This is a genomic window from Opitutus sp. sgz309028, assembly GCF_059821195.1.
The window spans coordinates 1-57,503 of record NZ_JCAMRR010000001.1 but is presented as its reverse complement, the minus strand read 5'-3'; the positions used below and the strand labels follow the sequence as shown (position 1 = coordinate 57,503).

The 57,503-nt window shown below is 65.7% G+C and carries 50 protein-coding genes (1 of these 50 running past the window's edge); 19 read left to right on the top strand and 31 right to left on the bottom strand.

All coding sequences use genetic code 11. From position 1 onward, the window contains the following. Both AC6RV7_RS00250 and AC6RV7_RS00245 read right to left on the bottom strand, forming a co-directional pair. On the bottom strand, nt 1-140 hold the 5' end (the start) of the coding sequence (locus AC6RV7_RS00250) for an ArsR/SmtB family transcription factor (RefSeq protein ID WP_500091874.1). 802 nt of this gene lie to the left of the window's left edge; the window shows 140 of its 942 coding nt (coding positions 1-140); it begins with the start codon at nt 138-140; its stop codon lies off the left edge, out of view. A gap of 67 nt (nt 141-207) precedes the next feature. Continuing rightward, nucleotides 208-594 carry a DUF4870 domain-containing protein gene (locus tag AC6RV7_RS00245; protein WP_500091873.1) on the bottom strand — a complete coding sequence of 129 codons (387 nt, stop codon included), beginning with the start codon at nt 592-594 and terminating at the stop codon, nt 208-210. Between the two features lie 185 nt (nt 595-779). Between AC6RV7_RS00245 and AC6RV7_RS00240 the strand changes: the two genes are divergently transcribed. After that, on the top strand, nt 780-1,178 hold the full coding sequence (locus AC6RV7_RS00240; protein WP_500091872.1) for a DUF4870 domain-containing protein: 399 nt from the start codon (nt 780-782) through the stop codon (nt 1,176-1,178). Between the two features lie 101 nt (nt 1,179-1,279). Here AC6RV7_RS00240 and greA read toward each other — a convergent pair whose 3' ends face one another. After that, complete coding sequence (greA, locus tag AC6RV7_RS00235; RefSeq protein WP_500091871.1) at nt 1,280-3,133, bottom strand: transcription elongation factor GreA; 1,854 nt, start codon at nt 3,131-3,133, stop codon at nt 1,280-1,282. A 79-nt stretch (nt 3,134-3,212) separates the two neighbouring features. Here greA and AC6RV7_RS00230 point away from each other — a divergent pair, with 79 nt between their 5' ends. Further along, nucleotides 3,213-4,520 (top strand): RsmB/NOP family class I SAM-dependent RNA methyltransferase, encoded by a 1,308-nt coding sequence (locus AC6RV7_RS00230; protein ID WP_500091870.1) that lies wholly within the window; start codon nt 3,213-3,215, stop codon nt 4,518-4,520. Between the two features lie 174 nt (nt 4,521-4,694). Here the strand turns inward: AC6RV7_RS00230 and AC6RV7_RS00225 are convergent, their stop codons facing one another. The 8 genes from AC6RV7_RS00225 to AC6RV7_RS00190 form a co-directional block, all read right to left on the bottom strand. Then, nucleotides 4,695-5,975 (bottom strand): retropepsin-like aspartic protease, encoded by a 1,281-nt coding sequence (locus AC6RV7_RS00225; RefSeq protein WP_500091869.1) that lies wholly within the window; start codon nt 5,973-5,975, stop codon nt 4,695-4,697. Nucleotides 5,976-5,990: 15 nt separating this feature from the next. Further along, entirely contained in the window at nt 5,991-7,313 is a 1,323-nt protein-coding gene (locus tag AC6RV7_RS00220) for an MFS transporter (RefSeq protein ID WP_500091868.1), read from the bottom strand. A 155-nt stretch (nt 7,314-7,468) separates the two neighbouring features. Next, nucleotides 7,469-10,105, bottom strand: a complete 2,637-nt coding sequence (locus AC6RV7_RS00215) for a CHASE domain-containing protein (RefSeq protein ID WP_500091867.1) — start codon at nt 10,103-10,105, stop codon at nt 7,469-7,471. Between the two features lie 140 nt (nt 10,106-10,245). Beyond that, complete coding sequence (glyA, locus tag AC6RV7_RS00210; protein ID WP_500091866.1) at nt 10,246-11,511, bottom strand: serine hydroxymethyltransferase; 1,266 nt, start codon at nt 11,509-11,511, stop codon at nt 10,246-10,248. 97 nt (nt 11,512-11,608) lie between these two features. Continuing rightward, entirely contained in the window at nt 11,609-12,094 is a 486-nt protein-coding gene (locus tag AC6RV7_RS00205) for an arsenate reductase/protein-tyrosine-phosphatase family protein (RefSeq protein WP_500091865.1), read from the bottom strand. A gap of 70 nt (nt 12,095-12,164) precedes the next feature. Further along, complete coding sequence (locus AC6RV7_RS00200) at nt 12,165-12,836, bottom strand: hypothetical protein (RefSeq protein ID WP_500091864.1); 672 nt, start codon at nt 12,834-12,836, stop codon at nt 12,165-12,167. Continuing rightward, nucleotides 12,833-14,128, bottom strand: coding sequence for a phosphoribosylamine--glycine ligase (gene purD / locus AC6RV7_RS00195; RefSeq protein ID WP_500091863.1), 1,296 nt, complete (start codon nt 14,126-14,128; stop codon nt 12,833-12,835). The genes AC6RV7_RS00200 and purD overlap by 4 nt, the downstream gene beginning before the upstream one ends. Nucleotides 14,129-14,152: 24 nt before the next feature. Further along, entirely contained in the window at nt 14,153-16,060 is a 1,908-nt protein-coding gene (locus AC6RV7_RS00190) for an LOG family protein (protein ID WP_500091862.1), read from the bottom strand. A gap of 145 nt (nt 16,061-16,205) precedes the next feature. Here AC6RV7_RS00190 and bamJ point away from each other — a divergent pair, with 145 nt between their 5' ends. Further along, nucleotides 16,206-16,988: a BamJ family beta-barrel-assembly machinery protein gene (gene bamJ / locus AC6RV7_RS00185; protein ID WP_500091861.1), complete on the top strand. Its 783-nt coding sequence runs from the start codon at nt 16,206-16,208 to the stop codon at nt 16,986-16,988. A gap of 58 nt (nt 16,989-17,046) precedes the next feature. Here the strand turns inward: bamJ and AC6RV7_RS00180 are convergent, their stop codons facing one another. Beyond that, entirely contained in the window at nt 17,047-18,123 is a 1,077-nt protein-coding gene (locus AC6RV7_RS00180) for a threonine aldolase family protein (protein ID WP_500091860.1), read from the bottom strand. Nucleotides 18,124-18,215: 92 nt separating this feature from the next. Here AC6RV7_RS00180 and AC6RV7_RS00175 point away from each other — a divergent pair, with 92 nt between their 5' ends. Next, complete coding sequence (locus AC6RV7_RS00175; protein ID WP_500091859.1) at nt 18,216-18,761, top strand: shikimate kinase; 546 nt, start codon at nt 18,216-18,218, stop codon at nt 18,759-18,761. Nucleotides 18,762-18,797: 36 nt separating this feature from the next. Beyond that, nucleotides 18,798-19,961: a tRNA epoxyqueuosine(34) reductase QueG gene (gene queG, locus AC6RV7_RS00170; protein WP_500091858.1), complete on the top strand. Its 1,164-nt coding sequence runs from the start codon at nt 18,798-18,800 to the stop codon at nt 19,959-19,961. 96 nt (nt 19,962-20,057) lie between these two features. On the opposite strand, the gene AC6RV7_RS00165 is transcribed toward queG, so the two are convergent. Both AC6RV7_RS00165 and AC6RV7_RS00160 read right to left on the bottom strand, forming a co-directional pair. Continuing rightward, nucleotides 20,058-20,486 carry an acyl-CoA thioesterase gene (locus AC6RV7_RS00165; RefSeq protein WP_500091857.1) on the bottom strand — a complete coding sequence of 143 codons (429 nt, stop codon included), beginning with the start codon at nt 20,484-20,486 and terminating at the stop codon, nt 20,058-20,060. Further along, on the bottom strand, nt 20,483-21,637 hold the full coding sequence (locus tag AC6RV7_RS00160; protein WP_500091856.1) for a glycosyltransferase family 4 protein: 1,155 nt from the start codon (nt 21,635-21,637) through the stop codon (nt 20,483-20,485). The genes AC6RV7_RS00165 and AC6RV7_RS00160 overlap by 4 nt, the downstream gene beginning before the upstream one ends. Nucleotides 21,638-21,835: 198 nt before the next feature. Here AC6RV7_RS00160 and AC6RV7_RS00155 point away from each other — a divergent pair, with 198 nt between their 5' ends. The 6 genes from AC6RV7_RS00155 (at nt 21,836) to AC6RV7_RS00130 (ending at nt 28,948) form a co-directional block, all read left to right on the top strand. Then, entirely contained in the window at nt 21,836-22,822 is a 987-nt protein-coding gene (locus AC6RV7_RS00155) for a phosphopantetheine-binding protein (protein ID WP_500091855.1), read from the top strand. 174 nt (nt 22,823-22,996) lie between these two features. Beyond that, nucleotides 22,997-24,256: a beta-ketoacyl-[acyl-carrier-protein] synthase family protein gene (locus tag AC6RV7_RS00150; RefSeq protein WP_500091854.1), complete on the top strand. Its 1,260-nt coding sequence runs from the start codon at nt 22,997-22,999 to the stop codon at nt 24,254-24,256. Further along, nucleotides 24,253-25,095 carry an SDR family NAD(P)-dependent oxidoreductase gene (locus tag AC6RV7_RS00145; RefSeq protein ID WP_500091853.1) on the top strand — a complete coding sequence of 281 codons (843 nt, stop codon included), beginning with the start codon at nt 24,253-24,255 and terminating at the stop codon, nt 25,093-25,095. Before AC6RV7_RS00150 ends, AC6RV7_RS00145 begins: the two co-directional genes overlap by 4 nt. Nucleotide 25,096: 1 nt before the next feature. Then, nucleotides 25,097-26,350: a glycosyltransferase family protein gene (locus tag AC6RV7_RS00140; protein WP_500091852.1), complete on the top strand. Its 1,254-nt coding sequence runs from the start codon at nt 25,097-25,099 to the stop codon at nt 26,348-26,350. A 325-nt stretch (nt 26,351-26,675) separates the two neighbouring features. Further along, entirely contained in the window at nt 26,676-27,926 is a 1,251-nt protein-coding gene (locus tag AC6RV7_RS00135) for a glycosyltransferase (RefSeq protein WP_500091851.1), read from the top strand. After that, a complete protein-coding gene (locus AC6RV7_RS00130) occupies nt 27,923-28,948 on the top strand; it encodes a glycosyltransferase (protein WP_500091850.1) in 1,026 nt (341 codons plus the stop codon). Before AC6RV7_RS00135 ends, AC6RV7_RS00130 begins: the two co-directional genes overlap by 4 nt. 558 nt (nt 28,949-29,506) lie before the next feature. Here AC6RV7_RS00130 and AC6RV7_RS00125 read toward each other — a convergent pair. From AC6RV7_RS00125 to AC6RV7_RS00045, 17 genes are all read right to left on the bottom strand, one after another. Next, the gene (locus AC6RV7_RS00125) at nt 29,507-30,703 is read right to left on the bottom strand and encodes an aminotransferase class I/II-fold pyridoxal phosphate-dependent enzyme (protein ID WP_500091849.1); all 1,197 of its coding nucleotides are present in this window, start codon (nt 30,701-30,703) and stop codon (nt 29,507-29,509) included. 55 nt (nt 30,704-30,758) lie between these two features. Further along, nucleotides 30,759-32,066 (bottom strand): glycosyltransferase family protein, encoded by a 1,308-nt coding sequence (locus AC6RV7_RS00120; RefSeq protein WP_500091848.1) that lies wholly within the window; start codon nt 32,064-32,066, stop codon nt 30,759-30,761. Beyond that, nucleotides 32,039-33,214 carry a glycosyltransferase gene (locus tag AC6RV7_RS00115; RefSeq protein ID WP_500091847.1) on the bottom strand — a complete coding sequence of 392 codons (1,176 nt, stop codon included), beginning with the start codon at nt 33,212-33,214 and terminating at the stop codon, nt 32,039-32,041. The genes AC6RV7_RS00120 and AC6RV7_RS00115 overlap by 28 nt, the downstream gene beginning before the upstream one ends. A 6-nt stretch (nt 33,215-33,220) precedes the next feature. Beyond that, entirely contained in the window at nt 33,221-35,386 is a 2,166-nt protein-coding gene (locus tag AC6RV7_RS00110) for a hypothetical protein (protein ID WP_500091846.1), read from the bottom strand. A gap of 19 nt (nt 35,387-35,405) precedes the next feature. Next, nucleotides 35,406-36,302 (bottom strand): glycosyltransferase family 2 protein, encoded by an 897-nt coding sequence (locus tag AC6RV7_RS00105; RefSeq protein WP_500091845.1) that lies wholly within the window; start codon nt 36,300-36,302, stop codon nt 35,406-35,408. A 57-nt stretch (nt 36,303-36,359) separates the two neighbouring features. Further along, on the bottom strand, nt 36,360-38,216 hold the full coding sequence (locus tag AC6RV7_RS00100; protein WP_500091844.1) for a hypothetical protein: 1,857 nt from the start codon (nt 38,214-38,216) through the stop codon (nt 36,360-36,362). Then, entirely contained in the window at nt 38,213-39,901 is a 1,689-nt protein-coding gene (locus AC6RV7_RS00095; protein WP_500091843.1) for a hypothetical protein, read from the bottom strand. The genes AC6RV7_RS00100 and AC6RV7_RS00095 overlap by 4 nt, the downstream gene beginning before the upstream one ends. Further along, entirely contained in the window at nt 39,898-41,079 is a 1,182-nt protein-coding gene (locus tag AC6RV7_RS00090) for a glycosyltransferase family 2 protein (RefSeq protein ID WP_500091842.1), read from the bottom strand. The genes AC6RV7_RS00095 and AC6RV7_RS00090 overlap by 4 nt, the downstream gene beginning before the upstream one ends. Nucleotides 41,080-41,163: 84 nt before the next feature. Continuing rightward, nucleotides 41,164-42,102 carry a glucose-1-phosphate thymidylyltransferase RfbA gene (gene rfbA / locus AC6RV7_RS00085; protein ID WP_500091841.1) on the bottom strand — a complete coding sequence of 313 codons (939 nt, stop codon included), beginning with the start codon at nt 42,100-42,102 and terminating at the stop codon, nt 41,164-41,166. 11 nt (nt 42,103-42,113) lie between these two features. Next, a complete protein-coding gene (locus AC6RV7_RS00080) occupies nt 42,114-42,542 on the bottom strand; it encodes a four helix bundle protein (protein WP_500091840.1) in 429 nt (142 codons plus the stop codon). Further along, nucleotides 42,511-43,578, bottom strand: a complete 1,068-nt coding sequence (gene rfbB, locus AC6RV7_RS00075; RefSeq protein ID WP_500091839.1) for a dTDP-glucose 4,6-dehydratase — start codon at nt 43,576-43,578, stop codon at nt 42,511-42,513. Before rfbB ends, AC6RV7_RS00080 begins: the two co-directional genes overlap by 32 nt. Before the next feature lie 46 nt (nt 43,579-43,624). Beyond that, nucleotides 43,625-43,990, bottom strand: coding sequence for a four helix bundle protein (locus AC6RV7_RS00070; protein WP_500091838.1), 366 nt, complete (start codon nt 43,988-43,990; stop codon nt 43,625-43,627). A 242-nt stretch (nt 43,991-44,232) separates the two neighbouring features. Continuing rightward, nucleotides 44,233-45,108: a sugar nucleotide-binding protein gene (locus tag AC6RV7_RS00065; protein WP_500091837.1), complete on the bottom strand. Its 876-nt coding sequence runs from the start codon at nt 45,106-45,108 to the stop codon at nt 44,233-44,235. 95 nt (nt 45,109-45,203) lie between these two features. Next, nucleotides 45,204-45,950 carry a glycosyltransferase family 2 protein gene (locus AC6RV7_RS00060; RefSeq protein WP_500091836.1) on the bottom strand — a complete coding sequence of 249 codons (747 nt, stop codon included), beginning with the start codon at nt 45,948-45,950 and terminating at the stop codon, nt 45,204-45,206. Nucleotides 45,951-46,239: 289 nt separating this feature from the next. Further along, a complete protein-coding gene (locus tag AC6RV7_RS00055; protein WP_500091835.1) occupies nt 46,240-47,304 on the bottom strand; it encodes an NAD-dependent epimerase/dehydratase family protein in 1,065 nt (354 codons plus the stop codon). Nucleotides 47,305-47,395: 91 nt separating this feature from the next. Next, a complete protein-coding gene (locus AC6RV7_RS00050; RefSeq protein WP_500091834.1) occupies nt 47,396-48,025 on the bottom strand; it encodes a hypothetical protein in 630 nt (209 codons plus the stop codon). 1,011 nt (nt 48,026-49,036) lie between these two features. After that, nucleotides 49,037-49,702 (bottom strand): hypothetical protein, encoded by a 666-nt coding sequence (locus AC6RV7_RS00045; protein ID WP_500091833.1) that lies wholly within the window; start codon nt 49,700-49,702, stop codon nt 49,037-49,039. Between the two features lie 157 nt (nt 49,703-49,859). Between AC6RV7_RS00045 and AC6RV7_RS00040 the strand changes: the two genes are divergently transcribed. The 8 genes from AC6RV7_RS00040 (at nt 49,860) to AC6RV7_RS00005 (ending at nt 57,186) form a co-directional block, all read left to right on the top strand. Next, nucleotides 49,860-50,372, top strand: a complete 513-nt coding sequence (locus AC6RV7_RS00040; protein ID WP_500091832.1) for an RNA polymerase sigma factor — start codon at nt 49,860-49,862, stop codon at nt 50,370-50,372. Next, nucleotides 50,362-50,631, top strand: coding sequence for a hypothetical protein (locus AC6RV7_RS00035; protein ID WP_500091831.1), 270 nt, complete (start codon nt 50,362-50,364; stop codon nt 50,629-50,631). The genes AC6RV7_RS00040 and AC6RV7_RS00035 overlap by 11 nt, the downstream gene beginning before the upstream one ends. Continuing rightward, nucleotides 50,628-51,275, top strand: coding sequence for a hypothetical protein (locus AC6RV7_RS00030; RefSeq protein WP_500091830.1), 648 nt, complete (start codon nt 50,628-50,630; stop codon nt 51,273-51,275). Before AC6RV7_RS00035 ends, AC6RV7_RS00030 begins: the two co-directional genes overlap by 4 nt. Before the next feature lie 621 nt (nt 51,276-51,896). Beyond that, on the top strand, nt 51,897-53,291 hold the full coding sequence (locus AC6RV7_RS00025; RefSeq protein ID WP_500091829.1) for a sigma-54-dependent transcriptional regulator: 1,395 nt from the start codon (nt 51,897-51,899) through the stop codon (nt 53,289-53,291). A gap of 50 nt (nt 53,292-53,341) precedes the next feature. Then, nucleotides 53,342-55,126: an ArnT family glycosyltransferase gene (locus AC6RV7_RS00020; RefSeq protein WP_500091828.1), complete on the top strand. Its 1,785-nt coding sequence runs from the start codon at nt 53,342-53,344 to the stop codon at nt 55,124-55,126. Between the two features lie 48 nt (nt 55,127-55,174). Next, nucleotides 55,175-56,350: a hypothetical protein gene (locus tag AC6RV7_RS00015; RefSeq protein WP_500091827.1), complete on the top strand. Its 1,176-nt coding sequence runs from the start codon at nt 55,175-55,177 to the stop codon at nt 56,348-56,350. Nucleotides 56,351-56,764: 414 nt separating this feature from the next. Continuing rightward, a complete protein-coding gene (locus AC6RV7_RS00010) occupies nt 56,765-56,995 on the top strand; it encodes a DUF433 domain-containing protein (RefSeq protein ID WP_500091826.1) in 231 nt (76 codons plus the stop codon). Then, nucleotides 56,992-57,186, top strand: coding sequence for a DUF5615 family PIN-like protein (locus AC6RV7_RS00005; protein ID WP_500091825.1), 195 nt, complete (start codon nt 56,992-56,994; stop codon nt 57,184-57,186). The genes AC6RV7_RS00010 and AC6RV7_RS00005 overlap by 4 nt, the downstream gene beginning before the upstream one ends. Nucleotides 57,187-57,503: the final 317 nt, after the last annotated feature.

Genomic DNA, 57,503 nt, shown 5'->3' with positions numbered 1-57,503 from the left:
TGGGAGGAGACGCGGGACTGGCCCATGCCGAGGATTTCCTGGAGCTCGGCGACCGACAGTTCCTCGCGCGAAAGCAGGGCGAGCAGGCGGAGGCGGGTGGGATCGGAGAGGGTCTTGAGGATGTCCCAGGAGGCGTTCACGCGCAGCGATGCTGGAGCGCGGCCGGACCCTGGCAAGGGCGCAGGCGGGACGGCCGCGGGCGGGGCGTCAGCTGATGAAACGAATCGTGAGCGGATACGACCACGGTTTCGCATCGTTGGCCTTCAGCGCGCCGATGATCACGCAGATCAGGTTGCCGAGACCGATGATCACCATCAGCGGAATGCCGATGACGACGAGAATCAGAAGCGCGGATACGATGAGATAGAGGAGGCACGAGAGCTGGAAATTCAGCACCGCCTTGGCGTGCTCCACGACCGTGGGCATCTCGTGTTTCTTGACCTGCCAGACGATGATCGGGCCGAGGATGTTGCCGAATGGAATGAGGAAACCGCCCAGGGCGGAGAGGTGCGCGAGCATCGACCAGGTGCGAATCTGCGCCTCGGCCGGCGTGAGCGTCACGGGTGGAGGAACGACGGGCGGAGGTGTATCCATGGCCGGACAGTATGAGGCGTCGGCCCGGGCAGGGCAATGGCGACGGAGCCTCGGGCAATGCCTGACGCCGCAACCGGACGCGACGCGGCGAAGGGGCAGCCGCGCGAATTGACGGCGGGGGAGGTTTTGGCAGGATCGGCTCGCTAGAGATCTGTGTTCAAACCTCAACTCCCAACCCAGTTATCATGGATACCCCTCCCGCCCCGATTCCCGATCCCGTCCCCGCCGCTGCCACCACCACGGAGGTGGTGGTTTCGGAAGACAAGACGGTCGCCATTGTGAGTTACCTCACGCTGATCGGTTTCATCGTCGCCGTCGTTCTGCATGGCAACAAGAAGACCAAGCTCGGTGCCTATCACCTGCGCCAGTCGCTCGGTCTGATGATCACGTTCATCGGTCTGTGGATCGTGAACATGATCCTCGCGTTCATCCCGGTGATCGGATGGATCCTCATTCCGATCGTCTGGCTCGGCATGTTCGTGCTGTGGCTGATCGGTCTGATCAACGCCGCCGGCGGCAAGATGAAGCCCGTTCCGGTGCTCGGCGACTATTACCAGAAGTGGTTTGCGTCGACGTTCGAATAACAGCTCCGGCCGTTGTCTGATTCTCGCCGGCCCTGCGGCTGGCGGGCGCAAAAAAAGCGCCGCCCGAAAGGCGGCGCTGATTTTTTGCGGCAATGCCGCGGTTAGCTCGCGGCGGCGTCGACGTAGCGCGCGATACCGACGATCTCGTAGTCTTCCTCGGAGGTGCCGGTCTTCACCTTGACGGATTCGCCGACCTTCTTGCCGAGCAGGGCGGCGCCGAAGGGGGTTTTGTAGGAAATGACGTGGTTGTCGGGATCGCTGTCCCAAGCGCCGAGGACGGTGTAGCGGGTGACATTGCCGTTGGCGTGACTCTTCACGTCGACGATCGAGCCGACGCTCACCTGATCGGTGGTCGCCTCGCTGAAGGTCGTCACCCGGGCGCGGCCGAGGTCGCGCTCGAGTTGTGTCTTCTGGGCCATGAGGACCTGCTGGTCCTGCTTGGCCATCTTGTATTCGGAGTTTTCCTTCAGGTCGCCGTGCTCGCGGGCGACGGCGATGGCGCGGGAGTTTTCCGGAATCTTTTTTGACACGATGGTCTCGTATTCCTCGCGCTTGCGCTCGAAGGATGATTTCGAGACCAGCAGCTGCTCCTCCTTCGATTCGGCTTCGGAAGCGACGAGCGACTGGATCTTCGGGAAAATTTTGATGAAGCGGGCGAGGAGGGATTTTTTCGTCAGCTCCTCGAAGCCCTGATTCAGCATCAGCGTGTTCGCGAGATCGCGGGCAGTCTCGGGATCGGCGGTGGAGAGCAGGTCGGCGATCAGGTCCGGATCCTCGCTCAACACGTCCGCGAGCGGGATGCGGCGGGCGCTGGCGGCCTGCAGTGCTTCGTAATCGATCGCGAAGAAGATCGCGCCGAGGAGCCGCGGGGTGATGAGGTCGTTGAGCAGCTTGGCGAATTTCTTCGAGTGGCGGTTCTTGACGATCCAGAGGAGAACCGGCGCGCGGAGGTTTTGCTCGGTCTGCCAGCGCTTGAGCGTGGCGGCGAGCTCCTCGGCGTGGCCCTGCTCGACGAGGAAGTTGATGCACTCGGTGGTGAACTTGCCCTGCGAGGTCTTGAGCAGCGAGAACAGGATGTCGCGGCTCTCGATCGGATGGGTGGCGTTGATCAGCTCGAGAAACTGCGGCTGGAAATGAACGGGAATCTTTTCCGCCATCGCCGACAGATCGCGGGAATTGGCGACGAGGGCGGACTGCTGCGGTTCGAAGGTGGCGGGATCGACGCCGAGGCGTTGCGCCAGCTCATCGCGGATGTAGGCGCCGTAAAGGCGTTCGGCGGCATCGAGCTGGTTGCTGGTTTTGACGCCTTCGGCGATCCCCGAAAGGATCGTGGAGAGATCGGTGGTGACCTCTTTCTTGCCGATCGCGGCGACCAGTTCCTCCGCGAGGGCGATGCGGCGGCGGGCGGAACGGGTGCCGTTGAACTGCTCCAGGATCTCGTCCTCCGCCGAGACCGGAGTTTCGCGCAGGACATAGCACTCGGTCTTCTTTTCGGGCACCTGGATGCGCGGATCCTTCGCGACGGTCTTCTTCGCGGCCGCCCACCATTTCTTGAACTTATCTTCGCCCACCACTTGGGAGAGGGTGATCTCGAGATCGATCGCGGTCGTGGCGTGGTTGGGATAGGATTCGAGGGCTTCGACGACGAGTTGCGGCGGGTTCTCGGCGATCAGCTGGCTGATCTTGTCCGGTTCCGTTTCCTTGCGCACGAGAAGGTGTTTCGGCGGAAGCACGTCCATCGTGTTGACGCAGAACGCCGGGTCCATCGGATGCCCTTTCTTGTCCGCAAAATCGATGATCAGCCGCTGCGCCGACTCGTCGTAATTCTTGATCTGACCGAATCCCCAGCTGCGGTGAATCACATAAGCGCCCGGCTCCATGGCTTCGAGTTTGGCTTTGGCCGCTTTGAGCGGCGGGTTCTTGGCAATGAGCGCGGAAACGGCTTCGGAATTCATAATTGCGAAAGTGATGGCCTGAACGGGAGAGTTGAGCGGAGAATGTTCCCCCTTGTCAAACAGAGTGTCCAATCCGGCCATGAGCGTAGCAACTGATCCGAGACGTCCCGATGCGTGGAGTTCCGCGGCGCGTTTGATCGCGCGCTGGCTCGACCGACGCGAGCGCGTGGACGAGCTGCTCGAGACGCTCGGCGGGTCGCTTTCCGGGGCGGAGCGTGCGCGCTGCCAGCACCTGGTGTTCGGTGTGGTGCGTCACTTCGGGCGGCTCGAAGCGGCGCTGGGCCGCCTGGTCGCGCATCCGCCGCGTTTCGCGACGCGTGCGGTCTTGTTTCTCGCGGGTTTCGAGTTGATCGAAGCTCAGGGGCGGCCGGCGGAGGAGGGGCTCGTTGCCAAGATCGTGCATCACGCCGTCGAGCAGACGAAGCGGCTCGCAAGTCCCGCGGAGGCGCGGCTGGTCAATGCCGTCGTGCGCAAGCTCGCCGCGAGCCTCGACGTGCCACCGCCGCCGAAACTCGCGCCCGCCGAGACGCTGGCGGAGTATTTCTCGCATCCGTTGTGGCTGGTGCGGAGCTGGCGGGCCCAGTTCGGTGCCGAAGGCACGCGCCAACTGCTCGAATGGAATCAGCAACCCGCGCCCGTCTACGCGCGTTGGCGCGGTCCGGAAGGCGAAGCGCCGCCGGACTGGTTCAAGCCCACCACATGGCCCGGATTTTACGAGATCCCGGCGGGCCGATGGAGCGAGGTGGAGCCGCTGCTGAAATCGGGGCGGATCTATCTGCAGGATCCCGCGACGCGTCTCGCGGTCGAGCTGCTCGCGCCGCAGGAAACCGAGATCGTGCTCGATGGCTGCGCGGCGCCGGGCGGCAAGAGTCTTTTGATCGCCGATACGATGCGCCGGGGAAAAGTGATCGCGATGGATCTGCCGGGACCACGTATCGACCGGCTGAAGGAAAATCTCGCGCGCGTGCCCCCGACCGTCGGCGTCGCCCTCGTGCAGGGAGATCTCCGCGAAAATCCCGCGGAGCTCCTCAAGGAACACGAATTGCCGGCGAGTTTCCGGGCGGTGCTGCTCGATGTGCCGTGTTCGAACACCGGCGTCATGCGCCATCGCGTCGACGTGAAATGGCGGCTGCAGCCGGACGATTTCAAGAAGCACCCGCGCCAGCAACTCGCGCTGCTCAATGCGGCGGCGCGGCTCGTGACGCCCGGCGGACGGCTCGTGTATTCGACCTGCAGCCTCGACCAGGAGGAGAACGAGCACGTCGTGCGCGAGTTCGTCACCTCCCGTCACCGTCAGTGGACGCTCGAGGCCCAAACGATTTCCCGTCCATGGGAGACGGGTCACGACGGTGCCGGCGTGTTCCTGCTGCGTCGGAACGCGGGTTGAAGGAAGTTAGAGCAGGAAGTTTAGGTTGAGAAGGGGGACGGGGGTCGCGGCGCCGCGAGTCCAGGCGCCGCACCTTGGAGTCATCCGCGTAGGACCGACGCTCGTCCGGCATTCACTTCCACCTAGACTTCCCGCTTCAACTTCCGAGGCACCGGCGGCGCATCGGGCACGGCGTTACGGAACGAGATCGATCACCGGGATGGTTTTGATCGTCTCGTTCGTGCCGTTCAGAAACGTGAACGTGATTTCGGAGGCCGTGGCGACGAGTGCCTGATACCGGGCGATGTCCCACTGATCGACCGGGTCGCCGTCGATGCGCGTGACGAGGTCGCCGCGCTGCACCTCGGCCCGCTCGGCGGGCGAGCCGGGCACGACACTCGCGACCCGCCAGTAAACGGGATTCTTGCTGAAGCTCACGCCACTGTGGCGGCACGGCGCCGACGGGATCGGCGCGGTCGAATCGCGGTGAAACGTGACGCGGTTGTGCTCCTGATCGAAGGTGACGGTGAAATTTTTCAGCAGCCCGCCGCCGATCGACGTGAGTTCGTCCGTGAGGTCGACCACTGGTTTCTCCACTTGGTATTCTCCGATCGTGATCGATCGGGCGAGCCGCCCGATCTGCTGCTCGCGATCGCCGGCGAGCGTCGCGATCGTCGGGCCGGGCCGGGGCTCGACCGCATACTCCGGCTGGAGCCCGACGGGATTCAGGCTGAGCACCGCATCGCTGCCCGAATCGATCAGTGCAACGAAGGTCTGGTCACCGAGCCGCAGCGGGATGATCGGTGTCTTGCGGTCGTTGTTGAACGGGATCGGCGAGCCCGGCGTGAACGGCTCGGCGGAACGCCGCTGCAGGACGAGCCGCGAACGGGGATAGTCGAGCGTGAGCAACGTTTCGCGAAACAGGGGGAAGCCCAGAATGCCGTCGATCTGCACGCCGAGATGCGCGGAAATCGCGGCGCAATCGTAGACGAGGGCCTGCACGTTCTCGAACAGCGCGCCGCCGAGTTGTATCCGTCGCAAGGTGACAGCGGTCAGCAGTGCGGTCTCGCCGCCGGCGGATTTGACGCGCACGATCGGCGTCGTCGGCGGTGGGGCGTTTTTCGCTGCGTAGCGGGCGGCGAGGTCCGGCGACACGAGTGTCACCGACGCACCGGTGTCGACGAGGAAATGATACGGGCCGCGCTTGTCCCATTTCGCCTCGACCACGAGGTAGTTCGACAGCGGCTTCGCCGGCACGACGACCAGGGGGCTGTCGAGCTTCGTGCGACCGGGCCGCGGCAGCTCGCGCGAGAAGAAGTGGCAGCCGGAAAACAGCACGAGCAGGACCAGCCACGCCGCGGTTTGCGCCAGCGCGCCCAAGATCGGCCGCCGGGCCGGCCGCTCAGCCTGGCGGCGAAAAGCGACGCGCCAGAAGCGGCGAGCGGCGCCAGGGTGCGACCGTGGGAGCGAGGTCATGGGGAGGCGGAAAAATCATTTCGCAGGATCCGGCAGCTTCCGGCTCAGCCACAGGGCGAAAATCGCGAACGCTGCGCCGCCGACGAAGACACTGCGGGATCCAAACACCCAGAACACCGTGCCCGCAAGCACCGGCGTGATCGCGCGCGACAGCGAGCCCAGGGAGCGGAAAATACCGAGGGCGCGACCCTGTTGCGCATGATCGCTATAGAGCGAAATCAGACCGGTCGAAGACGGGTTCACCAGCCCCGAGCCGAGCGCGAGAGCCGCCAGTCCGACGTAAAGCAGCAGGGGACGGAACGCGAAACCGATGCAGAGCAGGCCAAGAAACGATGCCGCAAGGCCCAGGTTCAGCACGCGAATCTCGCTGTGCCGTTTCAAGAGCACGCGCACGATGTAGCCCTGGGTGACGATCGCGCACAGACCCAGAAACCCGAGCAGAAATCCGTTTTCCCGCGCCGTGTAGCCGAAGCGCTCCGCGGCCAGGAACGTGAGCGACGTCTCCATCGCGACAAACGCCACCGAGTAGATGAAGGCCACGAGATTCGTCTGTCGCACCGCCGGATCCTCGAGTCCGAGAATGGCCGTGATCGGGTTGCGCAGCCGCGGTTCGCGCGACACCGCGCGCGTCGCCGGCGCGAGCGTCTCCTTGAAGCGGGCGCCGATCCACGCGAGGTTGATCAGGCACAACCCGAATGCGAGCGCCGCGGGGACCGAGAAGGGATTGAAACCGAAACGCTCCAGCGCCGGAAAGCGGTCCGCGAGGTTGATGTGCACGGTCAGTGCTCCCAGGGTCGGACCGGTGACGAGGCCGAGTCCGAAAGCGGCGCCGACGAGCCCCATGGCTTTCGACCGGTCTTCGCGCGTGGTGATGTCGGCCACCGCCGCCGTCGCGACGGACAGATTGCCGCTGAACGCGCCACTGACGATCCGCGAGAGCACGAACAACCAGAACGAACCGCTGAGCATCCACACGAGATAACCGAGCGCGGTGCCCGCGACGGTGAACAGCAGCACGCCACGGCGTCCGTGCCGGTCGCTGACCGCACCCCAGAACGGCGCGAAGATGAACTGCAGGATCGAAAAGAAGGAACTGATCACGCCGCCGAACAGCACCGCGGCGAAATTACGGTCCTTGCCGAGCAGCTGCGCAATCGCGTCGGTCTGCCCGACCAGCCACCCGAGCGTGCCGGAATGGCCGTCGGTGTTGAGATAATGGGTGAGCAGATCCGGGCCGAGCGGGAAGATGATCGAGAACCCGATCAGGTCGATGTACAGCGTCAGGAAAATGACCCCGAAGGAGAGCGGCCGGGCGGGTTGGGTGGCGGAAGAAGACACAGAAGGTGCTACGAAAACGGTTCCCGCCATGACGCCAAGGCGCAAAGCGCGGTTTCCCGTTTCCTCATCCGCTCACCGGCGGAACCCGATGAGGATCTCGGGTTTGGCGGGCGTTGTCGCGCGCTGGCGTTTGGCGCGAGCCAAGCGCGCAGGGTTCAGCCGAGTAACTCGCGCAATTTTTGTTCGAGCCGCGCGCGGGTGAAGGGCTTTTGCATGAAGGTCAACGGACCGTGACTCGCGAGCAGGGCCACGCGGTCATTTTCGCTGTAGCCGCTCACGAGCATGACCCGCACCAGCGGATTGATTTGCCGCAGGCCGGCGAGTGTCTCCTCGCCGCCAAGCCCAGGCATCGTGAGATCCAGGAAGACGAGGTCGAAGGCCGACGGATCCGCGCGATAACGTTCGAGGCCTGTCGCGCCGTCGGGCGCGGTCACGACCGAAAAACCGAATGTGCGGATCAGCTCCGCCGCGATCTCGCGCACCGGTTCCTCGTCGTCGATCACGAGCACCATGCCTTTGCGCTGCCACGGCGTCGCCGTTGCGGTGCGCGCCGTGATCGCGTCGCCGACGCCAAGCGGCAGCACGAGCGTGAAGGTCGAACCGACGCCGAGTTCGCTCTCCACCCGCAACGCGCCGGCGTGACCGCGGACGATGCCGAGCACCGCCGCGAGTCCGAGTCCGCGCCCGGTGAACTTGGTCGTGAAGAACGGATCGAAGATTTTCGCCAATGTATCGTGGCTCATCCCGCAACCGCTGTCGCGCACCTCGAGAACGGCGTAATCTCCGGCCGGAAGGTTGTCGCCGACGCGAGCAGCCGCCAGGAACTCGCGCCCGAGCGATGCACGGGCGGTCCGCACGTGAATCGACCCGCTGGCGGCGCCCAACGCTTCGCCGGCGTTCATGATCAGGTTCATGACGATCTGGCGGATCTGAGTGGCGTCGGCGGTGATCGGGATCGGCTCCTCCGACAACGCCAGCTCGAGCCCGGCCCGCGGCGAAAGTGCGCCGCGGAGCAGCGGCAGCGTGTCTCTCACCAGCGCGCTCAAATCCAGGCTTTCGAGGAGAAAACGGCCGCGGCCGGAGTAGGCCAGCATCTGCTGGCAAAGGTCGGCGGCCCGCATGGCGCCCGCCTCGATCTTGCGCAGGTGATCGACAACCTCCGGATCCGAATTGTCCCGGTGGCGCGCGAGGCTCGCGTGGCCGAGGATGCCGGTGAGCAGGTTGTTGAAATCGTGCGCAATCCCGCCCGCGAGGAGTCCGAGGCTCTCGAGTTTCTGGGTCTCGAGCAGCTTGCGCTCGAGCCCGAATTTTTCGATCTCGGCCTGCTTGCGCGCGGTGATGTCGATCGCCAGGCCTTCGAAAAACAGCAGTTCGCCGCTTTCGCTGTAGACGCCGCGCGCGCGGGTGAAGACCCATTTCTCGCGTCCGTTGGCGGTGATGAGCCGGTATTCGCTTTCGAAACCCTTGCGCTCGATCACCGCGCGCTGCGTGCCATGGCGGAGAATCTCGAGATCGTTGGGGTGGACGAGATCCTGGAAATGCACCTGACCTTCGGCGAAATCCGACGCAGGCCAGCCGGTGAGCGCGAGGGCGCCTTCGCTGGCGAAAAACACCTCCAGCCGGTCGTCGTAGCGCGCCCGAAACGCCATCCCCGGCAGCGCGGCGAACAGGTTGTCCAGCTGGCGCCGGCTCTCCTCCAGCTCCGCCGTGCGCTCCGCGACGAGCCGGGCGATCGCCGCGGTCCGGCGCGCCAGCGCGAGCACGAGTCCGGCGACCAAAGCGGTGATCAGCAGGCCGGCGCCGAGCCACCATTCGGCGAAGCGATTCTCCTGTTCGCGCAACCACTCCGCGGACGGACGACAAAGGGCGAGCCAGCGGCGCCCGCCGAACTCGATCGGCATGACGCGATGCAGCCCGCGGCGAAATGCTTGTTCGGATACGTCCGAGCCGGCGGGCGCGGAGCCTTGGGCGGGCGCGAAATGCAGGATGCGCTGCGCCGGGTCCGTGGCCGAATCGTCGACGTAAAGAATGTCGGCCGCATTGGTCGGTCCGTGTTGCTGCGCCTGCGCCAGCATGGCGTCGACCCAGAACACGCCTTGCACAAAACCGCGGAAGCGTCGCCCTACGTCCTGGCCCGGTTCGATGAAATACACCGGACAGCTCATCACGAGCCCGCGGCGTCCCTGCACCGTTTCGAAGGGAGAGGTGACGACGAGCTCGCCCGACTGGCGGGCGCGATCCAGAAACGGGCGGCTCGGCGCATCTTGAATATCGTAGCCCAGGGCTGCTTCGTTGCCGGCGAACGGCTCCACATAGAGGATCGGAAAATATTCCGGACGCTCCGGCGCTCGCACCATGGTCCGATCATTGGGTCCACGGGGTTGAGTGAACTCGAAGGGCCGCCCCAGTTTTTCGCTGAAACTCTTCTCGAAAACGGCGCGGTCCTGGCCGGCAACGCGGGGCACCCATTCCAACGCGGCGATGCCGGGCACCCGGGCGAGAATGTCGGTCGCGACCACGCGAAACTCGGCCGGTTGCACGTAGCTGCTGCCCTGGAAAAGGCTCCGCAGCGCGTAGATGCCCGAAACGTAATAGTTGAGCGTCTCGCGGGTCAGCGCGGTGCGCGTTTCGACCCGCCGGCTGAACTCCGTCTCGATCCGCGCGGCGCGCAGCCGGACATTGTAGCGATAAACGGCGAGCGAAAGGCCGGCGCCGATCAGCCCGATGCCGAGCACCAGCCACGTGGAAACGTGGACATGGCGGAGCGTGGCGGTGCGCCGGGTGGGTTGCATGAATCCGGCGGCAGCATGATCGGACCGCCGGACGAATCGCAAGCAGGCTGAATGCCGGGTTCGCTGAGACCGTCCGGATGCGCGCGCCAATGAAAACGCCCGCCGTCAGCGGGCGGGCGTTGGGTCAAGCACGTCGCGGTTTACAGCCGGTAGGGCAGGGGGAAGCGGCCCATCAGCGCGACCACGCGCTTCTTCGTATCGGCGACGGTGGCGAGTTCGCGATCCGTGCCGATCGCGGCGAGGACGGCGTCGATGCAGCTGGCGATCTCCTCCATGTCCCCTTCGCGGAAGCCGCGCGTCGTCACCGCCGGCGTGCCGAGGCGGATGCCGGAAGCCTGGAACGGCGAGCGGGTCTCGAACGGCACCGTGTTCTTGTTGCAGGTGATGTTGGCGAGATCGAGCGTCTCCTGCGCCTTCTTGGCGGTGAGATCGGGAAACTTCGTCCGCAGGTCGATCAGGAACAGGTGATTGTCCGTGCCGCCGGAAACGAGCTTGTAGCCGCGCGACGTGAACGCCGCCGCGAGCGCCTGCGAGTTTTTCACGATCTGCTCCGAGTAGGTCTTGAACTCGGGCTTGAGGCACTCGCCGAAACACACGGCCTTCGCCGCGATGACATGCATGAGCGGGCCGCCCTGCGTGCCGGGGAACACCGCGGAATCGATCGCCTTCGCGTGCGCCGCCTTGCAGAGGATCAGGCCGCCGCGCGGGCCGCGCAGGGTCTTGTGCGTGGTGGTCGTCACGAAGTCGGCATACGGCACGGGCGACGGATGCACGCCCGCGGCGACGAGTCCGGCGATGTGCGCGATGTCGGCGAAGAGCAACGCGCCGACGCTGCGGGCGATCTCCGCCATGCGCGCGAAATCGATGATCCGCGAATAGGCGCTCGCGCCGACGGTGATCATCTTGGGCTTCTCGCGCTGGGCGACGGCGGCGAGTTCGTCGTAATCGATCAGGCCGTTGTCCTCGCGGACGCCGTATTGGCAGAAATTGTAGAGCTTGCCGGAAAAGTTGGCCGGATTGCCGTGGGTCAGATGTCCGCCGTGGCTCAGGTTCATGCCGAGGACCTTGTCGCCCGGCTGGAGGACGGAGGCATAGACGGCGGCGTTGGCCTGCGCACCCGAGTGCGGCTGCACGTTAGCGTGCTCCGCGCCGAACAACTGCTTCGCGCGCTCGATCGCGAGGAGCTCGATCTTGTCGACGAACTCGCAGCCGCCATACCAGCGCTTCGCCGGATAACCTTCGGCGTATTTGTTCGTGAGGACGCTCCCTTGCGCCTCCATCACCGCGGGATAGGTGAAGTTTTCCGAGGCGATGAGCTCGATATGATTCTGCTGGCGGTGCAGCTCCTCGGAGATCGCGGAGAAGACCTGCGGGTCGAGGGCTTGGAGCGGAGACGCGTTGAGCATGGTGAAAGGCGAAGTTGGCTTTTCGAGAATTCGATTGAGAACGGCTGGCCGAAAGTGACCAGCAAGAAGCGAAAAACGGAAACTCGAAAGCGGAAAACTACGCGAGCTTCGGGAGCACGCGTGTCTTAAGCGCCTCGACCAGCCCGGGAATCGCCTCGACCATTTCGTCGCGGCACAGCTCGTAGATCCGCAGCGGCCCCCCGAAGGGATCGACGATCTCCCGATCCGCCGGCGGCGGGAGAAACTCGCGGAAAAGATACAGGTGCGACGGCGCCGGATTCGCCTGCAACTCGATCATCGAGCGGTGCGACTCGGTCATGCACAGGACGGCGGCCGAACGGTTCAGAAGCTCCTGGGTGAGCGGCTGGCTGACGTGGCGCGAGATGTCGATGCCGACCTTGCGCAACGCGATCACGGAATTTTCCGACACGCGTTCGCCCCGTCGCGCGGCCACGCCCGCGGATTCCACGCGGAGCGAGCGCAGCGGTTCCGGTTGTGCCGCCAGCGCATGTTGCAGCAAACCGGCAGCCATCGGGCTGCGGCAAATGTTGGCAGTGCAAACGACCAGCAGGGTGTCAGGCATCGGAAGCGCGAATGGACACCAAATCGCGCTATTTGCAAAGACCGGAGTGCGCGGCCCCGCCCGCGACCGGTCACACGCGCTTCAAGGCTCGCAACGCGCGATGCAGTTGCAGGGCGCGTTGCAAGGCGGCGTCAATCAGCGGCGGCGGCGCGGTGGTCGCCTCGTCTCCCGGCGCGAGGTCCTGCGACGTGGGCACCTCACCCGCTCGTTCGCGCATCAGCGACGCCTCGTCGATGCGCTCCTTCGGCGGATCCTCGACGGTGAGCGACCGCACCGGCGTGCCGCTTTCGAGCGCGTCATACGCGCGATGCTCCGCCGCCTCGGTGGTGTCCACGGCCAGGTCGGGCACGAATCCGCCCGCCGCGGTGCCGATCGTGATCACGCCGGCCTGGGTTTTCAGATGCGCGAGGACGGCCCGGATCGCTGGCGCGCTCGTCGCGTTGACAAGCACGATCATGGGACGGCGGGGCGCGGCGCGAAAGCGAATCCACGCTTCGAGCGCGACCCCGGCCGCGCTTTCCGCCTTCGCGTAACGCAAATCGAGCACCAGCGGACCGGGCGCGACATCCGCCGCCGGCAGGTCGTCCGGCAGCGACTTCGCGCGGAAATAGCGCAGGCCGTCGCCGAGATCGCGGGCGAGCGGCGCGGCCGCAGCCGGCAGGCCGAGGGCGAACAGCAACGCGACGAGGACACCCATCAGCGGGCGCAGCGGAAAACGCGTCCCCGGCGCGACGAAGTTCATGCGCGTCGCAACTGCCGCGCGCCGATGTCGCGGCGGAAATACTTGCTCGAACACTGGATCGCCTCGCACACGGCGTAGGCGTCGACCGCGGCGTGATGCAGCGTCGGGCCGAGCGCGGTGACGCCCAGGACGCGGCCGCCGTTGGTGACGAGCAGACCGGCGGCATTGCGCGCCGTGCCTGCATGGAAGATGGAAACGGAGCCCGGGAAAACCCGCGGAAACGTGATCACGTCGCCCTTCGGATAGGAATTGGGGTAACCGCGGGCGGCGATGACGACGCAAAGCGCGTGGGCCGAGTGGACTTTGAGCGTGACCCCGCCCAGCTGGCCGCGGGCGGCGGCCCAGAGCAGTTTTAGAACGTCGGTTTCAAGGCGTGGCAGCACGACCTGCGTTTCGGGATCGCCGAAGCGCGTGTTGTATTCGAGCACGCTTGGGCCGTCGGCCGTGAGCATGATGCCGATGAAGAGCGTCCCACGAAACTGGATACCTTCGGCGGCGATCGCGTCGACGGACGGGCGGACGATTTGCTGGTCGATCCGGGCGAGGAGCGCCGGCGTCACCACCTCCGCGGGCGAGTAGGTGCCCATGCCCCCGGTGTTCGGGCCGGTGTCGCCGTCGCCGGCGCGCTTGTGGTCCTGCGAGGTCGGCAGGATCACGTAATCGCGTCCGGACACGACCACGAGGATCGAAGTCTCCTCGCCGGTGAGGCAGTCCTCGATCAGGATCTTCGTTTTCTGGCTCTCCGGATTCGACTGCGGCGAGAGCGCGAGGAGCGATCGCACGGCGGCCTCGGCTTCCGTGTGCGTCTGCGCGACGACCACGCCCTTGCCGGCCGCGAGGCCGTCGGCCTTGACGACGATCGGCGCGGGTCGCGCGCGCACGTAGGCAATCGCGGCGTCGGCGTCGTCGAAGAACGCCGCGGGCGCGGTCGGGATCCGGTATTTCTGCAGGATCTCCTTCGTGTAGATTTTCGAAGCCTCGAGCCGGGCGCCGTCGGCCTTGGGGCCGTAGGCGGGAATGCCGGCTTTCTCCAGTTCGTCCACGAGTCCGAGCGCCAGCGGCACCTCCGGTCCGACGACGACGAATTCGATCTGCTCGCGGCGCGCGAGCCCGACGAGCCCGGCGATGTCATCGGCCGCGACCGGCACGCAGGTGGCGAGTTCGGCGATGCCGGGATTGCCGGGCGCGCAATAAAGTTGGGGAGAGCTGGGCGAGCGGTGCAGCGCGGCGACGATGGCGTGTTCGCGGCCACCGGAGCCGACGACGAGGACGGAGCGAGGGAGGGTGTTCAAGGAAGGCGTGAAAAAATCGGTCGTTTAAAGCACCTGCAGTTTTTGACGGTAGAACGAGACGACTTCGTCGGGATCGTCGGTGAACAGAATGTAGTCGGCGATCCAAGCGGGGGCGCGCTTGCTCGTGATCATCTCGCGGATTTGCTTCCGAAGATCGCCCCAGAAGCGAGCGTTAAAGAAGACATAAGGCACGCGCGGGCGGATGCCGAGCTTCAGGTTGCACATTTCGATGCCGATCTCCTCCAGCGTGCCGACGCCGCCGACGTTGAAGATGCAAAAATCCGCCGCCTCGAACCATTTCTGGCGGAAGTGGCGCGACGCTTCCTGAAACGTATTGAAAAAATCGACACCGATTTCCGGCGGCTGCGCCTCGAGCTCGAGGAAGCACGCGCCGGTGAGCGCACCCTGGCCGCGCGCCTGCTCGGTGGCGAGGCGCATCACGCCGCCGCCGCCGCCGGTGAGCACGCCGAGGTTGTGGCCAAAGAAGCCGGTGAGCTTGTCCACCAGGCCGGAAATCCGCGCCGTATCCGGTCCTTCGAGACCGATGGCCGAACCGTAGAACGCGAGGATGGTGCACTCCTGGAACTTGCGAGCCATCTCCTCGCGCACGAAGAAGCCGTGGTCCTTCTTGTAGGTGTGCAGGTAGAGATCGCCGCTCAGCTCGTCATACCAGTAGACCTGCAGGCCGATGGCGTCGAACATGTCGAGCCGCGCGTGGGCGTTGCTCGACAGGAAATAGCCGTGGGTGCGCGAGGCCTTGCGGAAGACGATGCGCTTGAGCGGCGCGTCGCCGATGCGGGTGACGAGCTCGGTGTGCTCCAGCAGGTCCGGGAAATAGTCGAGGACGAGCGTGTCCGCGTTGGGCGCCGCAGCGTCGAGCGCCTGGATCATCGTGCGGTGGCCGCCGGGACCGCCGTTGCCGCGCAGGATGGCCGCGGGATCGTCGCCGGCGCGGATGAAGAGCGAACGGTTCTCCATCGTCGCGCTCTGGTTGCGCACCGTGATCTTCGTGCGCGGCCGCGCCTCGTGATTGTCGTGCGGCGGATGCTGGTCGAGGCTTTGATACAGTTCCTGCGAGAGCGAGAGCAGCCGGCGGCGGCGCTTCTGGCGGGATTTGAACTCCGGATCGTCGGCCTCGGGCGCGCGGAAGATCTCGACCGACACCATCGGATTCACCACCGGCTGGTCGCCGGTGTTGTAGATCTCCAGCATGACGTTCGTGCCGAAGGTCTTGATCGGATCGAGCAGGATGGCGCTGGTGTGGATGCCGAAGTTTCCCTGGCCCTGGTTGAGCACCACGAAGTGCTCTTTCAAATACATGGAACAGCTCGTGAGGATCCCGGAGCGCGGCGGAATCGTGAGCGGCGACGAGTCGTGACGGACCTGGATCTTGTCGAGAAACGCCCGACCGGCGTTGCCGCTGACGATGCGCTCGAAATTCAGCCGCTGCAGCTTCGGGGTGAGCGTGTAGGAAACCTGGTGCGGGGTCAGAAACACGCGGCCCTCGCGGTCGATGCTGATCGTGTTGGGCAACTTGAGGCGGTTCGCGCGGATGGCGTCCCAGATTTCGCCGGTGGACAGCTTGGCGGCGGCGGGTGCGTGGAAAAGCCGGCCGACGGGCGAGCCGGAGCGCAGGAGCTTTTTCCAGTAGCTGGCGTGGGGGAAGCTCTGGTCGAAGATGAACGCGTCGACCTCGAGCTCGAGGCGGTTGCCCTCGAGCCGGAGCGGACCGCGGACGAGCATCTCGATCCCGATGCGCGCGAGCGAGCTCCGTTCGGTGAACTTCAGTTCGGCGAGACGGGACTTGAAGAAGTCGAGCTCGGCGGGAAACCGCGGCCAGAAGGCGAGCGTGAGGGCGACGGTGCGATCGTCCCGGTTCTTCACGGTGAGGATCTGTCCGTCCTGGCTCGTCCAGAATTGATCGGGCTTCATGGAAAAGCCGCGACTGTTGGAGAATTCGGCAGGGTGAGACAAGCGGGGAGTAATTGGTTGCTTTCGCTCGGGGCGGATGCCACACCCGAAAACTTCGCGGCACAAACGCGTGCCGCGGTTTTCCATCACTGCTTCGTTTACCCGCATGAAATCCAAATTCATTCTGTCCGCGTGCACGCTGCTGGCCGGCTTTTCTGCCGCGGCCTTCGCGCAGGAGATCAAACTTGACCTGCCGAACCAGGCCGACGCGAAGAACGCGGCTGCGCCGGCCCCTGCCGCGGAGTTTGCCGAAGAGCAGCTCATCGAGGAGTTTGGCTGGTTTGTGGCGACCCGCGTCGGGATCTCCGAACTCGATTTCAACGCTGCCGAGGTGCAGGCCTTCATCAAGGGCATCAAGGCCGCCGCCGAGGGCAAGGAATCGCCTTACGAGCTCGAGAAGATCGGGCCGTTCATGGATCAGTTCATGCAGCGCAAGCAGACCGCCTACCTCTCGAAGCTGAAGCAGAAGAGCGAAGCCGAGAGCACCGCGTTCATGACGGATTTGAAGAAGAAGCAGGGCGTCGTCGTGCTCCCGAGCGGTCTCGTGTATGAGATCGAGAAGCAGGGCGAGGGTCCGGCGCCGAAGGCCGAAGACAAGGTTCGCGTGCACTACACGGGCAAGCTCGTCGACGGCACGGTGTTCGACAGTTCGGTCGAGCGCGGCGAGCCGGCCGAATTCGAATTGAACCAGGTGATTCCCGGCTGGACCGAGGGCCTGCAGAAGATTTCCAAGGGCGGCAAAATCAAGCTCTACGTCCCGCCGCAGCTCGCCTACGGCGACGACGGCCGCCCGGGCATCCCGCCGGCCTCGACGCTCGTTTTCGACGTCGAACTGCTCGACATCAACCCGCCCGCCGCCGCCACGCCCCCGGCCAGCCAGGCGAAATAACGCGCGCCAGATCCGACGGTCTTTCTTTGAGAGCTCCGGCTTCGGCCGGAGCTTTTTTTTATGCGAGTCGCCGCGCGTCGGCCAGAAACGCGTCGACTTCCTGATCGCTCGTCGCCCAGGAGCACATCAGGCGATACCCCTGCTCGCCGATGAACTGATAGAACTGCCAGCCGCGCGCGATCAGTCCGGCGTAGACGGCGGGCGGCATTTCGACGAAGACGCCGTTCGCTTCGGGCTCCTCGAGCAATCGCATCCCGGGCAGCGCGCGCAGCCCCTCGGCCAGGCGCCGAGCCTGCGTGTTCGCGTGCGCCGCGTGCCGCAACCAGGCGCCGTCGCGCAGCATGCCTACCCACTGCGCGGCGGCGAATCGCATCTTCGACGCGAGCTGGCCGCCTTGCTTCACGCGATACTCGAACTCGCGCGCGAGCCCGTGATGAAAGAACACCACCGCCTCGGTGCTGTGCATGCCGTTCTTCGTGCCGCCGAAACAAAGCACGTCGACGCCCGCCCGCCACGTGAGGTCCGCGGCCGACGGCCCGGCGGGGGCCTTCGTATTCGAGATGTGGTTACGCCGCAGGGCAGCCAGGGCGTTGGCGAAACGCGCGCCGTCCATGTGCACGGCGAGTCCGTGCGCGCGCGCGAAATCGCCGAGCGCCTGCAGCTCGGCGGGCGAGTAGACGGTGCCGACCTCCGTCGACTGGGTCAGCGACAGCGCCGCCGGCTTCGGGTAATGCACGCCGTGGCCGCGATGCAGCGCGGCTTCGAGCGCCGGGGTTTCCAATTTTCCGTGCGCACCGGGCAGCGGGTTGATCTTCGCCCCGCCGGTGAAGAATTCCGGCGCGCCGCATTCGTCCGTGTCGACGTGCGAGAGCTCGTGACAGAGGATGCGGGCGTGCGGCCGGCCGCAGCAGGCCGCGAGCGCGAGCGCGTTGGCCGCGGTCCCGTTGAAAACAAAGAAGACCTCGCAGTCGGTCTCGAAGAGTTCGCGCAGCAGCTGCGTCGCCCGCTGCGTCCACGGATCGTCGCCGTAGCTCGCGACGCGATCGCGATTGGCTTCGGCGAGGGCGGTCCAGGCTTCCGGACAAATGCCCGCGGTGTTGTCGCTCGCAAAGGCGTAAGGTGCGTTCGCAGTCATGCGACCCGTATTCAAGTCCCACCGCGGCGCCGTCGCAGCCTTTTTTCGCGATTGGCATCGCGGGCGCGCGGCGTTGCTTTGATCCGGCACACATGAACGCGGCGGACGTGAACCTTTACCTGGTCGGCTTCATGGGCACCGGCAAGACCACGATCGGTCGCGCGGTGGCCCAGCGGCTGGGCTTCACGCTGCTCGACAGCGACCACGAGATCGAGCGCCAGCAGGGGCGCAGCATCGCGGAAATCTTCGCGACCGACGGTGAACCGGCGTTTCGCGCGCTGGAACGCGCCTACATCGAGCAAGGCCATCCGGCGTCCCGTTCGGTCGTGTCCTGCGGCGGCGGCCTCGTCGTGCCTCCGGGCATGCTGGAATTGCTGCAGGAGCGCGGCGTCGTCATCTGTTTGCACGCCTCGATCGAAACCATCCTCGAACGCACGGCGCGCCACCGCCACCGGCCGCTGTTGAACGTCGAGGATCCGGAGGCCCGCGTGCGCGCGCTCTACGCGCAACGCGAACCGATCTACAAACGCGCGGGCACGGTCCTGCTCACGGACTCGCGTCCGCTCAACGACATCGTCGCGCACGTCATTCGCGCGTGGCGTCGGGAGGCGCTCGATTTTGTCCGGTCGAAAAAATAACCGCCGCGAGCGACCCGGGCCGCTGGAGGCAAGCCGATGATCGCGCCGCGCCAGGAGGAATTGCGCGAGCAGCTGCGCGCGCTCGGTTTCGACGACGTGCGCTTCGCGGCGGTGACGCCCGCGCTGCCCGGGGAACCGTTGCAAAACTGGCTCGCGGCCGGCCGGCAGGCGGACATGGGGTGGATCGAGCGTTCGCTCGAGAAACGCCTCGACCCGGCGCGCGTGCTGCCCGGCGTGAAATCGATCATCCTGCTTGGCGTGAACTATTCGGCGGACCGCACCGTCGATGCCGGCGGCGCGACGGATTTCGTCCGGCCGCGTTGGGCCCGCTACGCGCGGTATGAGGATTATCACGACACGATGAAGCCGGCGCTCGTAGCCGCGGGTCGCCTGCTCGAGGAATTTTACGGCGCGGGCCCGACGGATTATCGCCACTACGTCGACACCGGTCCCGTGCTGGAGCGCAGCTGGGCGGCGCGCGCCGGGCTCGGGTTCATCGGCAAAAACGCGATGCTGATCTCGCGCACGCACGGGAACTGGTTGTTTCTCGCCGCGATCCTGACGCGGCAGGAATTCGCGCCCGACGCGCCGCTGAGCGGAGGACGCGACGACAACGGCGAGCCGAGGACGATCGGGCAGTTGTGCGGCAAATGCACACGCTGCCTCGACGCGTGTCCGACCGCGGCGTTCGCCGCGCCCGGCGTCGTCGACGCCCGCCGCTGCATCTCTTATCAAACCATCGAAAACAAAGGCGCCATCCCGCGCGAACTGCGACACGGCATCGGCGCGCGTGTCTATGGCTGCGACGTCTGCGCCGAGGTGTGCCCGTGGAACCGTTTCGCGCGCGACGGCCGGCGGATGTTGCTCGTCGCGCGCGAGGAGCTCGCGCACCTGACGCTCGCCGAACTGCTGACGCTGACGCCGGAGCGATTCGCGGAGGTGTTTCGCCGCACGCCGATCAAGCGGGTGAAACTCGCCGGCCTGCTGCGCAACGCCTGCGTGGTCGCGGGAAATTCAGGCGATCCGGCGCACCTGCCGCAACTCGTCCGGCTCGCGCGCCATGAAAACCCGCTGGTCCGCGCACATGCGGTGTGGGCCGTCCTCGCGATCGCCGGTGCGGCGCGCGCCAACGAACTGCTCGCCGAGGCTCGCGCCAACGAAACGGACGCGTCCGTATTATCTGAATACGCGGCCGAATGAGCCGCGCGCGAAAGTGCTGGTAGGGCGGCTCTTCCGACCCCGCCTTGAAAACAGAAGGATGCGCGCCGGCGGGTCAGGAGACCCGACCCTACAACCCTACGGCGATCCCGGAGCGGGCGAGGCGTCGCGGAAGAGTTCGGTCATCCGCGCGACAAAACCCGGTGGCGGCCGCGTCGGCTGACCGCGCAGGTCGCAGAACGCGTGGCTCGACTGGCCGGTCGCGAGCAGTTCCTCGCCGCGGAAGACTTCGTAGTGGATGCGGATGCGCAGCATCGGTTTTTCGCGGATCGTGGCGACGATCGTGAGCGTGTCGTCGTAGAGCGCGGGCCGCAGGTATTTCGCCGAGACTTCGAGCACGGGAATCCGGTAGCCGTCGGTCTCGAGCTGCCGATAGGGAAAGCCCTGCTCGCGCAGCAGCTGCGTGCGCGCAACTTCGAACCACGGCAGATAATTCGCGTGGTAGACGATGCCCATCATGTCGGTTTCGGCATAACGGACGGTGACGCTGGCGCGGGATTGGATCATGCGATTTCCTCAGCGGGGCAAAACAACGCTTCGGCGGAACGCCGCCAGCAATTTTTCGTGGACCACTCGCGTCCCGCTTCGCCGAGCCGGCGACGCAGCTCCGGATCGAAGACCAGACGCTCGAACGCCGCGGCGAGCTGCGCGGGCCGGTGGGGCGGAACCAGCAGGCCCGTCACGCCGTCGACCACCGCTTCGGAGACGCCGCCGACATCGTGAGCCACGATGGGCAGGCCGTGCGCGGACGCTTCGAGATAAACGAGGCCGAACCCCTCGATGCTGTGGCCGTGATTGACGCTCGTCATCGCAAAGATGTCGGCCCGTTCATAGACGTCGGAAAGCTCCTGATCGGGGAGGTTGCCGAGGAAGCGCACGGTGAGATCCGGCATCGCTTCGGCCGCGGCGCGCAGGTCGGCTTCGTAGCCGCTTTTGCTTTGTCCGCTCACCATCCAGTATTCGATGCGCGCGCGAACTTCGGGGGCAAGCGCTTGCAGCGCTTCGAGCGTGAGGAGTTGTCCCTTGCGCGGGTGCAGCCGGCCGACCGTGAGCACGACGATCTTGTCCGTGGGCTCGGCGCGACGCGGGCGCACGACGACGAAATCCGTGCGCAGGGCGCCGGGCGTGAGATGAACCTTGTCGGCCGCCTCCGGGAAGTGTTCGAGCAACAGCTCCTGCGTGTAGTGGGTGAGGGTGGTGACGCGCGTCGCATGTCCGATCAGGCGGCGGGCGAGGGCACGGCGCCAGGGGCTGTGGGCGAAACGCAGGATCTCGGAGCCATGAAACGTGAGCACGAGACGCTTGGGCCGGAAGGCGTGAAAAAATTGCAGCAGCATCATCGTCAGCATCGGCCCGGGCTCCGGTAGGTAGACGATCGCGTAGCGAAGCTTGCGCCGCGCGCGCACGACCTGCCAGGCGAGGCGGAGCTGGCACCACAGGTCGTGCGAGCCCTTCAGCGGCAACCGGCGAATCCGAAACGGCCAGGGCTTTTCGGCGTCCGGCGGAGCCGATTGGGCCCAGACTTCCAGGTTGTAACCGAGATCGGCGGTCGCCTTCGCGATCTCCTCGGCGAAGGTCGCGATGCCTCCCCGCCGCGGATAAAATTCGTGCGTGATCAGATAAACCGGAGGCAGGGCGGCTGGAGCCGGACAGGACATTCGAGGACGAAGGCGGACGATCGGAGCGACCAGAGGAAAAGGGAACGCGGCGGAAGGCGGAGGGTCAATGGGCGAATCGCGTTACCGGCCGCTGGCTTGGCTCATGCTACGCCTTCCGGAACGTCTTCGTTACGAGGCTCGCAACTAAAGTTTAGAGGTTTACAATGGAGCGTGCCGGAGCAACCTAACCCAACACCAATGTCCGAAGCATCTTCAACCAGTTCGGCGACGAACAAACCCTTTCCTGTTCTGGCGAAGCCGTTTTCGCCGGAGGATGAGACCGCGCTGCGGGAGTCGCTGAAACGTTGTTCACCGTCGACCTTCGAGGCCGCGGTCCAGTTTCGCAAAACGGGGAATCCCGAGCACGTCCCGGCCGTCGTGATCGGCGTGATCGAGCGGTTCGTCGAACCCGATCTCCGGACGAAATTGAAGGATGCCGACGACGATCTCCGCCTGATCGAGGACCTCGGCATCGATTCGCTCACGATGATGGAGATCGTGATCCTCGTGGAAGACGTGCTCCAGCTCTCCATCAACAACGACGAGCTGCGCAACCTTCGCACCGTCGGCGATGTGAAGATGTTTATCGATTGCAAGATTCGCGATCTTCCGCTCCCGAAGCCGACGAAATTCCTGCCCATCGAGCACATCGGCACCGTCATGCCGATCCAGCCGCCATTCCTCTTTCTGAACGAGGCGTCCGTCAGCTCCACCGGGGCCAACGGCAAATACAAGATCAGCGGCCAGGAGTTTTTCATCCAAGGGCATTTCAAGGATAACCCGGTGATGCCCGCTTCCATCATGCTGGAGGCGCTCGGTCAGCTCGCGGTGCTGTTCCTGCTCGAAGGCCTCACGCCGGAGCCGGGCAAGGTGGTCAATCCGCAGACGATCTTTTTCACCGGCTGCGAGGGCGTGCGCGCCCATCGCATGTGCAAGCCCGGCGACATCCTTTCGCTGTCGATCAAGCCGAAGCGAATGAAGATGCCGCTCGCCACGTTCGAGGGCGCCATCCGCGTCGGTCAGGAAAAAGCGGCGATTGCCGAAGAGATCACCCTGACGTTTGCGTTTGCCGACGCGGCGGTGGAAACGCCGTCCTCCGTCGGGACGAATACCGCGTCAGGTTCGGCGTCCAGTGCGGCGACCGAGAACGTCGCGCCGCCGATTCGCGCCGCCGCCAGCGCCTGAGCGCGCTTCGACCGCGATTGGAGTTCGCGCGACGGCCTCCGCCCGGCGCTACCGCGTCGCCGGAGGATGCGCTGAAACGTGCTCCCGCATTGACCGGCGGCCGCTTTCGCTGCGACCGTTTCTCCCGGAACGCGTTCGCTTGCTCGCTGGAGCGTTCGAGTCTTCTTCTTCATTATGCCTCGTGTTTTCATCACCGGTTTGGGCTTCGTCACGAGCATCGGCAACGATGCGGCCACCGTCGCTCGCAACCTGCGCGAAATGCAGCACGGCTTCGAGGTCTTCCCCCCGTTCCAAAAGCCCGACATCCCGTGCAAAGTCGTCGGCACCGTGAAGGGTTTTTTCACCGACTCGGCGGATCAGGAGGACTGGACCTATCCCGAGCGCTACAAGATCAAGCGGGAACTCCTCCGCACGATGGCGCCGAACGGCCTCTTCGCGCATTGCGCGATGATCCAGGCGATCGAGGACGCCCGGCTCGCGGACACCGACGTCTCCAATCCGGAGACCGGCCTCTACGCCGCGTCCGGCGGGTCGCCGATGCTCACGAATTATCACCATGACCGCCTCAACAAGTTCGGCGTCATGCGCTGCTCGCCGCTCGGCATCGTCGCTTCGATCGTCGGCACGCTGAACTTCAACCTCGTCGCCGCGTTCAAGATCCTCGGTTCTTCCTGCGGCTTCTCCTCGGCCTGCGCCTCCTCGGCGCACGCGATCGGTTACGCCTTCGACGACCTCACGCTCGGCCGGCAGAAACGGATGTTCGTCGTTGGCGGCGAGGATGGAAACACGGACGCGATCCTGCCGTTTGCCGGCATGCGCACGTTGTCCTTGCAGACCGATCCCAATCTCGCGTCGCGCCCCTTTGACGCGGCGCGCGACGGTTTTGTCGGCACCGGTGGCGCCACCGTGCTGGTCCTCGAAACCGAGGACGAGGTCGCGCGGCGCGGCGTGACACCGTATTGCGAAATTCTCGGCTGGGGCCAGGCGTCCGATGGCTATAACGTCGCCATTTCCCACCCCGAAGGCAGCGGCCTGGCGGCGGCGATGGCGCGAGCGATGCGCGCGGCACAGGTCGCGCCGGAGGAGATCGATTACATCAACGCCCACGCCACCTCGACGCTGATCGGCGACGTCTCGGAAACCCGTGCGCTCCGCTCCGCTCTCGGCGCCGCGGCCGGCCGCCCCGCGGTCAGCAGCACGAAATCCCTCACCGGCCATGGCCTCTCGCTCGCCGGCGCGATGGAAACCGGTTTCTGCAGCCTCGCCATGCGCGAAGGATTCATCCCGGGCTCGGCCAACATCTCCCAGCTCGATCCGGCCTGCCAGGGCCTGCGCATCCTGCAGCAGACGGAAAACACCGCGCCGCGGACGGTGCTGAAAAACAGCAGCGGCTTCGGCGGCGCCAATGTCGCGATCCTGCTGCGCCAGCCGTGAGTCGTCCGCTGTCCGAACTCTACGCCACGGCGTTCGTCACCGGCACCAGTGCGGGGCTCGGACGCGCGTTCGCGGAAATGCTCCTCGCCGAGGGCGTGCGCGTGTGGGGCACGGCCCGCGACGCCGGCCGGCTCACCGATCTGGCTTCGCGTTATCCGGCGCTCTTCACGCCGGTCATTCTCGATCTGGCGGTGCCCGCCGCCGCCGAGACCGCCTTCGAGCGCGCCGCCAACACCGCCGGCGGCGCCTTCGATCTCGTGGTGAACAATGCCGGCTACGGCGTCTTCGGCGAATTCGACGCAACCGATTTTTCCGTCTGGCAGACGCAGCTCGACACGATGATCGGGACGACCCTGCGCCTCGCGCATGCCGCCCTGCGTCGCATGCGCCGGAAAAACGCCGGCTGCCTCGTCAATGTCTCCTCCCTCGCCGTGGAGTTTCCGCTGCCGTTCATGAGCGGCTACAATGTCGCGAAGGCCGCGCTCTCCGCGTTCAGCGAAAGTTTATGGATTGAAACCCGCGGCACCGGAATCAGCGTCATCGATTTCCGCCCGGGCGATTTTCGCACCGACTTCAACCAATCCATGCAGGCCGCCTCCTCCTCGCCGCCGCTCCGGTCGGCCCGCACGCAACGCGCCTGGCAGGCCCTGGAAAATCACCTCCGCGGCGCGCCGCCCGCCGCGCGCGCCGCCGCCGATCTGAAGCGCGCGCTCCGGCGCCGTCGCCACGGCACGGTGCGTTCCGGCATGGTGTTCCAGGCGGCGATCGCGCCGTTCTTCGCGCGCTTCCTGCCCGCCGCCCTGCGCCGCGCGGTGTCCGCCCGCTACTTCGGGCTCTAGCGTGGCCAAAGTTCGGATACTGGTGCTGACCTCCAGCACGGGCGGCGGACACGACGCGCGCGCGGAGGCGTTTGCCGAGTGGTGCTTCCAGCTCTACCGGCACGAGGTCGAGGTGCGCATCGAACAGATGCTCGAGGATTCGTCCGTCGTGCAGCGCGCCGGCGTGCGTCTCTACAACCGCATCCAGCAAGGCGCGCCCTGGGTGCACAAGGTCTTCTACGCCATCGTCGAGGTCCTCGCGTTCCTCAATACCCGCCGCGTCACCTTCGGCGAACGCTACTACGTCGACGTGCTGCAGCGCTTCCGGCCGCACCTGGTCTTCAGCGTGCACGACTGCTTGAATCGCGGTTATTTCCAGGTCGCGCGCAAGGTGCTCGGCCGCGAGCACGTCCGCTGCGCGACCTACTGCGGCGAGTTTTCCGGCGGTTGGGGTTACTCGCGCAACTGGATCGAGCCGACCGTCGACCGGTATTTCTCCCGCACCGCGACGGCCAACGATTTCGCGGTGAAACGCGGCATCCCCGTCGAGCGCTCCCGCGTGCGCGCGCTCCTGATGTATCCACGTTCCCACGTCGATATCTTCGACGCCGGCGAGCGCCGCGCCTTCCTCACGAAGAAGCTCGGTCTCCGGACGGACCGGCTCACGGTCTTTCTCGCGACCGGCGGCAACGGCGCGCACAATCATTTCGATCTGTTGCCTGCGCTCGTGCGCCACGCCGACCACATTCAGGCGATCGTCATCTGCGGTCGAAACCGACAGGCCTACAACGAGCTCCTCCAGTGGCGCGCGCAGCATCCGGCATTCGGTTGCTACCTCGAAGGCTACTCCGAAATCGTGCACCGCCTGATGCAGGTCAGCGACGTGATCGTCACCCGCGGCGGCACGACCACCTGCGCCAAGGCGCTCTTCTACCGCTGCCCGATCGTGTTCAATGCCTTCGGCGGCATCATGCCGCAGGAGGCGCTCACGTGGAAATTCTTCCGCAACGGTGCCGAATGCCCGAAGGTCGAAAACGCGGCGGACTTCGCCGCGTTGATCGACCGCTGGATGGCGCAGCCGGAGGAGTTGCGCGCCTTGCGCGAGCGCTTCCTGCAGCTGCGCCACGAGGAGGATCCCACCGTGCTGATCGACGAGCTCGTCGAGCTCGGCAACGAAGTGGCGCGCGCCCAACTCGAGCGCCATCCGTTTCCATCGGAGGACGGCCCACCGAACACACCGAACCCACGGACGAACCCGGAGCAGCCCGGCGTTTGAAGCTCGAATTCACCCGCGCCTCGTCGTCCCCGTCCGGCCTTTTCGCCGCGTTGCGGCGAGTTAAGTTTAGGGTCCGGTAGCGGCGATCGTCCCGATCGCCACCCTTTCAGCTTTTCAGCATGTCAGCGTTTCAGCGTGTCGACGGCTCCCCCTTTCACTTTAACTGTCACTTTCACTCGCGCGCCGCCCATCTCAGCTCGCGGCCGCGGCAGGGCCGCGGCCGCCTTCACCTCTTTCGTGTATTTCGTGGTTCATCCCCGCCGCGCGCGTAATTTCCGTTTACCGCTTGGCCGGCCGGGCCGCAGCATTGTAACAGTATTCCACCTTGCGCACCTCCGAGCCTGTCATCGCCTATCTGTTCACCACGTTCCCGAAAGCCACCGAGACGTTTCTCCAGCGGGAAATCATCGCGATGCGCGAGCTCGGGGTGTCGCTGCGCCTGTATTCGCTGTGGGGCGGCAGCCGCAGTTTTCGCGGTCTCCCGGTCCGGCGTTTCAACAAGTGGCGGCTCCTTACGCTTTTCTGGATGATTCCCTACGAGGCGTGGCGGCGGCCCGACGTCCTGCGCCAGTTGCTGCGCGGGTTGAGCACGCGCCGCGCGCCGTCCTGGCTCAATTTCTGGGAAAACATGCTTGGCGCAGGCTTCGCCTGCCTGTTTGCGCGGGAGTTTCGCCGCCATCCGCCCGCGCTGGTGCACGCCGCCTGGGGCGGCGCCCCGGCGACCGCCGCGTGGCTGCTCTGGCGGATGGACGGCCATCGCTTCAGCGCCGCGGCGCACGCGTATGACATCTACGAATACGGCGGCGACTGGTGGCTGCACGACAAGCTCGAGCACGCGGCGTTCGTCCATACCTCCACCGAAATGGGGCGCGCCTCGCTGATCGCCCGCGGCCTTGCGCCGGACCGGATCGTCTGCATCCGGCGCGGGCTCGACCGTTTGCCGGCGGTCAAGCCGCTGCGCGCGCACCGCGATCCGCTGCATCTCGTCTGCGTGGCCCGGCTGGTGGAGAAGAAAGGACTCGATCACCAGCTGCGCATCTACGCGGCGCTCAAGGCGGCGGGCGTGGATTTCGAAGCCCGGATCGTCGGCGGCGGTCCCCTGCAGCCGCAGCTCGAGCAACTCGCCGGCCACCTCGGCGTCGCTTCGCAGGTCGCGTTCACCGGACACCTGCCGCAGCATGAAGTCTGGAACCAGCTCGGCTGGGCCGACGTCCTGTTGCACACCGGCGTCGTCGCCCCCAGCGGCGATCGCGACGGCCTCCCCAACGTGATTCCCGAAGCGATGTCGATCGGCGTGCTGGTGGCGACGTCGCCCACCGCCGCCACCACCGAAGCGGTCGCCGACGGCGTGAGCGGGGTGGTCGCGCCGGTGGAGGAGCCGGAAGCCTGGGTGACCGCCATCCGGCGGCTCGCTCGCGACGACCGGTTTGCCGACAGCCTCCGTGGCGCCGCGCGGCGCTGGGTCGAGGAGAATTTCGATGCGCACCGGAACGCGGCGCGCCTCCTGCAGCACTTCCGTCGTGTCATTGCGGATACGAAGGTCCCCGCCGGCGTGCCGGCGTCCGCGACGTCATGATTTATTTCGACGTCACGAAGGCCAGGTCGGTGAAACATCGCTCCGGGCTCGCGCGGCTCAGCGACCGGCTGCGCCGCGAACTCGGCTCCTTCGCGTCCGCGGCCACGTGGGAGGAGGCGCGCGTCCATGCCTCCGCGCAAGACTGGTTTGTCACGACCGAACTGTTTTCCGAAGGGGAGCGGCCCGGCTTCGGCGCCTTTCTCGATTCGCGCCGCTGCCGCACTGCAGCGATTTTCGCCGACGCGATCCCGTTGAAACACCCGCGGATCACCTGGCCGCACAGCGTCGCCCGGCATCCGCATTATCTGAAAATGCTCGCGCGTTTCGAGCGCGTCTGGGCGATCTCCGTCGCCAGCCGCACGGAGCTCGTCGACTACTGGCGCTGGCTCGGACTCGAGCGCCCGCCGCCGGTCGAGGTGCTGCCGCTCGGTGCCGATTTCGACGGCCGTCCGCGGACCGCCACGCCCGCGCCGCCGGCGAGCAGACCCGCGAATCTGTTGTGCGTCGGCATCCTCGAACCGCGGAAAAACCAGCTCTTTCTCCTCGAAGTTTGCGACGGACTTTGCCGCGCGGGACTGAAGTTCAATCTGCACATCGTCGGACGGGTCAACCCGCACTTCGGCGCACCGGTGGTGCGGCGGATTCGCGAGCTGAAGAAGCGTTGGTCCGGCCTGCATTTTCACGAGGCCGCGAGCGATGCACAGTTGGCGACGCTTTACGCGGAGGCGGATGCCACCGTCTTCCCGACGATCGCCGAAGGCTGCGGACTCCCGCTGCTCGAGTCGCTGTGGCGTGGGGTGCCTTGCGTGGCCAGCGACCTGGCGGTGTTGCGCGAAAACGCCGATGGCGGCGGTTGTCTGCTCGCTGAGCTTGATTCTGTCGAGGCCTGGACCGCCGCGCTGCGCGATGTGATCGGCCGAACCGCCCGCCAAGCACGTCTGCGCGAAGAGGCGGCAAGTCGCCCGCTGCCCACCTGGGCCGAAACCGCGAGAATCCTACAAGCCGGTTTGGCTCAGGCGTAAGCCGCGCGGGGGGCCGGTTGAAACCACGAAATACACGAAAAACACGAAAGGAAGAAGGCCCACGGAATACACGCACTTTAACCCAAACTCGCCGCGAAGCGGCGTGTACCGTGGTCAGATCCGATTTTCGTGTGTTTCGTGTCTTTCGTGGTTCCCTCAGTGGAATCCGTTGCAAAGAGGCTCAAAGGCAATCCGGTTGAAACCACGAAATACACGAAAAACACGAAAGGAAGAAGGCCCACGGAATACACGGACTACACGGAATCGGACTGGATTCTTTTCTGTGTGATCCGTGTGTTCCGTGGGCTCTCCGGATAGAGGTCCCGCGCACTCGGTGACGCCGCGAAGTGGTGCGGTAGCGGCCATCGTCACGATGGTCACGCCTTCAACTTTACACTTTAGACCCAAACTCGCCGCGAAGCGGCGACCTGCCCACGGACTACATGGAAAGGAAGCTGACCGAGATGAATTCTGTGCATTCCGTGCACTCTGTGGTCAGATCCGATTCGTGTGTTTCGTGTCTTGCGTGGTTCTCCACTCCGTGGGCCGGCTCGACACTCAGAGCCGTTTCACCGCATAGGCCATCGCCTCGGCGATCTTCTCGAGCTGCTCGTCCGTGTGCATCGCGGAGATCGCGGTGCGGATGAGATCTTTGCCGGCGGGAACCGCGGGCGCGATCGACATCACGGTGAACACGCCTTTCTCCATCAACGCGCGCCAGAAAAGATACACGCGCTCCTTCGATCCCAGCACGATCGGCACGGCAGGCGTTTCGCTGCCCCACAGGTCGAGGCCGAGACCTTTCAGCATCGCACGATACTTCTTCGTGTTGGCCCAGAGTCGCTCGTGATGCTGCGGCTCGGTCTGCATGATCTCCAGCGCAGTCTCCGCACACGCGGCCTGCGCCGGACTGATCGCGGCGCTGAAGATCGTCTGTCGCGAATTCGACCGGAGATACTCGATCACGTCGCGCGACGCCGCGATGAAGCCGCCCGTGCTCGCGAGCGATTTCGACAGGCTGCCGCAAATCACGTCGACGCGATCGTTGAGGCCGAAGTGATCGACCGTCCCGCGGCCCTGACGGCCCAGCACGCCGAAACCGTGCGCGTCGTCCACGACCGAGAAAACGCTGTTCGCATCCGCGATGTCGATCAGCTCCCGCATCCGCGCGATATGCCCTTCCATCGAATACACGCCCTCGATCACCAGCATCTTCGGCGCGTCGGAGCTCGTCGCCGCGATCACGCTGCGCAGGTCGTCCGGACTGTTGTGCGAGAAGCGTTCGACCGTCGCCATCGAGAGACGAATGCCGTCCCACAGGCAGGAGTGGATGTTCTTGTCGGCGTAAATGACGTCACCCTTTTGCGCGAACGACGCGACGCTCGACAGGCAGGAAAGATAACCGGCGGCATGCACATGGCACGCCTCGCGTCCGAAGAACGCCGCGAGCTTTTCCTCGAGCCGCAGATGAAACGCCCGCGAGCCGTTCGAGGGCCGCGCTCCCGTCGTGCTCGTGCCCCATTTGAGCAGCGCGTCGCGACCCGCCTCGATCACCTTCGGATGAAACGAGAGCCCGAGATAATCGTTGCTCGACAACATGATCATCTCGCGCCCGTCGAGCTTCACCGTCGTGCCCTGCTGCGACTCCATGGCGTGGTAGTACGGATTGTAACGCAGCCGCATCTTCGTCGCATAGTCATCGCGGCAGCGCGTGAGGATGCCCTTCTTTTCCTTCGCAAAAAACGATAACGCCATAGGTCGACGGGACGCTAGGTGCGACGAGGGGGTTGGCAAATCCGAAAGCCGCCCGTCAGCGCGTCGACCGCACGAGTTCCACCAGAGCCGCCGCCGCGTCGCGATAACGCACCGGTTCCTCGCGTGGAATTCGCTGCCCGAGAAAGAGACTCAGCAGCGCGAGATTCCAAACGATGGCGAGAGCAGTCGCACCGGCGACGAGCCCACGCGCGAGCAGGGGGCGCCCAAGCCGTTGTCGCAGCGTTGCCAATCCGATCATCGAAAAAAAGACGCCGATCTCGAAACCGCGATAACCGAACGACGACCCCAGCCACCACATCGGCCAAGCCGCCGCCAATCCAGTCATCAGCACCAGCGACCCCAACCACGCGCGCCCGATCGCCCCGCCGCGCGCGATCGCCCAGAAGACGAAACCCGCCACCGCGGGCAACAGCAGCGGGTGCCAGTAAAACCAGCCGTGCCGCGGCGAAAACAAAACCTCGGCGAGATGCAGCTGCGAAAAATCGAAACGCTCGCCGCCGTAGGAATACACGAGCCAGCGCCCATAGAGAACTTTCCACGCCAGCAACTGTAGCGCCACGATCGGTGCGGCTCCGGCGATCAACGCCGCGGCCGCGCGCGCCGAGCGAAGTTGCCGCAGCACGACCCAAGCAGGCATCAGAAGATACACGACGGTGACGTTGCGCGTGACGACGAGCAGCGCCGACGCGAACCCGAGCAACGCCCAGAAACGCCCGCGGCGTTCTCCATCCTCAAGTCGCAGCGCCGTCCAGAACACCAGCATCGCCAGCGCGAATACCTGGCTGTGACTCATCGAGAGCCGGGCGGATTGATAATACACGAGGGGACTCGCGAGCCAGATCACGAGCGCCGCGAAACTCGACTCTCGCGGCGGAAAGAACCGCTGCAGGATTCGCGTCGCGAGCCACATGCCGCCGATCGCATACAGCAGCTGGCCGAGCCACACCGCGAGCAGGTAGCGCGGCTCGAACCCCGTCGAATCGGCGGGACTGAACGCATGCACGAGCAGAAAAAACGGCGCGCTGCCGATCGCCCAGCCGGGCGGATACTTGTTCGGCACGAGTCCCGTCGCGGTGCGCGGCGCCGCCAGCGCCGCCTCGCGATCCGCCGCCGGCAATGACTCGCTTTGTGCGAGTTGATTCGAGAAATCGAGATCGTGGTCGATCACGACCGACGGCAGCCAAAAATAATAAAAGCTGTCGTCCCAACCCTGCAGCATCGAGCGCCGGCCCGGTCCGAACATGTCCCACGCCTGCCACACGATCCCGCCGAACGTCACCGCCACGCACAACAGGACGAGCGGCAGCGTCGTCTTCAGCGCCGCCGCACGGTTTGTATCCATGATTCGAGGTCGCGCGCATAGTCGGCCCACGATTTGAACCGCCGGCCGCGCGCAACGGCGGAAAGTCGCGCGAGCTCGTCCGGTCGGGCGAGCAGGTCGGCGATCGCCTCCGCGACGGACGCGGCGGTCAACGTCTTGAGCGCCACGCAGCCGCCGTGCTGCGAAATCTCGCCGAGCGCGCCTTTCGCCGAGCAGATACACGGCTTGCCGCGGGCGAGGCTCTCGATCACCGGCAACCCGAAGCCCTCTGCAATCGAGGGATAAACCGTGAACGCCGCCTCGGCGTAAGCCGCCGCGATCGCCTCATCCGTCGCCGGACCGTCGAACCGTAACGGCCGGCCCGAGGCCTGCAGCGCGCGCACGCGCGCGAGCGCCGGGCCACCGGTTTCGGCGTTCACGTGGCCGATGAGCCGGAGCTCGAACCGGACGTCGCGCGCCCAGAGCGCTTCGCAGGCGTCGAGCAGCACGCCGTGATTTTTCCGTCCTTCAAGCGTGCCGACGCACAGCACCACCGGACTGGCGGACTCCCGCGCCGCCGCCGCCTCTGTGCCGGCGGTTCGCGGCGGATCGACGCCGAGCGGAATTGCGGCGACGGTCGGGGTCGACGTCACGCCCAGCCATTTCCAATAGGCGAGGAGCGAAGCGCGCGATTCTTCCGAGATCGCCGCGATTCCGTCGAATTGCAGCAGGTCCTGCAGATACACCGGCAGCCGCGCCACCGTCCCGGGGGGCGTCAATTCCGGAAAACGCAGCGGAATCGGATCGTGAAACAACGCCACGCGCGGTCCTCGGACGTGCGCGAAAAGTTTCGGCAGGTCGCGCGCGACCTGAACGGAAAACAGCTCCGGCACGATCAGCGCATCGAATTCTCCCCGCAAAAGATGCTGCGGCGCGCGGCCGAAAGCGCGGCGGAACCGTCCGCGCCACTTGGCGGACGCGGGCCAGGTGGCCTTGCGCTTCAAACCGCCCTGGCTGCGCACGAGGTCGGCGAGCTCCCACGCTTCCAGCGCACGCCACCCGCCGAGAAACGGATCGCGGGTGACGGCAAGCGCGTTGTCTCCAAAATTCTGATGCAGCGCTCGCGCCACGCGCTGGATGCCGGTCCGCGCCGGCGTGTGGCTGGTGTGGGTGAGATCGAGCAGGAGCATGCAGCGTCAGGGAACAGGCACGAGGCGGATGGCCGCAATCCTGTAACGGCCCGGCGGAGCGTCGTCGGTGAGCGGCGTGGCGACGAACTCGATGTGGTTGTCCTGATTCGGTTCGAGCGGCACCGTGAACTGCCACGGTGCGGGCCCGGCGACGTCGAACGTCTCGCGCGGGCGGCCCGCCACGAGGTGGGTCGCCCGCCAGTGCACGGTCGCCTCGGCTTCGATCGACAACCGCAGCTCCGCGCGCTGCCCCGGCCGGATCACGATCGTCGCTGCCGGGTCGATCGTGTCCGGCACGCCTTGCGCCGGAGAAAAGCCGTCGAGCCGCAAAACCCGGTTCGCCGCGCGCAGCAGCACGAAACGCTCGGAGCTGAACAGCCGCGGCGAATCGACGTCGAAGGCATCGGCCCACGCGCGGCTGAGCAGGACCGCCGCGGGCGCAGGTGAATCTGCGTCGGACTCATGCCGGACCGCGCTGCGCAGATAGCCGCCGTTCTGGTGTCCGCGCTCCGCGTAAACGACCGAAGCCGCCCGCAGATAGTAGGCTGCCCACATGCCGTCGAAGAACGACATCCGAAACGTCGCCGGCTCCACGAGGATCGTCTGGCCGGCCAACGCGCGCGAAACGTGCGCGCCCAATGCCGGCCAGTCGCGCGTGATCGCTTTTCGCACCGACCACTTCTGCGTGTCGAATCCGTGGAAAATTACGCCAATCGCAAAAACGATCGTCGTCCCGGCGAGCAGCACGGCGGGAAAAGCGCCGCGGCACCCCCTCCGGAGGAAAACGGGCGCGTCGTTCAACGCCGCCACCGGCAGCATCGCGGCCAGAAAGACCGCGGAGAACTGGGCGGACTTCTGCCAGCCGTAATCGAAATCCGTTAGGATGGTATAAACCAGCAACAGCGCCGCACCCGCGAGCGTGGCGGCTGCTCCGAAACGATCCCGGGCTCGCGCCAGCGCGATGACTATGCCGCCGATCAGCGCGGCGGACGCCAGCAGCCCGAATCCAAATCCCAAATACTGCATCCCGCTGGCCGACAGCGTGACGAGCGTCGGGAGAAACTGCGGCGGCTCGAGCTTCGCCATGATGCTCACCCAGGCCTCGTCGGCGCGCGCAGCCTGAAACGAATGCGCAAAGCCATGATACGCGCGCACCGCCGTCGCCGGCTGCGCGATCAGACCGATCAGCGTCGCGGCCACCGCCCAGGTGATCCGGCGCGGCGGCGTTGACGGATTTCGCGCTCGCCACGCGCGGAGCAACAGCAGCGCCCCCGGCAGCGCAATGAACGGCGCGAGCTCCGGATACGTGAAGAGCACGCCATGCACCGCGAGCGCGAGCAGGACGAGCCAGCCCCGCCGCGGTGCGTTCCCGGCTAGAAAAAAGTGCAGCGCGATTACGGCGGTCGCGCCCGAGAGAATGCCGAGCAGATTCGGGAGATTCGCGTTGGCGCGAAAAAACGTGAACAACGGCTGCAGCGCGATCAGCGCGACGAGGCCGGTCCATGTCAGGCGCTCGATCCAGAACCCGCGCGCCACGAGATACACCGCGGCGAGCCACGGCAGGAACAGCGCGGCCGTGAGCGGCAGATACACGGCCACCGGATCGAGCGTGGTGAGCGAGGCCGCGAGCGCGAGCAGCGTCTCGGCGCCGGCGCGGCCCCACGCCGGACGCCAGCCGCTGATCGCCCGGGTCGCATCAGCCCAGGGATGAAACGGATCAGGCGGCGCCATTTCGAGGTAGGGGTGCGCCTGCAGGTGTTTCGCGCCGGTCACCCAGAAGTAGCCGTCGTGATTCGCGGTGCCGTCGTAGTAGATCAGCTCCGGTCGGGACAGCTCGGGCCATTGCAGGATCGCGAGCGAGAGAATCGTCAGCGCCAGCGCGGCCTGACCGAGACGGCCGCCCGACATTGCGCGCAGGTCGTCGCCCAATGCACGGCGCGACGCGGCCGGGAGGAGGGTCCACGCAATCGGCCACAGGCAGAGCGCGGCGGCAAACGGTCCGAGGGGCACGAAGGCGTTGACCACCGAAAGCGTCGCGAGCAGCAGCAGCAGACCCGCCAGCGTCGAGATCGCGAAACGCCGCACGGGCGAAAGCGCGCCGAGTCGGACGCCGAGTCCGTATCCGGAAAGCGGGCACGCGAGGGCGAAGGCGGCGGCGAGGACGAAGGCCATCAGCGCGGTCGGACGCGGCTCACGTGGTCGCCCCGGTGAGCTTCCAGCGTTTGATCAGATGGTGGCAGGGGCGGTTCGTCACGATGCGCGCGAGCGCGAGCGCGACTTTCAAACCGTGATAGCGCCACGGCCGTTTCCAATACCGGCTGAGATAACTCCAGCCGAGTTCGCGGCCGGAGGGATCGCGCGGCGGCCGGAAGGGCGGGCCCCAGCGGCGAAGGTATTCCTTCAGATTGTCGTTCTCCTTCACGAAGCGATCCGGCGAGGCGCTCACGTGGTGCAGCACGGTGCTCTGGTTGGCGACGTAGTTGCGATAGCCGCGCACGTTGAGCCGCAGGCAGAGATCGATGTCCTCGTAGCCGTTGCGGTAAACTTCGTCGAAGCCGCCGATGTCGAGAAACACCTCACGCGAAATCGCGCAGCACGCCGCGGTCACGGCGCGATAGCGCGAATAGCGCTTCAACATTTTCCACCACGGCTGGCGTCGGTCGTGAAACGGCCGGCCCAGCGAGTCGAACCGCACGCCGCAGTGGTCGAGCGAGCCGTCGCGATGCGCGTTCTGCCGGTTGCCCACGAGCCCCAGCCGGTCGCGCAGCGTGAAGAGCAGCATCATCGGCTCGAACCAGCCGGGCTGCAGCACGAGGTCGTTGTTGAGAAAGAACAGCAGGTCGCCCGTCGCCGCACGCGCGGCGCGGTTGTTCGACGCGGCGAAACCGAGGTTGCGCTCGTTCAGGATCGCGCGGCACGGCGGCGGCAGCGTGGCGAGCCAGTCGCGCGTGCCGTCGGTGCTGCCGTCGTCGATGAAAATGATCTCGTGCGCGAGCTCGTCCGGCAGGGTCGCACGCAGGCTGGCGAGCATCTCCTGCGTCAGCGGCAGGCAGTTGTAGAGCGAGGTGATGAACGAGACTTTCGCCATTCGCGGATCAACCTAGGAGAGCGCCACGGCTCCGGCGAAGCTCAAAACCGCGCCGGTTCATGCGCCGGCGACCTCTCCCTTCGATCGCCAGCCGCGACGTTTCACCTGCAAGATCAGGCTGACACCGAGCAACAAAGCCCCGAGCGCGAACAGCCACGTCCGCGCCGCCAGCACGCGCTGCACCGCCCACGAGCCGCGCGCCATCTCCACCGGCGCGGTGAACGCCAGCCACCCGCTCGCGCTCGCGTCGCGCACCTCGATCCACCAGTCGCCGTCCGGTCGCGCGATCTCGACGCGTTGCCACGCCTCGTTGGCTCCCGCGCCCGGCCGCAGCGCCACGTCGCCGGCCGCGGATTTGAGCACGAGTTGAAGCGACGCGTCGTCCGACCGGAAATCGCCGGCGACATGGAAGCGCAGATACGGCCGCTCCGGTTTGGCGGTCTGCGGCGGGCTTCGCCACCCGATTTCGGAGGGCGCACCCGCGTCCGGCGGCGTCCACGTGCTCAGGACCAGCGCGCCGGGCGCAGCGGCAAATCCGTCCGGCAGCGCTTGTGGCGCAGCCGCGGGTTCGCCGGCGAGCGGCAGGGGGCGATGCACGCTCGGCGGCATCGCGTCGGCGATCGCCGGCGACGCGAGGCGCTGCTGCAGCGCTTCGGGACTGGGATAAGGGATGTCGCTCGCGGGCGGTTCCGACAAATGGCGGGAGTCGCCCGTCCGGAGATAATCGCGCACGTTGATCTCGCGGCGGTGATTTCTTCCAACGTCGCGCAGGATGTCCGACCGCCACAGGATCTGCGCGTAACGGACGAGCAGGTGACACAGGCAGATCAGCCACACCGCGGCCAGGATCTGCTGGAAGCGCGTGCGGGTGCTGCGCAGCAGGACGAGAAAATTGAGCAGCACGTTGATTGCGAGCAGATCGAGGTAGCGATTCGGCGAGAGCATCGATTGCCGCCCGAGGATTCCGCGGCCGTAGGCGATCGCCGCGATCTGCACCGTGATCCAGACAATCAGGCCGAACAGAAACGCATCCTCCCGCGTCCACGTTCCCCGCCGCAGCCGGCTGACCGCAAACACGATCACCGGCAGACTCAGCGCCGCCGTCCACGGATAATACCGCGCCTCGCCCGGCCAGCCGATCAGCACGAGAAAGCTTTCGAGAAACTGCCCCGGCGACTGCGCGCGCAACGCGGCATGCGCCGGCACTTCGCGCATCAGCAGCACGCCGGCGATCGCGATGGCGAGCGCGATCGCCGCGCTGGCGATTTGCTGCGCCGTCCAGCGACATTCCTGGATCCCCCGCAGCGCAAGGACGCCGAGAATCGCCGCCGACGACAGAAATCCCGAGGCCATCGTCCCGAGCGTGAGCACGCCGCAGAGCTGGCCGACCCACCACGACGCGCTGAACGTCGACCGCGTCAGCGTGAACCACAGGTGGCCGAGCGAAAACAGCAGCAACAGATAGAACTGCACCTGAAAACCCACGAGCGTGTTCTCCGGCGACAGCGGCAGACAAAACAGCGCGAGGAGCAAAATCACCACGCCGCCGAAACGCGCGCCCGTGAACAACCGGCCCGCGATCAGCAGCAGCACTAGCGCGCACAGCGTGTGAATCGTGGCCGCCGTGACCGATTCGACATAGCCGTCCCACTGGCGGTCGTTGAGCTCGAAAAGCCCGAGTCCGAAAAGTCGTGTGAACGGGATGCGGTGTTCGTTGTGCGCATCGAACAACTGGCTCCACCGCCACGAGCCTTCCACCCACGGTCGCAACAGCGTTTCGCCCTCGGCGTCCCACTGATCGAGCAGCGGCAGGTCCGTGCCCGCCGTCGCGATCAGCCACAGTTTGCAGCTGAAGATCGTGAGCACGAAACCCGCGATCAACAGCCAGCGGGAAAGACGAATGCGTGTAGTCATCGCCGCACGACAGCGTTCCGTTCGATTCGCACGGCCTCCATCCACACCAGGCCGACAAACAGAATCAACAACGGATACGCCTGCGCGAACGCGCCCGGGCTGCGATTCGGAAACGACACCACGTCGACGACCGTGTTGATCAACACCACCGCGAGCGCTCCGCCGCCCGCCGCGGCCGCGACGACCAACGTGACCGGCAGCTTGCGCCGGCGCAACGCGGCCACGATCAGCACGCCCCACAAGAGCACGGCGCCATAGCTGCCGATCATCAGCGCGCCGCCGACACCGCGGCCGATCTTCTCGAGCAGCCAGACGCGACCGAAATCGAATTGCTGCTGCCGCTTCCGATCGAGGTCCGGCGCCTCCGCCGAAGGCGCGAGCGGCCAGCGCGTGAGATCGCTGAACAACTTGAGCTCCGCGGCGGTGCCCAAGCTGCCAGGCGCAAACGCCGACCCGCCCTCGAACGAAACGAAATACTGCAGCGCGCGCGGAACCTCCCGGCGCAAACCCGCGGTGAACTCCGGCCGCCACGGCGGCACGAACGAATCGCGCCGCGGCCGCGCGTCGAGCTCGCCGCGATCGCACGCGGCGTTCACTTCGTCGGCGATCCGCGCGTAAAACGCGAGCGCCTCGCGCGCGCTCGACGCGTGTCCTGCCGAAGCGACGGCATCGCGCAGCGCCCACATGAACCAGCCGCCACCCATCTCTCGCTCGCTCGCCGGCCGATGCGTGACACCGCTCGATGCCCCCGCCCAGGCCTCGCCCAACCACCCGTCGAGATGCGGACGCAGCTCCGCGAACGCCGGACTCACCGCATAGATTTTCTCCCGCGCCTCGCGCGTGACCGGCACATACGGGATCTCGTAGCTCGATTTCACCCGCTGCAGCGCGCCGTAAGCGCGCACGAACTCGGGCGCACGAAACTCCACCGTGCCAAACCAGCCGTAATACTCCCGATTCAACGCGCACACCGTGAGCAGCATCGCCGCGGACGTCGCCGTCGCCGCTACCACGGGCAGTACCAGCGGACGCAGCCGTTCGCCGGCGCGCCATGAAAGCCACGCCGCCAGGCCGGCGAGCAGCACCGCGCTCGGCGCCACCCAGATCGTTTCCTCGCGCGTCAGCCACAACGCCCCGCCACTCGCGCCGAGCAGAATGCCCCAGCCGGTGCGCACGGCGCGCGAGGCGTTTCGCGCGGTGAGGAGCGCGATCAAGCCTGCGAAAAATCCCAGCGTCGCCGGCGTGTAGAGATTTTGCCGCAACACGCGTCCGAGCACCGTCATTTCATACGACATCGGATTCCACCACAGCAGCAGGAACAGGCCGCACGCCGCGACGTGCGAAGCCAGCAGCGGTCGCACCGCGCGCACCACCAGCACGCAGCCGCCGAGGTAGAGCAGGTGTTGCGCGAGCGGCAGCGGGATTCCGACGATCACCGTCGCTGCGATCCACAACGAATACAGCGGACCCTTCGCGAGCGTGAGTTGATTGTAAGCGCCGAGCCAGTGGCCGCCGAGAATCTTGTCCGCGAGATGCAGGAAGAGGCGATCGTCATGACCCGCGCCGCCGATCGCGAGGACCGGCTGGGCCGCGACGAGCCAGAGTTTGAAGATCACCAACAGCGCGCAGGCGAGCGTCCAGCCGCGTCCGCTGCCGCCTAGGTTTCGCGAGGTCGGCGCGATCATCGTTTCAACGGCAGCGCGAGGATGCTGAGGAAAAACCCGGCGAGCACGATCTGACAACCCACCGCCAGCAGCACGCCGCCGGGAATCACCCAACGCAGCAGTTCGCCGGGCGCGAGTTGACCGAACCCTTCCGCGCGCCACAGCCCGACCGCGTGCAGCGACAGGATCAATCCCGCCAGTCCCGCCGCAATGCCCACGGCGAGGGATTTTTCCAAGTTCAACCGATCCATCCAGCGCTGCAGTTTCGGGTCCGGCGGCAGCACGCCGGACTGGATCGCGAAGACTTTCGTCAGCACCGCAAAGATCACCGATTGCAGCCCGATCAGGATCGCGACCGCGGCAAACAACAGCGTGTGCACGTCGAAGGTCACGCGACCGATCGTGAGCGGTCCGCTCACGAGCACGGCGCCGATCGCGACGCCGGCGGCGATCAGCGCGAGGCCGGGTTGGAGAAACAGCCAGCGCGGTGAAAACCACAGCATGAACCGCAGGTGCCGCCAGCCGTCGCGCCACGGCCGCAGGTGCGGTGGTCGGCTGCGTCCATCGGGCCGCAGGATCGTCGGAATCTCCGTCACGCGGAAATGGAAGAGCGTCGCCTTGATCACCATCTCGGACGCGAACTCCATGCCGGTCGTGCGCAGTGCGAGCCGTTCATATGCCTCTTTCGAAAACGCCCTCAGCCCGCAATGGAAGTCGCCGATCGCGCTGCCGAAAAACAGCCGGCCGAGTCCCGAGAGGATCGGGTTGCCGATGTAACGGTTTTTCCACGGCATCGCGCCCGGTTGCACGCCGCCGCGGAAGCGGTTGCCCATCACGAGATCCCAGCCTTCGCGCAACTTCGCCACGAACGCGCCCGCCTGCGAAAAGTCGTAGCTGCCGTCGGCGTCGCCCATCACAAGGTAGCGTCCGCGCGCCGCCGCGATCCCGCCGCGCAGCGCGCACCCGTAGCCTTTTTCCGCCACGGGCACGACCCGCGCGCCGGCGCGCGTCGCGATCGTCTGCGAGCCGTCGGTGCTACCGTTGTCGGCGACGATCACCTCGCCGCGGAGATTCGCGTCGCGGAGGGCCTGCAGCGCCTCCTCCACGCAGCCGGCCAGGGTTTCTGCCTCGTTGAGGCAGGGCATGACGATCGAGAGTTCGAGATCGGAGTCGTCCGAAGACGGCAGCGGGAGGCTCATTTCCAAAGGATTACGTCAGCTCCGGCCAAAAAGTGCCAGACGGCCGCGTGAAACTAAGAAAAATGAGAGTGAATTGCGCCGCGCTTACGCGGTCTCGGCAAAAACCTTGCGAAGATAGGAGCCGTAGGACGACTTGCCGAGCTTCACGATATTGGCGTCGAGCTGCGCGCGATCGATCCAGCCCTGCCGATACGCGATCTCCTCGAGACACGCGATCTTCAGCCCCTGGCGGTTTTCGATGACGCCGACGAACTGCGCCGCATCGAGCAGCGAGTCGTGCGTGCCGGTGTCGAGCCAGGCCGTGCCGCGGCCGAGGACTTCGACGTGCAACCGGCCGGCTTCGAGATAGAGCCGGTTGAGATCGGTGATCTCGAGCTCGCCGCGTTTCGACGGCTTCAGCGAACGCGCGAGGGCGACCACGTCGCGATCGTAGAAATAGATGCCGGGGATCGCGTAGTTGGATTTTGGTTGCGCGGGCTTTTCCTCGAGCGAAACGACGCGGCCGTCGTCCGCGAACTCGACGACGCCATAGCTTTTCGGGTCGGCGACGTGGTAGCCGAAGATCGTCGCACCGTCGGTCCGCGCGTGAGCGCGTTCGAGGGACTTCGTGAGATCGTGGCCGTAGAAGAGATTATCGCCGAGGACGAGCGCGGAGGGTTCCGTGCCGGAGAGGAAGCCGGTGTCGGCGGCAATGTGAAACGCCTGCGCGAGCCCGTCGGGGCTGGGTTGTTCGGCGTAGGAGAGGGCGAGGCCGATTTGCGAGCCGTCGCCGAGCAGCCGGCGGAAGAGCGGCAGGTCGGTGGGCGTGGAGATGACGAGGATCTCGCGGATTCCCGACAGCATGAGCGTCGACAGCGGATAATAGATCATCGGCTTGTCGTAGACGGGCATCAGCTGCTTGCTGACCGCGATGGTCAACGGGTAGAGGCGGGTGCCTGAACCGCCAGCGAGCACGATGCCGCGTCGCGGCCGCGCCGCGGCATCGTTGGTTGAAGTTGAAGTTTGAAGTTGAAGATCGGGCATACGCAGCGGTTTTAGCGATCGAGAGCTTTGATCAATCCGTGGAGCATTCGCGAGATTTCGCAAAGTTCGGCGCGAAGACGCTGCCCTGTTTGCGTTTCGAGATATCCGAGGGGGACGGCGCGCAATACTTGGGAGCGGGTTTCCCCGGCCGAGCCTTTGGCGTAGCCGAGGAACTGCTTGAACTCGGCCTTGCTGACACGCTCGGCGCCTTCCGCGATATTGTCCGCGATGCTGTTGGCGGCGCGCGTGATTTGATCCTTGAAGCCCCAATCGCGACAATCGGCGAGGAGTCGATAAACCTCGATGCTCAATGCCTGAGCTCGCCGCCAGACCTCCAGCTTCTCGAACGACTCGTCGGAAGGCTCTTTCATCTTCAACTTAAACTTGCCACTTAATCTCCGCTGGCCGTCAGAGAGCCGTCCCCAGCCGCTGGCGCGCATAACGGCCAGCGGTAATGTCCGCCGCCCACTCGCGGTGACCGAGATACCAGTCGACGGTTTTCTCGATGCCGGTTTCGAACGACTCGCGCGGGGACCAGCCGAGCTCGCGCTGGATCTTCGCACAGTCGATCGCGTAGCGACGGTCGTGGCCGGGACGGTCCTGCACGTGCGTGATCTGCGTGGCGTAGGATTTTCCATCGGCGCGCGGCGACTTCCGATCCAGCAGCGCACAAATCGTCTGCACGATCTCGATGTTCGGTTTTTCGTTCAAACCGCCGATGTTGTAAGTCTCGCCCACGCGGCCGCGCTGCAGCACGAGCCAGATCGCCGCCGCGTGGTCCTCGACATACAGCCAGTCGCGGATCTGCATGCCGTCGCCGTACACCGGCAGCGGTTTGCCCTCGAGCGCGTTGAGGATCATCAGCGGGATCAGCTTTTCCGGGAAATGATACGGCCCGTAGTTGTTCGAACAATTCGTCGTGAGCGTCGGAAATTTATAGGTGTGATGATACGAGCGCACGAGGTGATCGCTCGACGCTTTCGACGCCGCGTAGGGCGAGTTGGGCGCGAAGGGCGTTTGCTCGGTGAACGCCGGATCGTCCGGGGCAAGCGTGCCGTACACTTCGTCGGTCGAGATGTGGAGAAATCGAAACGCATTCTTCCGCGGCTCCGGCAGTTTCGCCCAGTACAGCCGCGCCGCGTTCAAGAGGCGCAGCGTGCCGACGACGTTGGTCTGCACGAACGGCTCCGGCGAATCGATCGAGCGGTCGACGTGCGACTCGGCCGCGAAATTCACCACCGCGTCGATCGCGTGATCGGCCAGCAGCCGTGCCACGAGCGCGCCGTCGCCGATGTCACCTTGGACGAAAACATAGCGCGGATCGCCGGCGACGTCCGCCAGGTTGGCGGGATTGCCCGCGTAGGTGAGCGCGTCGAGATTGACGAGCTTCGTCAGCGCCGAGCCGGACTCCGCCAGCCGCTGCCGAATGAAGTTGGAGCCGATAAACCCACAGCCGCCGGTGACGAGGATGTTCATGAAGTGGAAAGTGACGGTGAAAGTGACAGTGAAAGTGGGGGAACGACTAAGCGGTGCGGCGCAGGGTCGTGATGGAGCGCGACAGGATGGCAATGATTTCTCCGCAGAGGGCGATGCGGGCTTCGACGAGCGACTCGGGCAGCCAGTGTTTCATCCGACCGTAGCGCCCGCCCGTCTCCTGGGCAGATCCGCGAGCGATCACCAGGAACTGACAATACTCTTTCCGGCTGCCGCGGCCGAAACCTTCTTCGATGTTCGCCGCGATTGAGTCGGCGCTGGCGAATTGCTGGGCGATCAATCGCTGCAGTCCGGGTCGGTCGCTCAACGAATTCAGATCGGCGACGACGAGATCGAAGAGTTCGAGCGCTTTCTGATAAGCGCCAAATTTCCGCAGCGCGTCGGTCTCGTGCATGAGTGGAGGTAAAGTTGGAGCGGGAGGAAGGGGTGGGAGGGTAGTGGATACCGGCTGAAGAGTGAAAGTGAAAGTGATGGTGAAAGTGGGGAACCATCGTTCCGTCGGCCATGGCTTGAAATGGCGATCGGGAGCCGCAGCCCGGCGACCCTCAACGATCTCTCGCCTCTAGCCTCTCACCTCCGGTCTCCCTTTCGCTCTCCCTTTCACTTTCACTTTCCCTTTCCCTTTCACTTTCCCTTTCACTTTCCCTCCCGCCGCCACCGGCGGAGATCGCGTTCCACCGCTTCGTGGACTTCCGTCAGGCGGATGCCGGCGGCGGCGAGTTTCGACGAATCCATCACGCAATTCGAACGCGGCGTCTTCGCCGCCTTCTGCATGAAGTCCGCTTCGTTCGCGAAAAACGAAAACGCCTTGTCCGACACGCCCGTCTTCCTGATCAGCTCCACGACTTCGCGCGTCGTCACCTGGCCGGGATTGGTGACGTTATACGTGCCGAAAGGCACGCGCTGCTCCCAGCATGCAAACGTCGCGGCGACGAATTCTTCGAGCTGCGAGATCGAGTTCGTGGCCTCGAGCAGGGTGCTGTAGCGCATCAGCTTCGTCAGGTAATTGCGGGGATTGTCGACTTCGTTGAACGGAATCCGCAGGCGCCAGATATAGACGTCCGGTTTGCCGGCGAGGACCTCTTCGCCGAGCGCCTTGCTGCCGCTGTAGAAGGAGCAGTTGTTCTGTCGAAACGTGAAATTCGGCGCGTCGGTCTCGGTGAAACCGGAGCCGTCCGGCCGCGCGCCCGTGTAGATGCAGCCGGAGGACACATGCCCCCACGGCACGCCGGCGTCGGCGCAGGCCTGCGCGATGAGGCCGGGCAACGCGGCGTTGCCGAACAGGCACTCGGTCTTGTGCAGCTCGCAGGCATCGACGTTGGGCTTGCCGGTGTAGCCGGCGGCGTTGATCAGAAATTCGGGCCGGTCCGCCTTCAACGCGGCGGCGAGCACGGCCGGATTAGTGTAGTCGAGTTCGGCGCGACGAAGATTGCGAAAAGGGATGCCTTTGCGCGCGAGCAGCGCCTGATAGGCGGAACCGACGTAACCGGAGCCTCCAAGGAGATAGATCATGGAAAGGGTCGAAGTGAACGAGCGACCGCAGCTTGAACAAGGCTTTTCCCGCCCGGGGTTTCCCAAAGCGCGTCCCGGCCGCGGCAGGGAAGGCGTTATCTTCTCCGATAGTCGCCGCGGCTGAAATATTTTTCCAGCCACACGTAGGCGCAGATGAAGAAATACCGGCTGCCCATCTCCTTGATCTTGAGCTTGGCCTCGCCGTATTTGCGGTTCTGCCACGAGATCGGAATCACGGCGTAACTGAAGCCGCGCACGATCGCCTTCAACGGAATCTCGACCGTGAGATTGAAATGCGGCGCGAGAAACGGCCGGCAGCCGTCGATCACCGTGCGACGATAGGCCTTGAACGCATTCGTCGTGTCGTTGAGCGGAATGTTGAAGCCGACGCGCACGAAGAAATTCGCGAGCCGGTTCACGAAGAGTTTCAGCCGCGGATAATCGATGACCTTTCCGCCCGACACGAAACGGCTGCCGAACGCGCAATCGTAGCCGTCGTTCAACAACCGCCAGTAATGCACCGCGTGCACCGGCGAATCGGAGGCGTCGGCCATCATGATGACGACCGCATCGCCGCGGCTGTGATCGAGCCCCCACACGACCGCGCGGCCGAAGCCGTGCTCGCCGGTGTTTTGCGTGGGTGCGAGCGTCGGATAGTTCTCGCGCAGCTGCTGCAGCACGGTCCACGTCGCATCGCGGCTGCCGTCGTCGACCACCACGATCTCGTGCGGCACGTTCTCCGCCGTCAGCGTTTCATAGATACTGGCAACGGTAGAAGGCAGCGAGGCCTCCTCGTCGCGGGCGGGAATGATGACGGAGTAGAGCGTGAGCGGAGCGGGCATGAGGAGGCGCGCGTCGCGCGCCGAGTGAAAGTGAAGGTGAAAGGGAAAGGGATCGGAGGGTAGAGGCAAGAGGCGAGAGGCAACGCCGCGCTGCGGCGAGTTTAGGTTTAAAGTGTAAAGTTTAACGTTTGGTAGCGGCCGTCGTCCCGACGGCCATCCCTTCAGCTTTACACCTTGCTCCTTCAACACGCGCTTCCCCGCTTCGCGACTCCTTCGTGTCCTTCGCGGTTTATCCCCACTTTAACTTTCACTTTCACTCGCGCTGAGCGGCAGCGCGCAGCGCCGCCGCTCAGCGCGACATCTCCAGCCACCGCGGATTCGCCTCCGCGTGCGCGGCGATTTCGTCGAGGATCGTCTCCACCGGCGTCTGCGGCGCCCAGTCCCACAGGCGCGTCGCCTTCGCGTGATCAAGCACCATCCACGGAATGTCGAAAGGCCTCGGCGTGCCGTCCGCGCCCACCGGATGCGCGCCGAAACGCCGGTCGCACCACGCGGTCAGCTGGCGTAGTGACATCGCGGAGACAGCCCCGCCGGACACGTTCGCCATGCGATCCAGCGGATCGAGCGCCGGCGCCGCAAATTGCTTTTCCAACAACGGCACGAGATCGCGCGGATGCAGGCAGTCGCGCACCTGATGACCGTGCCCGCCGAAACCGATATACGCCAGCCGCCGCCGGCGCAGGTGGCTGTTCAGCCAGAACGCAAAAATCCCCTGGTCCGCGCGCCCGAACTGGCCCGCGCCGGCCAGCACGCCGCAGCGGTTGACGAACACCGGCAGGTCGAAGCTCGCGCCGTATTCCAGCGCGAGCGCTTCCGACGCCAGCTTTGTCGCGCCATACAGCGACACCGGCGCCGCCGTCGAAAAGCTTTCGTCCACACCCGCCGCCGTCAGCCCCGGCGGCGTCGCGTCCGCCACGGGACGAAACGCGCCGTCGACCGCCTCGACGCGCAGCGCCGCGAGCGGCGGGATCGAATACACGCGGCTCGTGCTCAGCAGGATGAAGCCCGCGCGGTGCTGCTTGCAGAACTCCAGCATGTTCACCGTGCCGGAAAGATTGTGCTCCACGAGTTGACGCGAGCTCGTGCGTCCGTCGACGCCCGCGAGCACGCTCGGATTCGCCGCCGCGTCGATCAGCCAATCCACCGCGGGCAATGTCTCGAGATCGCTCGCCGCGCGCAAGTCGCCGTGGTGCAGCGTCACGCCGAGTCGTTTCAACTCCTCGCGATTCGTTTCGCTGCCGGGGCGGATGAAATTGTCGAGGCCGACGATCTGGTGCCGCGTCCCCGCCGCCGCGAAAGCGCGCGCGAGCGTGCTGCCGACGAAGCCGCAGATGCCGGTGATCAGGAGTTTCATGCGCACTCACCCAAGCACGCGCCTCATGCCGGAGAAAGGCGAAACTGCGCCGCGGACGAGCGCCCGCGAGCATCGTCGCCCGCGCGACAAACTACTGCTTCGTCTCGGCGGTTTTCGCCTCGTCTTCGGCCGGCGCCCGCTGCGCCTTTTCCTGCGCGGCTTTGCGTCGCGCCTCCGCGTAGGCCTGCCGCTGCTGTTGTCCGATTTCCAATAAATCGCTGACGAGCATCCGCGCCTCCATTTCCTTTTCCTCCTGCGGCGTCATCGGGGGCAGCACGACGGCCGCGGGTTCTTTCGTGGGCGCGGTCGGCGCCGGCTTGTGCTCCGCGGGCGGGGGGACGGTCGCGGGCTGCGCCGGCGCCGGCTGCACACTCGCTTTTTTCAACGTCAGCCGGTGCTCGCGGCCCGCGACGCGAATGACCGCCTGTTCGGTTTTCGGATCGTAGCTGACGACGGTGATCTCGGCGACCGTTTTGCCGACCGGAATCCATTGGCTGCGTTTGTCCTCCATCCGCGTGATGCTCAGCAGGGTGTCGCGGCCGACGACGGTCATGCCGGAAAGCTGGAACGCCGCGTCCTCTTTCGCCGCGCCGCCCGGTTGGGCCGCGCCCGCCGGCGGCAGGAAAGGGGAGGGCGTGCGGAGCGACTCCTCCGCGCGCGCGAACGACGCCGCGCCGAGAACGACGAGCCAGGTAATGAGAAAACGGAGACGCAGGAACATGACGCAGGCGGCAGGTTGACCGTGAAGCTTGTGCTGCATCCCGCGCGGAGCAAGTCGCCGCTGCGCGCTTCGCCGCGCTGCGGCGAGTAACGCCGCGATGCGGCGAGTTGAGAGCTGAGAGCCTGGAGTTGAGAGCCGGGTAGCGGCGATCGTCCCGATCGCCATGATGGAAACCGCGAAGGACACGAAGCTCCGCGAAGATCGATCAAGGGTAGGAACGCGTGTCCCCACGCGTCCTGAGTTTGGCCCGCGCTTGGCCGCGCTGTCGCGCGAGTAACGCCGCGCTGCGGCGAGTTGAGAGCTGAGAGCCTAGAGTTGAGAGCTGGGTAGCGGCGATCGTCCCGATCGCCATGATGGAAACCGCGAAAGACACGAAGCTCCGCGAAGGTCGATCAAAGGTAGGGACGCGTGTCCCCACGCGTCCTGAGTTCGGTCCGCGCTTGGCCGCGCTGTCGCGCGAGTAACGCCGCACTGCGGCGAGTTGAGAGCTGAGAGCCTAGAGTTGAGAGTCCGGTAGCGGCGATCGTCCCGATCGCCATGATGGAAACCGCGAAGGACACGAAGCTCCGCGAAGATCGATCAAAGATAGGGACGGCTCTCCGAGCCGTCCTGAGTTCGGTCCACGCATATCACGACGGACCAAGCGCCGCCCGGCCCGTGCAATCTGTGCAATCCGTGGTTCAGATCCGTCGTCCTTCGCTCCCTTCACGCTTCTCCGCGTCCCTTCGCGGTTAATCCCTTTCGTGTGTTTCGTGTCTTGTCAGGCTTCTCGCTTCGCTCGGAACGTGGTTTGGAATTCCGACTCTCAGCTCTCAACTCTAGGCTCTCGACTCGCGCGTAGCGCGTCCCATCTCCGCTCCCCGGCTCCGTCACTTTCACTGTCACTTTCCCTCGCGCCCCTTCGTGGTTTGGAATTCCGGCTCCCAGCTCTAGACGCTCAGCTCTCAACTGGCTGCGAGAGCGGCGCTCGTCCCGACCGCCATCCTTTCAGCATGTCAGCGTTTCAGCTTTTCAGCGTTTCCGAAGGTTTTCACTTTCCCTTTCACTGTCACTGTCACTGTCACTCGCGCGTAGCGCGTCCGCCTCGGGTTTCAACACCAACGAGTTCGATTCAATTTTGTTTTCCGCGCGCAGGCTGATCTGCACAGGGATGTCGCCGACGACGTTGCCGAGCTCCGACGACATCGGTTCGAGCTCCACCGCCTGGTCGGGGGCCAGCTCCACGCGTTCCGGCCGCACGACGAAGTTGCCGAGATCGGAATTCACGTCGCGAATCTGAATCGTCAACGGCGCCGGCGAGGTGTTTTTCAGCGTCACGCGCAACGTCAGGTGCGGGCCGCCCGCGACCCGCAGGCGCGGCGTTGGCACGTCGTCGTCCCGCCTCTCGCCGGCGGGCCCCATCATTCCGCCGCTCATCCCGCCCGGTGGCCGGCCGCGGCGCCAACGCTGGCCGCTGCCGTCGCGCCCGCCGGATCCCTCGGGGTGCGGCCGCGCGGCTCGACCGAGCGTGGCGGATACGAGCACCTTGCCGTCGAAGAAGCGCGTCGCGCCGGCCATCGCCACCGGCGGGGAGTTCGCTGCCTCCGCAAACTCGCGGTCGCGGGGCGTGCTGCAGCCGGCGCACCAGGCGAGGGCGAACACGACGAGGCCGATGGCCGGACGCACGGGCATTTTCATGAGCGTCGTGTGACGGCGGCCGAGAAGAAAGGTTGCAGGCCGCGCGCGAGTTCGGGATGAAGGGCAAATCCGCAACTTCCCCACAGTCTCTTCGTCAGGCGAGGCACAGGCATGCTCCCCCTCGGATCAATCCTCTGCAGTCGCCCTCGGCGAGCTCGTGCGCCAGGCCCAATCGGGCAGCGAAACCGCCCAGCGGACGCTCGTGCTCAATTACCAGCGGCGGATCGCGGGTTTCGTGTATGCGATCACGGGGCGATCGGATGCGGTCGAGGACCTCGCGCAACAGGTTTTCATCAAGATGATTCGCGCGCTGCACCGGTTGCAGGACGTGGCTCAGTTCGAAGCGTGGCTGTTCCGCCTGGCGCGCAACACGTGCATCGACCACCTGCGGCGTCAGAAACTGCGGCGGATCTTCACCCCCTTCGCCGCGGAACACGAAAACATCCCCGAGCCGCCCGGCGCGGTCGATCCGGAGGAGCTCGACGCGCTCCGGCACGCGCTGCAACAGCTTCCGCCCAAGGACCGTGCGTTGCTGGCCATGGCCCAGGAAGGCCGCAGCCAGGTCGAGATGGCCGAGGCCACCGGCACCAGCGTGATGGCCGTCAAAGCGCGCCTGCACCGCGCGCGCGAAAAACTCCGTCAATTTTACCAACCTCCCCATGAAACCTGAAACCCATGCCTGGCAGGCGTTGCACCTGCACGCCGCGGCGCAATTGCGCCCCGGCTTTGCCGCGCGCGCGGTCAGCGCCGCCCGGACCGTCGCGCCGACCTTTGCGAGCCAGTGTCTGGTGAGCGTGGCCACCGCCGCGGTTTGTCTGGGCGCGATCTTTTTCGTGCACACGCACCGCACCGCCACCGAGACCGCGCAAAACCTCGCGGGCTGGGAGGCGATCGCGCTCGAAGCGCAGAAAGTCGGCGACTTCAGATGAAGCAACGGATCCTTATCGCGCTGCTCACCGTGGTTCTGATCGGCGCCGGCTTCGCCGCCGGCATCTGGACCGAGCGAAACGCCTGCAAGGTGCCCAAGCCGCCCGCCGTCCTCGGCGAAATGTCTCCGTCCAAACCGGCCGCGCAGGCGACGACCAGGAAGAACGATCCCAACCCCGCCGAACTCGCCGCCGAGATCGAGCGGCTGCGTCCGCAGATCGAATCCTTCCGGGAACGCCTTTCCCAGATCGACTACGAGATGGATCAGGAAATCAAAGGCATCCTGAATGCGGAACAGGCGACGAAGTTCGACGACATCATCAAATACTACGCCGACCGTCGCGCGAAGGAAGCGGCCAACTGGGACCGCGATACCCCGCTCACGCTCAACGAAATCGTCAACCTCCAGCAGCAGCCGCTCTACAAGATGCTCGGCATCGTCGTCGTGCCGCTGCGGATGGAGTGGAACACGCGCGATCTGAATCTCACCCCGGAGCAGACCGGGCAGCTGCGCGAAATCCTCGTTCGCCGCCGGCAGAAATTCCTCGACCTCGTCGACGCCTCCCCGCCGCCGAGCCTGATGCTCAGCCGCCTCGCCCCCGTCGCCCGCCGCCTCGTCACGACTGCGCCCGAACAGGCGCAGTAGCGCTCCGCCGCGGCGCGGCGAGCTGAGACGAAGCCGGGAGGCGGAGATGGTCGCACCGAAAGTGCGGCCCTGCAGCGCAGCGGAAGGGTGACGTGAGCGGGTGCCCCTCGGGCAGCGATCGGAACAACTGAGAGCTGAGAGCCTAGAGTTGAGAGTTGAAGGCTGAGAGTTGAGAGCCCGGTAGCGACGGTCGTAGGCGCCGCGTCGCCGCGTCGCCGCGGCGAGCCCAGAGCCCAGAGCCCAGAGCCCAGAGCCCAGAGCCCAGAGCCCAGAGCCCAGAGCCAGGTAGCGGCGGTCGTCCCGACCGCCATCCCTTAAACTTTACACTTTAAACCTAAACTCGCCGCAGCGCGGCCCGCCTCGCGCCTCTCGCCTCTACCCTCGGATCCCTTTCCCTTTCACTCGCGCGCCGCGCGACAGCCCGCCTCGCGGTTCTCTCCCGTCTCCGCCCCCCTTTCGTGTATTTCGTGTTTTTCGTGGTTTAAAAACTTCTGATCTTTCCGTGCTTTCCGTGTATTCCGTGGGCAACACCGCGCGCAGCGCCCACTTTCCCTCGCGCGCCGCGCGCGCGCCAACTTTAACCTTCAACTCGCGGCCTTCGGCCCGCTAGTTTGTTGAGCCATGGTGCCGAGCGTTTTAATCGTCGACGACGAGAAGCACACCCGCGAGGGGCTGCAGCAGGCACTCATCGAGAATTACGACGTCTCCGTCGCCGCCAACTCCGACGAGGCCTTCAACCTCATGGACGCGCAGCCGTTCGACGTGATCGTCACCGACCTGCGCATGCCCGGCAAATCCGGGTTGCGGGTCATCGACAAGGCCCTCGCGCTGCCCAACCGCCCCGCGGTGATCATGATGACCGCCTACGGCAACATCGAGACCGCCGTCGAGGCCATGAAGCGCGGCGCCGTCGATTTCCTCACCAAGCCCGTCAACATCGAACGACTCGAGGTCCTCATCCAGCGCGCCCTCAAGACCCGCACGCTCGAGGTCGAGGTGAAACAACTCCACGAGCGGCTCGACGAGAAATTCAATTTCCAGGGCATCATCGGCAACTCGCCCAAGCTCCAGGACGTGATCGAGCGCGTGAAGCTCGTCGCCCCGTCGCGCGCCACCATCCTCATCGAGGGCGAGTCCGGCACCGGCAAGGAGCTCATCGCCCAAGCCATCCACCAGGCCAGCCCCCGCGCGCGCGGGCCGTTCGTCGCCGTCCACTGCGCGGCGCTCTCCGAAAACCTTCTCGAGAGCGAGCTCTTCGGTCACGAGCGCGGCGCGTTCACCGGCGCCAGCGAGCGCCGCATCGGCCGCTTCGAATCCGCCGACCGCGGCACGCTCTTCCTCGACGAGATCGGCGAGATCTCCGCGTCCACGCAGGTGAAGCTGCTGCGCTTCCTCGAAACCAAAGCCATCGAGCGCGTCGGCGGCTCGAAATCGCTCGAGCTCGACGTCCGCCTCGTCGCCGCCACCAACCGCAATCTCGAACAGCAGGTGCGCGAGGGAAAATTCCGCGAGGACCTGTTCTTCCGGCTCAACGTCGTGCGGATCACCATGCCGCCGCTGCGCGAGCGCCCCGAGGACATCCCGCTGCTGCTCGCGCATTACATCAAGGTGTTCTCCGACGAAAATGGCGTGCCGCCGCTCTCGCTCGAACCGGGCGCGGTCAACACGCTCAAGTCCTACGCCTGGCCGGGCAACATCCGCGAACTGCGCAATTTCGCCGAAAACGCCGTCGTGCTCCGCCGCGGCGGCAGCCTCACGGAATACGATCTCGAGCCGAAATACCGCGACGCCGTCCTCGCGCCGACCGTAGGGCAGGTCTCCGACCGGCCCTCCGCCTTGTCCGCCCCCGCCGCCGGCGCATCGCTTTCCGTCGAGGAAAACGAGAAGCGCCTGCTGCGCGAAGCGCTGATCAAGGCCCGCGGCAACCGCACCCGGGCCGCCGAGTTGATGGGCGTCAGCCGCCGCACGCTGCACCGCAAGATCGCGCAGTGGCCGGAACTCGACGTCACGGACTGAACTCCGCGCCGTCCGTCCGTCTTTCCCCTCGTTTCCCCGCCGCCCCCGCAATGCCGCGCCTTCGTACCGCCCAGGAGCTGATTCACTGGCTGGAAATGGGGGCAGGCGCGCGCGTGATCCGGCTCGCCGCCGTCCTGCTCGGCCTGCTCGTGCTGTCGGGACGCGTCGCGTGGACGCAGTTCCACGGCGCCACCAGCGAAACGACGCTCGTCCAGGCCGACGTCGGCCGCCAGCTCGCCGCCGGCGCGGGCTTCACCACTCGCGTCAATTATCCGCAGGTCGCCGCGTTTCTGGAAACCCGCGGCCAGCGCTTCGACCCCGCGCGTCCGTATCCGGAGCTCTATTACGCGCCGCTCTATTCGCTCGCGCTCGGCGGCGCGCTGCGCCTGCTGCCGGAGTCGGCCCGCGCGGCCCTGTTTGCCTCGCCAGCCGCGCCGCCGGCGGGTTTCGCCGCCGACTATTTTCTCCTCGGGCTCAACGTCGTCCTGCTCTGGCTCACGGCGTGGCTGGCGTTCGACCTCGCGCGCCGGCTTTTCGACACCCGCACCGCCTGGCTCGCGTTGCTCGCGCTGTTCGTCTCCGCCGGAATCTGGCGCCAGACCGTCACGCTCACCGGCGCGCCGTTGCCGATGCTGCTCGCCGTCGCCGCGTTCTGGTTCTGGGCGCGGCTCGATCGCGCGCTCGACGCCGGCGACCGCCGCCGCGCGCGGCTCGGCTGCGTGGCGCTCGGCGCCGCCTGCGGGTTGTTGTTTCTTTCTGAATACGCCGCCGGCGCGCTGGTCCTCGTCGCGCTCGGCTACGCGGGGTGGCGCGGCCGCTTTGCCGCCGCGCTGCTGGTCGCGGCCGGCTTCGCCATCGTCGCCAGCCCGTGGGTCGCGCGCAATCTCGCCGTCGCCGGCCATCCCGTCGCGCTCGCCGCGCAGAATGTCGCGTTGAAAGCCGGCGATCCCACCGCCGAGCCCGCGACGGTGCGCAACACCCTCGCCGCCGACGCGCCGGCGATTTCGCTGCCCAAACTGGGCAACAAGACGCTCACCGCGCTGCAACAGGACGTGCAGTCGCGTCTTTGGTCGGGCGGGGCGCTGGTGCTGCTGGCTTTCTTCGTCGCGGGCTGGCTGTATGCGTTTCGTTCGCCGACCGCGAACCGCCTGCGCTGGATTTTCACGGGGTCGCTCGGCGTGCTGCTGCTCGCGCAGGCGGCGCTGAATTCCGGCGAGAGCGAGCGGCTCGCGTCGGGCTGGCTCGCCCCGCTCGTGATCGTGTTCGGCGCGGGCTTCTTCTTCGTGCTGCTCGGCAGCAACGAGACGCTCAGCCGCTGGCCGCGGCTCACCGCCGCGGTGCTGCTGCTCGCGCAGGCGCTGCCGCTGCTCCGCGACGCCCTCGAGCCGCCGCGGTTGCATTTTCAGTACCCGCCGTATTTCCCGAGTCTGTTCATCGGCATGCGCGAGGAGCTGCAGCGGCGCGATCGCGCGGAGCGGTTCGGCGCGATGGCCGACGTCCCTGCCGGCGTCGCCTGGTATGGCGGGCTGCGCGTGTGGTCGCAGCCGGCGAAGCTGCGCGATTTCCACGCGATCGCGCTCGAGCAGCCGATCGGCGAATTGCTGCTCACGCCGCGCACGCTCGACCGGCCGTTTTTCTCGGAGCTCGCTGCGCGCCCGCTCGAGCCCGGCGCGCTCGGCGCGATCACGAACCGCTTCGGCGACTGGGGCCGCGTGTATGCCGGATTGCTCACGGGTGTGCTGCCGGCGGAGTTTCCGCTGCGCGCGCCGCAGAAGCTCGCCGACAACCTCTACGTCCTGCTCAATCCGGCCCTGCCGCCGCCGGGGGAAAAGTAATTGCTTCGGCTCTGCGGGCACTTCTAGCGTCCCGCCTCCCTTCAACCGATGAACTTCGTGCGCGTGTTATTCGTGTCCGGTTTGCTCGCGGCGCTGCCTGCGCGCGCCGTGTATGCCCCGCTGCCCGAGCCGGAGCAGAAGAAGGACTGGCAGGTCTCGCTCCGCGCGGGTGTGTCGCACGACAGCAACATCTTCGGCGCGCAGACCGGCGCGATCGGGAGCATGGTCTACAACGCGTCGCCAAAATTTGAATATGCCGGCTCGCTCACCGACCAGACTTTCGCGGCCTTCGCCTACACGCTGTCGGTCGATCATGTCGTCGACCGGCCCGGCGACCAGACCCTCGACAGTCACGAGCTGATGGCGCGGCTCGCGCACGCGTTTTCGCCGAAGACGAACATCGACCTCAGCGACTATTACCAGATCGCGAAAAACCCCGAGTCGCTGTTGGCCGGCCTGCCGGTCAACACCAACCAGTCCTACAAGCGCAACGAGCTCAACGCGCGCCTCGCCGCCAATCCGCTCCCGAAATTCGGCGGCGCGATCAAGGTCCGCAGCGTCAATTACGATTACGACAACGCCGTCCTCGCCGCCGACTTGAACCGCAACGAAAACCTCTTGGGCGTCGCCGGCAGCTACGACGTGCTGCCGGAGTTGAAGGCGGTCGTCGAATACCGCCGCGAGGCGATCGATTACCGGACGGGTGGGGCGTTCAAGAACAAGGACACGGACTTCATCATCGGCGGCGTTGATTACGCGGTCGCGCGGAAGCTGAACCTCAGCGGCCGGCTCGGCGAGCAGTGGCGCAGCCGCGCGTCCGAGCGCAGCACGAGCGGGTTGTATGCGGAGTTTTCCGCGAAATACGATTACGCGCCGCGGTCCTTCTTGGCGGGCGGCTATGTTTATACGCTGGAGGAGACGTCCAACGTTGCCAAATACAGCGACACGCGTGTGAGCCGGCTGTTCGTCAACGTGCAGCATGCGTTGAGCGGTCTGATGGTCGCGTCGGGTTCGGTCACGTATGAGCCCTCGCAGCTGCAGGGCCGACGCGGCGTGGCGGATGCGGATGAGACGACGGTGCGGGCGGGAGCGGCGCTGACCTGGCTGCCGACCCCGCACTGGTCGTTTTCGGCGAGCGTCGACCGCGACCGCGTGACCTCCGACGACCCCGGCCGCGGCCAGCAGCGCACCCGCTACGGCGTGAGCGCCGCGTATGCGTTCTAGGGCGCGCTTCGCGCGAGTTGAAGGTGAAAGTTAAAGTGAAAGGGAGGGCTAGAGGGCAGAGGCGAGAGGCTAGAGCACGGTAGCGGCGGTCGTAGGCGCCGCGTTGCGGCGAGCTGAGAGTTGAGAGCTGAGAGTCGGAGGTAGCGGCGGTCGTCCCGACCGCCAGGTAGCGACGGCTCTCCGAGCCGTCCGCCTTCGCCCCTTTCGTGTATTTAGTGTTTTTCGTGGTTCTCCTCCGGATTCTTCCGTGAATTCCGTATCTTCCGTGGGCAAATTGCGGGCGACGCAGTCGCGGCCTCGTTCGCCTCCCGCCTCCCCTTAAACGTTACACCCTAAACCTAAACTCGCGCGCGTAGCGCGCGCTGCGCGGCTCGCCCGCTTGACCGACGTCATCCTCTGATCGATGATGTTGCGATGAATCTCATGGCGCGCATCACGACAGACCCGGCCGTTTGCCATGGTAAACCCTGCATTCGAAGCCTTCGTTATCCGGTTGAGATGCTGCTGGAGTTGATGAGTTCGGGCATGGCGGAGGATGAGATTTTGGCTGATTATCCGGATCTAGAACGCGAGGACCTTCGTGCTTGCCTCGCGTATGCGACACAACTCGCAAGGACGCGAACGAGCATTGCGTTGGCATCGTGAGGTTCATCATTGATGCGCAATTGCCGCGACGGTTGGCGCTACGGCTGTGTGAGCTGGGCCACAACGCCGTGCACACGTTCGATTTGCCTGCTGGGAACCGCACCACGGATGACACGATCTGTGCCATCGCAGATCAGGAGGGGCAGTGGTGGTTACGAAGGACGCGGATTTCCTTATCACGCGAATGTTGAAGGGAGCCCTCGCCGTTTGCTGGTGATCGCGACCGGCAATATAAGAAATGACGAATTGGTGGCTTTGGTGGAAAAGAATTTTAGTAGGATCGAAGGCTTGTTCGAAACCCCTGCGCATGTGGAGATGAGCCGCGTCGCACTCACGGTGCGTGAATAAGTGCCAAGTCTCACGCCCCTGACGGCGGTTTACGCGATGCGGCGGGAGCGTGTCAGAAAGTTTGTGTGTGGATCACTGAAATGAAAGGACAAGACAGTGACCACGAAAGAGAAGCAGCTGCCGTATGGCGGCTTGGATGTGAAGTTATTGGATGAGCTGA

Coding starts and splice junctions, on each gene's coding strand:
- AC6RV7_RS00245 (WP_500091873.1), bottom strand. CDS start 594: ATGGATACACCTCCGCCCGTCGTTCCTCCACCCGTGACGCTCACGCCG.
- AC6RV7_RS00240 (WP_500091872.1), top strand. CDS start 780: ATGGATACCCCTCCCGCCCCGATTCCCGATCCCGTCCCCGCCGCTGCC.
- greA (WP_500091871.1), bottom strand. CDS start 3,133: ATGAATTCCGAAGCCGTTTCCGCGCTCATTGCCAAGAACCCGCCGCTC.
- AC6RV7_RS00230 (WP_500091870.1), top strand. CDS start 3,213: ATGAGCGTAGCAACTGATCCGAGACGTCCCGATGCGTGGAGTTCCGCG.
- AC6RV7_RS00225 (WP_500091869.1), bottom strand. CDS start 5,975: ATGACCTCGCTCCCACGGTCGCACCCTGGCGCCGCTCGCCGCTTCTGG.
- AC6RV7_RS00215 (WP_500091867.1), bottom strand. CDS start 10,105: ATGCAACCCACCCGGCGCACCGCCACGCTCCGCCATGTCCACGTTTCC.
- glyA (WP_500091866.1), bottom strand. CDS start 11,511: ATGCTCAACGCGTCTCCGCTCCAAGCCCTCGACCCGCAGGTCTTCTCC.
- AC6RV7_RS00205 (WP_500091865.1), bottom strand. CDS start 12,094: ATGCCTGACACCCTGCTGGTCGTTTGCACTGCCAACATTTGCCGCAGC.
- AC6RV7_RS00200 (WP_500091864.1), bottom strand. CDS start 12,836: ATGAACTTCGTCGCGCCGGGGACGCGTTTTCCGCTGCGCCCGCTGATG.
- AC6RV7_RS00190 (WP_500091862.1), bottom strand. CDS start 16,060: ATGAAGCCCGATCAATTCTGGACGAGCCAGGACGGACAGATCCTCACC.
- bamJ (WP_500091861.1), top strand. CDS start 16,206: ATGAAATCCAAATTCATTCTGTCCGCGTGCACGCTGCTGGCCGGCTTT.
- AC6RV7_RS00180 (WP_500091860.1), bottom strand. CDS start 18,123: ATGACTGCGAACGCACCTTACGCCTTTGCGAGCGACAACACCGCGGGC.
- AC6RV7_RS00175 (WP_500091859.1), top strand. CDS start 18,216: ATGAACGCGGCGGACGTGAACCTTTACCTGGTCGGCTTCATGGGCACC.
- queG (WP_500091858.1), top strand. CDS start 18,798: ATGATCGCGCCGCGCCAGGAGGAATTGCGCGAGCAGCTGCGCGCGCTC.
- AC6RV7_RS00165 (WP_500091857.1), bottom strand. CDS start 20,486: ATGATCCAATCCCGCGCCAGCGTCACCGTCCGTTATGCCGAAACCGAC.
- AC6RV7_RS00160 (WP_500091856.1), bottom strand. CDS start 21,637: ATGTCCTGTCCGGCTCCAGCCGCCCTGCCTCCGGTTTATCTGATCACG.
- AC6RV7_RS00155 (WP_500091855.1), top strand. CDS start 21,836: ATGTCCGAAGCATCTTCAACCAGTTCGGCGACGAACAAACCCTTTCCT.
- AC6RV7_RS00150 (WP_500091854.1), top strand. CDS start 22,997: ATGCCTCGTGTTTTCATCACCGGTTTGGGCTTCGTCACGAGCATCGGC.
- AC6RV7_RS00130 (WP_500091850.1), top strand. CDS start 27,923: ATGATTTATTTCGACGTCACGAAGGCCAGGTCGGTGAAACATCGCTCC.
- AC6RV7_RS00125 (WP_500091849.1), bottom strand. CDS start 30,703: ATGGCGTTATCGTTTTTTGCGAAGGAAAAGAAGGGCATCCTCACGCGC.
- AC6RV7_RS00120 (WP_500091848.1), bottom strand. CDS start 32,066: ATGGATACAAACCGTGCGGCGGCGCTGAAGACGACGCTGCCGCTCGTC.
- AC6RV7_RS00115 (WP_500091847.1), bottom strand. CDS start 33,214: ATGCTCCTGCTCGATCTCACCCACACCAGCCACACGCCGGCGCGGACC.
- AC6RV7_RS00110 (WP_500091846.1), bottom strand. CDS start 35,386: ATGGCCTTCGTCCTCGCCGCCGCCTTCGCCCTCGCGTGCCCGCTTTCC.
- AC6RV7_RS00105 (WP_500091845.1), bottom strand. CDS start 36,302: ATGGCGAAAGTCTCGTTCATCACCTCGCTCTACAACTGCCTGCCGCTG.
- AC6RV7_RS00100 (WP_500091844.1), bottom strand. CDS start 38,216: ATGACTACACGCATTCGTCTTTCCCGCTGGCTGTTGATCGCGGGTTTC.
- AC6RV7_RS00095 (WP_500091843.1), bottom strand. CDS start 39,901: ATGATCGCGCCGACCTCGCGAAACCTAGGCGGCAGCGGACGCGGCTGG.
- AC6RV7_RS00090 (WP_500091842.1), bottom strand. CDS start 41,079: ATGAGCCTCCCGCTGCCGTCTTCGGACGACTCCGATCTCGAACTCTCG.
- rfbA (WP_500091841.1), bottom strand. CDS start 42,102: ATGCCCGATCTTCAACTTCAAACTTCAACTTCAACCAACGATGCCGCG.
- AC6RV7_RS00080 (WP_500091840.1), bottom strand. CDS start 42,542: ATGCGCGCCAGCGGCTGGGGACGGCTCTCTGACGGCCAGCGGAGATTA.
- rfbB (WP_500091839.1), bottom strand. CDS start 43,578: ATGAACATCCTCGTCACCGGCGGCTGTGGGTTTATCGGCTCCAACTTC.
- AC6RV7_RS00070 (WP_500091838.1), bottom strand. CDS start 43,990: ATGCACGAGACCGACGCGCTGCGGAAATTTGGCGCTTATCAGAAAGCG.
- AC6RV7_RS00065 (WP_500091837.1), bottom strand. CDS start 45,108: ATGATCTATCTCCTTGGAGGCTCCGGTTACGTCGGTTCCGCCTATCAG.
- AC6RV7_RS00060 (WP_500091836.1), bottom strand. CDS start 45,950: ATGCCCGCTCCGCTCACGCTCTACTCCGTCATCATTCCCGCCCGCGAC.
- AC6RV7_RS00055 (WP_500091835.1), bottom strand. CDS start 47,304: ATGAAACTCCTGATCACCGGCATCTGCGGCTTCGTCGGCAGCACGCTC.
- AC6RV7_RS00050 (WP_500091834.1), bottom strand. CDS start 48,025: ATGTTCCTGCGTCTCCGTTTTCTCATTACCTGGCTCGTCGTTCTCGGC.
- AC6RV7_RS00045 (WP_500091833.1), bottom strand. CDS start 49,702: ATGAAAATGCCCGTGCGTCCGGCCATCGGCCTCGTCGTGTTCGCCCTC.
- AC6RV7_RS00035 (WP_500091831.1), top strand. CDS start 50,362: ATGAAACCTGAAACCCATGCCTGGCAGGCGTTGCACCTGCACGCCGCG.
- AC6RV7_RS00030 (WP_500091830.1), top strand. CDS start 50,628: ATGAAGCAACGGATCCTTATCGCGCTGCTCACCGTGGTTCTGATCGGC.
- AC6RV7_RS00025 (WP_500091829.1), top strand. CDS start 51,897: ATGGTGCCGAGCGTTTTAATCGTCGACGACGAGAAGCACACCCGCGAG.
- AC6RV7_RS00020 (WP_500091828.1), top strand. CDS start 53,342: ATGCCGCGCCTTCGTACCGCCCAGGAGCTGATTCACTGGCTGGAAATG.
- AC6RV7_RS00015 (WP_500091827.1), top strand. CDS start 55,175: ATGAACTTCGTGCGCGTGTTATTCGTGTCCGGTTTGCTCGCGGCGCTG.
- AC6RV7_RS00010 (WP_500091826.1), top strand. CDS start 56,765: ATGAATCTCATGGCGCGCATCACGACAGACCCGGCCGTTTGCCATGGT.